47 protein-coding genes and 1 tRNA gene (1 of these 48 running past the window's edge) are annotated in these 57,671 nt (G+C 50.3%); 17 read left to right on the forward strand and 31 right to left on the reverse strand.

Annotation, left to right across the window (positions count from 1 at the left end; all coding sequences use genetic code 11):
• Together ACO6V1_RS04305 and ACO6V1_RS04310 are read left to right on the forward strand one after the other, a co-directional pair.
• A partial coding sequence (locus ACO6V1_RS04305) for a hypothetical protein (RefSeq protein WP_422465929.1) occupies positions 1-708 on the forward strand: 708 nt, incomplete at its 5' end.
• A 318-nt stretch (positions 709-1,026) separates the two neighbouring features.
• On the forward strand, positions 1,027-1,890 hold the full coding sequence (locus ACO6V1_RS04310) for a DMT family transporter (RefSeq protein WP_422447241.1): 864 nt from the start codon (positions 1,027-1,029) through the stop codon (positions 1,888-1,890).
• A gap of 50 nt (positions 1,891-1,940) precedes the next feature.
• Here the strand turns inward: ACO6V1_RS04310 and ACO6V1_RS04315 are convergent, their stop codons facing one another.
• Positions 1,941-3,947, reverse strand: a complete 2,007-nt coding sequence (locus ACO6V1_RS04315; RefSeq protein WP_422465931.1) for a hypothetical protein — start codon at positions 3,945-3,947, stop codon at positions 1,941-1,943.
• A gap of 260 nt (positions 3,948-4,207) precedes the next feature.
• On the opposite strand from ACO6V1_RS04315, the gene ACO6V1_RS04320 reads away from it, so the two are divergent.
• The 3 genes from ACO6V1_RS04320 (at position 4,208) to ACO6V1_RS04330 (ending at position 5,702) form a co-directional block, all read left to right on the forward strand.
• The gene (locus ACO6V1_RS04320) at positions 4,208-4,816 is read left to right on the forward strand and encodes a hypothetical protein (RefSeq protein ID WP_422465933.1); all 609 of its coding nucleotides are present in this window, start codon (positions 4,208-4,210) and stop codon (positions 4,814-4,816) included.
• A gap of 98 nt (positions 4,817-4,914) precedes the next feature.
• Entirely contained in the window at positions 4,915-5,490 is a 576-nt protein-coding gene (locus tag ACO6V1_RS04325; protein ID WP_422447235.1) for a hypothetical protein, read from the forward strand.
• 135 nt (positions 5,491-5,625) lie between these two features.
• Positions 5,626-5,702: transfer RNA gene (locus ACO6V1_RS04330), tRNA-Arg, on the forward strand.
• A 222-nt stretch (positions 5,703-5,924) separates the two neighbouring features.
• On the opposite strand, the gene ACO6V1_RS04335 is transcribed toward ACO6V1_RS04330, so the two are convergent.
• From ACO6V1_RS04335 to ACO6V1_RS04355, 5 genes are all read right to left on the reverse strand, one after another.
• Positions 5,925-6,881: an ankyrin repeat domain-containing protein gene (locus tag ACO6V1_RS04335; protein WP_422447233.1), complete on the reverse strand. Its 957-nt coding sequence runs from the start codon at positions 6,879-6,881 to the stop codon at positions 5,925-5,927.
• Between the two features lie 165 nt (positions 6,882-7,046).
• A complete protein-coding gene (locus ACO6V1_RS04340; RefSeq protein ID WP_422465934.1) occupies positions 7,047-8,882 on the reverse strand; it encodes an ABC transporter ATP-binding protein in 1,836 nt (611 codons plus the stop codon).
• 11 nt (positions 8,883-8,893) lie between these two features.
• Positions 8,894-10,759 carry an ABC transporter ATP-binding protein gene (locus tag ACO6V1_RS04345; RefSeq protein ID WP_422465936.1) on the reverse strand — a complete coding sequence of 622 codons (1,866 nt, stop codon included), beginning with the start codon at positions 10,757-10,759 and terminating at the stop codon, positions 8,894-8,896.
• 365 nt (positions 10,760-11,124) lie between these two features.
• A complete protein-coding gene (locus ACO6V1_RS04350; RefSeq protein WP_422465938.1) occupies positions 11,125-12,414 on the reverse strand; it encodes a hypothetical protein in 1,290 nt (429 codons plus the stop codon).
• A 70-nt stretch (positions 12,415-12,484) separates the two neighbouring features.
• A complete protein-coding gene (locus ACO6V1_RS04355; protein ID WP_422465994.1) occupies positions 12,485-12,634 on the reverse strand; it encodes an Mpo1-like protein in 150 nt (49 codons plus the stop codon).
• Positions 12,635-12,714: 80 nt separating this feature from the next.
• Here ACO6V1_RS04355 and chrA point away from each other — a divergent pair, with 80 nt between their 5' ends.
• Positions 12,715-13,857, forward strand: coding sequence for a chromate efflux transporter (chrA, locus tag ACO6V1_RS04360; RefSeq protein WP_422465940.1), 1,143 nt, complete (start codon positions 12,715-12,717; stop codon positions 13,855-13,857).
• 16 nt (positions 13,858-13,873) lie between these two features.
• Here chrA and ACO6V1_RS04365 read toward each other — a convergent pair whose 3' ends face one another.
• Both ACO6V1_RS04365 and ACO6V1_RS04370 read right to left on the reverse strand, forming a co-directional pair.
• Positions 13,874-16,135, reverse strand: coding sequence for a hypothetical protein (locus ACO6V1_RS04365; protein WP_422465942.1), 2,262 nt, complete (start codon positions 16,133-16,135; stop codon positions 13,874-13,876).
• An 80-nt stretch (positions 16,136-16,215) separates the two neighbouring features.
• Positions 16,216-17,475: a hypothetical protein gene (locus tag ACO6V1_RS04370; RefSeq protein ID WP_422465944.1), complete on the reverse strand. Its 1,260-nt coding sequence runs from the start codon at positions 17,473-17,475 to the stop codon at positions 16,216-16,218.
• A gap of 320 nt (positions 17,476-17,795) precedes the next feature.
• On the opposite strand from ACO6V1_RS04370, the gene ACO6V1_RS04375 reads away from it, so the two are divergent.
• From ACO6V1_RS04375 to ACO6V1_RS04385, 3 genes are all read left to right on the forward strand, one after another.
• Positions 17,796-18,755, forward strand: coding sequence for a hypothetical protein (locus ACO6V1_RS04375; RefSeq protein WP_422447219.1), 960 nt, complete (start codon positions 17,796-17,798; stop codon positions 18,753-18,755).
• A gap of 114 nt (positions 18,756-18,869) precedes the next feature.
• The gene (locus ACO6V1_RS04380) at positions 18,870-19,106 is read left to right on the forward strand and encodes a hypothetical protein (RefSeq protein ID WP_422447217.1); all 237 of its coding nucleotides are present in this window, start codon (positions 18,870-18,872) and stop codon (positions 19,104-19,106) included.
• Positions 19,107-19,137: 31 nt separating this feature from the next.
• A complete protein-coding gene (locus ACO6V1_RS04385; protein ID WP_422465946.1) occupies positions 19,138-22,731 on the forward strand; it encodes a hypothetical protein in 3,594 nt (1,197 codons plus the stop codon).
• Between the two features lie 99 nt (positions 22,732-22,830).
• Here ACO6V1_RS04385 and ACO6V1_RS04390 read toward each other — a convergent pair whose 3' ends face one another.
• Together ACO6V1_RS04390 and dbpA are read right to left on the reverse strand one after the other, a co-directional pair.
• Complete coding sequence (locus tag ACO6V1_RS04390; protein WP_422465948.1) at positions 22,831-23,832, reverse strand: hypothetical protein; 1,002 nt, start codon at positions 23,830-23,832, stop codon at positions 22,831-22,833.
• Between the two features lie 317 nt (positions 23,833-24,149).
• On the reverse strand, positions 24,150-25,550 hold the full coding sequence (gene dbpA / locus ACO6V1_RS04395) for an ATP-dependent RNA helicase DbpA (RefSeq protein ID WP_422465950.1): 1,401 nt from the start codon (positions 25,548-25,550) through the stop codon (positions 24,150-24,152).
• Between the two features lie 186 nt (positions 25,551-25,736).
• On the opposite strand from dbpA, the gene ACO6V1_RS04400 reads away from it, so the two are divergent.
• The gene (locus tag ACO6V1_RS04400; protein WP_422465952.1) at positions 25,737-27,224 is read left to right on the forward strand and encodes an SLC13 family permease; all 1,488 of its coding nucleotides are present in this window, start codon (positions 25,737-25,739) and stop codon (positions 27,222-27,224) included.
• Here the strand turns inward: ACO6V1_RS04400 and ACO6V1_RS04405 are convergent.
• From ACO6V1_RS04405 to ACO6V1_RS04420, 4 genes are all read right to left on the reverse strand, one after another.
• A complete protein-coding gene (locus ACO6V1_RS04405) occupies positions 27,221-27,358 on the reverse strand; it encodes a hypothetical protein (protein WP_422460535.1) in 138 nt (45 codons plus the stop codon). The two genes, ACO6V1_RS04400 and ACO6V1_RS04405, sit on opposite strands and share 4 nt — an antisense overlap.
• Before the next feature lie 153 nt (positions 27,359-27,511).
• Complete coding sequence (locus ACO6V1_RS04410; RefSeq protein WP_422465954.1) at positions 27,512-27,676, reverse strand: hypothetical protein; 165 nt, start codon at positions 27,674-27,676, stop codon at positions 27,512-27,514.
• Between the two features lie 82 nt (positions 27,677-27,758).
• Positions 27,759-28,595 (reverse strand): putative RNA methyltransferase, encoded by an 837-nt coding sequence (locus ACO6V1_RS04415; RefSeq protein ID WP_422465956.1) that lies wholly within the window; start codon positions 28,593-28,595, stop codon positions 27,759-27,761.
• A gap of 230 nt (positions 28,596-28,825) precedes the next feature.
• Positions 28,826-30,277: a DUF6937 domain-containing protein gene (locus ACO6V1_RS04420; RefSeq protein WP_422447201.1), complete on the reverse strand. Its 1,452-nt coding sequence runs from the start codon at positions 30,275-30,277 to the stop codon at positions 28,826-28,828.
• 162 nt (positions 30,278-30,439) lie between these two features.
• On the opposite strand from ACO6V1_RS04420, the gene ACO6V1_RS04425 reads away from it, so the two are divergent.
• The 6 genes from ACO6V1_RS04425 (at position 30,440) to ACO6V1_RS04450 (ending at position 40,042) form a co-directional block, all read left to right on the forward strand.
• Positions 30,440-31,357: an alpha/beta fold hydrolase gene (locus ACO6V1_RS04425; RefSeq protein ID WP_422460543.1), complete on the forward strand. Its 918-nt coding sequence runs from the start codon at positions 30,440-30,442 to the stop codon at positions 31,355-31,357.
• A 236-nt stretch (positions 31,358-31,593) separates the two neighbouring features.
• The gene (locus ACO6V1_RS04430; RefSeq protein ID WP_422447197.1) at positions 31,594-32,988 is read left to right on the forward strand and encodes a hypothetical protein; all 1,395 of its coding nucleotides are present in this window, start codon (positions 31,594-31,596) and stop codon (positions 32,986-32,988) included.
• Between the two features lie 9 nt (positions 32,989-32,997).
• Positions 32,998-35,412: a glycoside hydrolase family 2 TIM barrel-domain containing protein gene (locus ACO6V1_RS04435; RefSeq protein ID WP_422465958.1), complete on the forward strand. Its 2,415-nt coding sequence runs from the start codon at positions 32,998-33,000 to the stop codon at positions 35,410-35,412.
• A 42-nt stretch (positions 35,413-35,454) separates the two neighbouring features.
• Positions 35,455-36,867, forward strand: coding sequence for an MFS transporter (locus ACO6V1_RS04440; protein WP_422465960.1), 1,413 nt, complete (start codon positions 35,455-35,457; stop codon positions 36,865-36,867).
• Positions 36,868-36,881: 14 nt separating this feature from the next.
• Positions 36,882-39,236 (forward strand): alpha-galactosidase, encoded by a 2,355-nt coding sequence (locus ACO6V1_RS04445; RefSeq protein WP_422465962.1) that lies wholly within the window; start codon positions 36,882-36,884, stop codon positions 39,234-39,236.
• 182 nt (positions 39,237-39,418) lie between these two features.
• Positions 39,419-40,042, forward strand: a complete 624-nt coding sequence (locus ACO6V1_RS04450) for a TetR/AcrR family transcriptional regulator (RefSeq protein ID WP_422465964.1) — start codon at positions 39,419-39,421, stop codon at positions 40,040-40,042.
• Here ACO6V1_RS04450 and ACO6V1_RS04455 read toward each other — a convergent pair.
• On the reverse strand, positions 40,029-40,391 hold the full coding sequence (locus ACO6V1_RS04455) for a recombinase family protein (RefSeq protein WP_422465966.1): 363 nt from the start codon (positions 40,389-40,391) through the stop codon (positions 40,029-40,031). The genes ACO6V1_RS04450 and ACO6V1_RS04455 overlap by 14 nt on opposite strands.
• Positions 40,392-40,532: 141 nt before the next feature.
• Between ACO6V1_RS04455 and ACO6V1_RS04460 the strand changes: the two genes are divergently transcribed.
• On the forward strand, positions 40,533-42,122 hold the full coding sequence (locus ACO6V1_RS04460) for an ABC-F family ATPase (protein WP_422465968.1): 1,590 nt from the start codon (positions 40,533-40,535) through the stop codon (positions 42,120-42,122).
• 653 nt (positions 42,123-42,775) lie between these two features.
• Here ACO6V1_RS04460 and ACO6V1_RS04465 read toward each other — a convergent pair.
• The 16 genes from ACO6V1_RS04465 to ACO6V1_RS04540 all read right to left on the reverse strand — a co-directional run.
• Positions 42,776-43,441: a pseudouridine synthase gene (locus tag ACO6V1_RS04465; protein ID WP_422465970.1), complete on the reverse strand. Its 666-nt coding sequence runs from the start codon at positions 43,439-43,441 to the stop codon at positions 42,776-42,778.
• 103 nt (positions 43,442-43,544) lie between these two features.
• Positions 43,545-44,498, reverse strand: a complete 954-nt coding sequence (locus ACO6V1_RS04470) for a flagellar motor protein MotB (protein WP_422465972.1) — start codon at positions 44,496-44,498, stop codon at positions 43,545-43,547.
• Complete coding sequence (gene motA / locus ACO6V1_RS04475; RefSeq protein WP_422447179.1) at positions 44,498-45,367, reverse strand: flagellar motor stator protein MotA; 870 nt, start codon at positions 45,365-45,367, stop codon at positions 44,498-44,500. Before motA ends, ACO6V1_RS04470 begins: the two co-directional genes overlap by 1 nt.
• A gap of 139 nt (positions 45,368-45,506) precedes the next feature.
• The gene (locus ACO6V1_RS04480; RefSeq protein WP_422447177.1) at positions 45,507-46,028 is read right to left on the reverse strand and encodes a flagellar basal body-associated FliL family protein; all 522 of its coding nucleotides are present in this window, start codon (positions 46,026-46,028) and stop codon (positions 45,507-45,509) included.
• Between the two features lie 36 nt (positions 46,029-46,064).
• A complete protein-coding gene (locus ACO6V1_RS04485) occupies positions 46,065-47,183 on the reverse strand; it encodes a hypothetical protein (RefSeq protein WP_422465974.1) in 1,119 nt (372 codons plus the stop codon).
• A gap of 444 nt (positions 47,184-47,627) precedes the next feature.
• Complete coding sequence (gene fliS / locus ACO6V1_RS04490) at positions 47,628-48,047, reverse strand: flagellar export chaperone FliS (RefSeq protein WP_422447173.1); 420 nt, start codon at positions 48,045-48,047, stop codon at positions 47,628-47,630.
• A 42-nt stretch (positions 48,048-48,089) separates the two neighbouring features.
• Positions 48,090-49,436, reverse strand: a complete 1,347-nt coding sequence (gene fliD / locus ACO6V1_RS04495; protein ID WP_422465976.1) for a flagellar filament capping protein FliD — start codon at positions 49,434-49,436, stop codon at positions 48,090-48,092.
• Positions 49,437-49,444: 8 nt separating this feature from the next.
• Positions 49,445-50,938 carry a flagellin gene (locus ACO6V1_RS04500; protein WP_422465978.1) on the reverse strand — a complete coding sequence of 498 codons (1,494 nt, stop codon included), beginning with the start codon at positions 50,936-50,938 and terminating at the stop codon, positions 49,445-49,447.
• 9 nt (positions 50,939-50,947) lie between these two features.
• Positions 50,948-51,874, reverse strand: coding sequence for a hypothetical protein (locus tag ACO6V1_RS04505; protein ID WP_422447167.1), 927 nt, complete (start codon positions 51,872-51,874; stop codon positions 50,948-50,950).
• A gap of 5 nt (positions 51,875-51,879) precedes the next feature.
• Positions 51,880-53,538 (reverse strand): flagellar hook-associated protein FlgK, encoded by a 1,659-nt coding sequence (gene flgK / locus ACO6V1_RS04510; protein ID WP_422465980.1) that lies wholly within the window; start codon positions 53,536-53,538, stop codon positions 51,880-51,882.
• The gene (locus tag ACO6V1_RS04515; RefSeq protein WP_422447163.1) at positions 53,529-53,822 is read right to left on the reverse strand and encodes a hypothetical protein; all 294 of its coding nucleotides are present in this window, start codon (positions 53,820-53,822) and stop codon (positions 53,529-53,531) included. Before ACO6V1_RS04515 ends, flgK begins: the two co-directional genes overlap by 10 nt.
• Positions 53,823-54,008: 186 nt before the next feature.
• Positions 54,009-55,217, reverse strand: coding sequence for a flagellar basal body P-ring protein FlgI (locus ACO6V1_RS04520; protein ID WP_422465982.1), 1,209 nt, complete (start codon positions 55,215-55,217; stop codon positions 54,009-54,011).
• On the reverse strand, positions 55,214-55,912 hold the full coding sequence (locus ACO6V1_RS04525) for a flagellar basal body L-ring protein FlgH (protein ID WP_422465984.1): 699 nt from the start codon (positions 55,910-55,912) through the stop codon (positions 55,214-55,216). The genes ACO6V1_RS04520 and ACO6V1_RS04525 overlap by 4 nt, the downstream gene beginning before the upstream one ends.
• 25 nt (positions 55,913-55,937) lie before the next feature.
• Positions 55,938-56,720, reverse strand: a complete 783-nt coding sequence (gene flgG / locus ACO6V1_RS04530; protein WP_422447157.1) for a flagellar basal-body rod protein FlgG — start codon at positions 56,718-56,720, stop codon at positions 55,938-55,940.
• A gap of 13 nt (positions 56,721-56,733) precedes the next feature.
• Positions 56,734-57,459, reverse strand: a complete 726-nt coding sequence (locus ACO6V1_RS04535) for a flagellar hook-basal body complex protein (protein ID WP_422463240.1) — start codon at positions 57,457-57,459, stop codon at positions 56,734-56,736.
• Positions 57,460-57,490: 31 nt separating this feature from the next.
• Positions 57,491-57,671: the 3' portion of a flagellar hook protein FlgE gene (locus ACO6V1_RS04540; protein ID WP_422465986.1), read on the reverse strand. It continues 1,025 nt past the right edge of the window; only the last 181 of its 1,206 coding nucleotides appear in the window; its start codon lies beyond the right edge, outside the window; the stop codon is at positions 57,491-57,493.

The raw sequence follows: 57,671 nt of genomic DNA on the forward strand, positions 1-57,671 counted from the left end.
GGAGGTGATCCTTTTGCCTATAGAGGAAGTGCTTTCAGGCCCAATGTGTTATTTAATGTTATTGTTGATATTACCAATACGCCAAAAATTGAAGCAAAAAGAAATTTAAATTCAAAAGAGCGGGAAGAGTTTATTGCAGTGCTTCTGAAAAGAGAAGGAGTTGAATCTACATTGCTGGAATTTGATGCGACACCTTTTGTAAATACGCCATTTACTGCAGCAATTGCAGCCAGAGATAAAACTTTATCAAGAGCTTTATTAAATTATCTCAAAGAAACAAACCATGAATTATTGATTACGCCAAATCAAAAAATAATGTCAGGACAGTTTGGAAAAAATACCCCCCTGGTATTAGCAATTAAAACAAACAATGAAGAGCTGGCTTTGGATCTATTACCTTTTTATACCAATGAGTTACTGCGTCAGCGTATAACATGGGCAAACAGTAATGCTCTTGAACTGGCTCATTTAGCAAGATTCAATCGTCTGCTTCCCGTCATGGTGGCAACAGCTCAGGGTCTTACAATGGATGAAGCTACTCATTTTCAATCATTGTATGATGGATGTCCGCGTGGGAATAATATATGGCATGATTTATATGAATCAGATATGTTCCTTAATGACGAAGGAGATTTTATTGAGGATAGAGAGAGAGTTTTAAATCCTGTCCTCTACCATACTTCACAATATATTCATAAGCCTGTTTAACTTGATTGGTGAGGTAGTCGTGAAAAGTTTATTTTTCTATTGCATTTTTTATCGGATTATCTCAGTCATTTCTCACCTTGTTCACCGCGTATAGTTGTACCAACAGAGTCTATTCAACCATGCCAACGTCTGGTACAGTCGGGCAGTAAAAATCCGAAAAACTGTTTCAATAGCCTTAAGTCCGACAGTCTCCTGGTCTGCAAGCCATGAGGAAAATTGCATAACACCTGGTATTTGACGTTGTGTCCGGGATGCCTTCGGTGTCCCGTAACCCAGGTGTTATGTTTTTACCCAACTCATTAAATATTTAATTCAATAATGAAAGCAGTTATACTCACTACAATATCCCTCCTGGCTTTTGCTGGAAATTCCATTCTTTGCAGAATGGCTTTGGGTGAACAAGAAATAGATGCTGCAAGCTTTACTTCTATTCGTCTCTTGTCTGGTATCATTTCTCTGGTTGTACTCTATAAATTACTAAACCCTGGTGACAAAAAAATTGCAAAAGGCAGCTGGTATGCTTCCGTTATGTTGTTTATTTATGCCGTTACCTTCTCCTATGCATACATTATTTTAGATACCGGAATTGGGGCACTAATCCTGTTTACCTCGGTGCAAATCACCATGATTCTGGCCAATTTTATTTCAGGCGTAAAAGTTCGCTTCATTGAATGGATTGGTATTACTACCGCTTTTTCTGGCTTCATGTATTTGGTGGCACCAACCTTATCCACACCTTCCCTGAATGGTTTTATTCTGATGGCAGTCTCTGGCATTGCATGGGGGATGTATACGTTAGCGGGTAAAGAATCCACCAATCCGTTGAGTGATACAATGTGTAACTTTATTAGAACGTTGCCTTTCCTTATCGCCCTGACAGTTCTTACTATTGAATCCTCACACCTTTCCCTGAAAGGAATTATTCTTGCAGTTTTGGCAGGCGCTCTGACCTCAGGCATTGGTTATACCCTGTGGTACATAGCATTAGGCAGACTTTCTGCAGTACAAGCTGCTGTTGTGCAACTTCTGGTGCCTGTAATGGCAGCAGCAGGCGGCACATTACTCATTGATGAGGCTGTATCCATGCGATTGGTTCTATCCTCAATTGTTATACTTGGTGGGATATTCACGGTGATATCCGGTAAACAATACGTTGGGAAACCTCTGCAAACAAAAAAATAACACAAACGAGCGTCTCCGGAGTCAAAAGTAAAAACGATAGCACCGGACATTCATCGGGCAGCCCCCAAATCAGGCGTGATCTGCCAGAAAGTGAGGACCTCTTTCCCGTTGTGATATACCCTGGTTTGTAAAGAGCGGCTGCAGGAGCTGAACTCAAAATCTCTGATCTGTCCTTCTGGCCGCCATCGGTTTTTTTCCTGCCAGGTTCCGTCGCTGCTCAACCCAAGGAGCAACAGGCTGCCGTCGTCGGTTCGTGCGGCAAGCAGGCAGCCTTGCCGGTTAAAGTGTGCCTCCAGAATAGACAGGTTAACACGTTGCATCGACCATTGACCGCTACCAGTGTACCGATATATTTCCGTGCTCTCTGATTTACCTCCGCACACCAGCGCATTGCCCCGGGGGCTGGCCTTCAGGAGGGTGCTGGAATTCAGTGCGTGTGCCCACTCCCACTGTCCTGACTCACCACGGTGCCAGATACTGGCTCTCAGTTCATTGTCGTCTACACTCAGCGACGACGCTGCCATCATAAAACACAGCAGCCGTGAGTTCATGGAAAACTTAATGTCTGGCAGGTCCCGCAGCACTTGCCCTGCTCCGTCAATATAAGCCTGATCCTCCATAACCGGCGAACAGCTGTCGTCGTCCAGGCTCCAGATGTCGAAGCCATTGATAGTGGCAACAACCAGCAGTCTGCCATCAGGGCTAAAATCAACGCTGAGCAAAAAGCAGTGGTGTGGGTCACTGTGTGTTTTGGTAATGGTCACCTTGTGTGACCAGCGTTGGTTATGATCAAGCCCGGCAACTTTGACATAAAACTCTTTTTCTGCACCCGGAATCGTCTCATCGTATATCCCGAGGTCATCAGACCATGCGGCAAAATGGCGACTATCCGGGCTGAATGCCATATCAAACTCCATATTGTCAAACAGTCGGTCATTGTCCAACGCTGCCCGGCTGGCTGCAGCAGCATCGCTGCTCAGCCCAAAGTCAATTTTGCTGCTACATGACCATAACCCATCATCACACCGGGTGATGAAAGAGACCTCAGCACCGTCGAACAGGGCAAGATATTGGCTATCAGGACTAAAACGAATTTCATGGTTATCACCCCAGCTTAAAGCATTATTATGCCGCCAGTTGCCATCGGTCCCGCAACACAGGATGGCCCCTCCCGATTTACGGTCAATGCACACCAGCGACTTGCCATCGTCGGATACGATCATTTCATTTATACGACGGTGACCCAGGCTGTGATAAATATCGGCTCCTGTCATTTGCTGAACCTCGGACCAGTTACCGGAATCACTGCGCCTGACAACTGACAACAAGAATTCGTGAGCACTACCACCGCGGTCAGGCACGGATGGCTCACCGGACGACCGGCGAGAGGGGAGAAACAGAATATTGCCCCCGGGCTGGTTGTGCATGTTTATTCCCGTCGTGTAATCCATCGAACACTCCCGATGCCAGCTACCACTGTTGTCCGGAGCCCAGATATGCATGGCTCTGGCCCGGCTGTCTTCATTGATCAGGCAGTTGTGGTTGGTGTTCAGGAAAAAAGCCGACACAATCGGCAGGAACTCCATACGCCCGGAAGCTTTCAGAGTGACTGATGGTGCATGAATCACCTGTTGACAGAAATGGTTGGTGTAATAGGCACAAAGCGCTTCTGGTCTGCACTGGACAGGGTGACAGGGACTGAAAACGGTGGGTACCGTCCTGAGGTGGTGCAGCAGTTGCTGATTACCGGTGGCCATCGCCTGATAAAAATGCTGCTCTGCCTTTGGCAGGGATAAAAAGTACTGGTAGTACTTGTGGAGCTGGCTTACCGACAGGCCACATTTATCATGCAAAATGGTACGTACCCTGCGGGACGACAACTCCAGGTTAGCCAGATCTTGAATCGAAAGATAACTTAACAGGTTAGCCAGTGAATCACCCGACAATGTGCCAATAAACCGGCCAAAGCCACTGGCCGAAAATTCAACGGGACTTTGTACTTCCTGATGGACCTGATGGACATCGCTGGTTTTGAGGTGTTTGACGATGCAATACATAGACAGACCTTCCGGTTAACCTGATAACAGGAAGGTTCAGGATAGTAGAGCCTGCGGAGAATTAAACCGAAGATTGATGCTATTCGGAGCAGGAAAACAACATTGATGTGGATAAAGAATTGCCGATGATGACGCGGTTTAGCTCACTGGACCGTCATTGTTGTCTGTTATCGTATCTGACTGGCCTGTTAGTGATTTATGGCAAGGTAAATTGTTAACTGGTAATCCAATTACTAATAAGCTCATGGAGATAGCGTATTATGGATGCTGCAAGTTTTCCTGTCAGTCTTGATCAAACAATAAACCCTATCCCTTCCACTCGTGAGGCATCGGTCAGAGCTGCAAAATGCTTTGGTCGAACTCTATGCAAGATGGCCATCGTCGTTCCTTATGTTTTGTATCACGCCTTTAGCATAGGCACTGAATGCATATTTGGTGCTGGTGGTGCTGCTGTCGGTGCCGTAAGAGGTGGCACTGTCAAGCTGGCCAGAGCGGCAGGAGCAAAGCTTGGCCTGTGCGAGAGGTCAACAAAGCCTCTGAAGGAATACATCATCAAAGACTTCCATCGGGGTGCTAATGTTGGCTGGCTTCCCGGTCAAATCATTGGAGCTGCTGTGGTGGCGTCCAATTTACTGCTGCTTGCGCACCCCATCACACTTGGTGTTTGTGGCGCTGTTTTTGGCACATACGCCATTGCAGAAGGTGTCATTGCCTACAAGGAAATCAAAGCCACTGGACACTCGGATACGGAAGAATTTTCCAAAAATTTATTGAAAGGTACCCGTCAACAGGTCAGAAATTTTCATGATTTCCTTTATGGTGAACTGGATGAAGGCAGTACTTTCAACCCTAACGATATAATTCACTAAAAAATAGTCGTTTAATGAGCCCGGTTTATTCCCTGTTAATGCAGCTAATTCCTGCAGCAGGGATTAACCAATAAGAATACTAATGGAGGTAACATAAAATGGATTCTGTCACCGTTCCTGTCGTTCCTAATGCAACAACAACACCCATCCCTTCAACTGGAGAGGCATCGGTAAGAGCTGCAAAGTGCTTTGGTCGAGTTGTATGCAAGTTGTTTATAGCTGTTCCCTACGTTTTATTTGAGTCCTTAAGCATAAGTACTGAGGTCATATGTGGTGTCGGTGGTGCTGCTGTCGGTGCCATAAGAGGTGGTTCTGTCAAGCTGGCCAGAGCGGCAGGAGCAAAGCTGGGTCTGTGCGAGAAGTCAACAAAGCCCCTGAAGGAATACGTCATCAAAGATTTCCACCGGGGTGCTAATCTTGGCTGGCTTCCTGGTCAAATCGTTGGTGCGGCTGGGGTCGTGGCCTCTTTGCCGGTGCTTGTAAACCCAACCATGCTGATTGCTGAGGGTATTAATTTTGGAATTTACGGCCTGGTAACCACTGGATTTGCCTACGATGAAATAAAACGAGATGGGCATTCATGTGCTGAAGATCATTCCAAAACTATGTTGAGCGATCTTCGCCATCAGTTTAGAGAGTTGCATGATTTCATCTATGGTGACAAACAGCCTTGACAGTCTGCCCAGGGCAGTTGAGTGTTTCTCTGAATATACGCTGGTTTGCCGAGGTCAGCCTTTCTGCCAGTGAGTTGAACGATTATTGTTGACTCCGGCAGGAATTTAAGTATGATTCGCCCTCGTTGACGCAGCGCGCTCGTAGCTCAGCTGGATAGAGTACCTGGCTACGAACCAGGCGGTCGGAGGTTCGAATCCTCCCGAGCGCGCCATATCAGAAAAGCCCATCTTGATGATGGGCTTTTTTTTGTCCGCAAAAAAGTAGCTGTTAAACTTCTGTCGTGTTGTTACGCAAGGGATTACCAGAAGGCGGGCTCTGCCACTGACAAAAAACAGGTTTGTGACAAATTGGTTAATCCCTACAGAAGAGTTGCGTAAGACATACTCCGGTAAGCAGTGGCGTTGACGATGCAGTTAAAACCGGATAATTCTGATTATCGTGGTTTTTTATTAAAGCTAAATAATCTCCATCTTTTTTTTGAGTGGGCTTTTAGATTCTCCTCGGCAGTGATCAGGGCTTGTCGGCAGGTCTCATTGTTCAGGAGGACTGCGAGTTTCAATGGGGTGGCTCCTGAAGTCGTGGTAGCCTTGATACTGGCCCCGCCATTGAGCAGGGGTTCCAGGCAGGCTATGCTATTTCGCCAGACAGCGATGTGCAAAGGGGTGGCTCTTGGAAGCATGGATCTTGAAGCCGTGACAGCGTTGATATTAGCCCCGCCATTGAGCAGGGTTGGCAAGCAGTCTATGTTGTTCTTGTAGACAGCGATGTGCAAAGGGGTGATACCATCCTCAGAAGGGGCGGCGTTGGGATCCGCCCCTGCATTGAGCAGGGTTTGCAGGATGTCGCTATAGTTTTTCCGGGCAGCAATGTACATAGGGGTAGACCCATCAGCCAGGGCGGCGTTGACATCTGCCCCAGCAGCAATCAGGGTTTGAACGCAGGCGAGATGCCCCTTGAAGGCAGTCACGTACAGTAAATAAACATTTTTCCCTGTAACTGCAGATCTGAACGTCTTCCGGGCAATGGTTTTATCCTGCGTCAACAATTTTTGTAACGTTTCCACGTCTCCAGTTCTGCAGGCTTGCAATGGCAGATCTTCGCAATAGGGGGAGTCTTCATGAAGCAAGGCACCCGATTCTCGTACCGCCGGTAACGGAAATTGCCGACAAATCGGACACGCCGAGCGAGAGGTTATAGGTGTTTCACGCATGTGTTCAGCGAAACAGTTCACATGATAGCGATGCTGACATTCAGTCACGATGACGGGAGATACTTGACGCCCATCGAGTTGCTCGTAGCAGATGGGGCATTCGTTTTCATATTCTCTTACCTCCGAGATCATATCTTCTAACAACTCGCACATTGCGGGTTGGGCTGCTGAAATATGCATAGGTCAGTCTATTCCTCATAGTGTTTTAGTACTTAGGTTACAAAAAACCGGAAAAGTTCAAACTTTCGTACAGAAATAGAAAAACTGCCGATGACATCCTCTGCCAACAGGGGGGGGGGTAAGCCCCGCAGCCCAATTATTCATTATTAGTTTATGGCCGGGTTATCAGGCGCTGGCTGCGGTCACCATCAGGCCTGACTGCGCAGTGCTGCCCAGCTGCTCTTCAGTTTGCTGTGCCAGGTAAAGATCGCGATAGTGTCCTTCCTGTTGCAGCAGCTGTTCATGGGTGCCACGCTGAACAATTTTGCCTTTATCCATCACCAGAATCTGGTCGGCATCCTGAATGGTTGACAGACGGTGAGCCACGGCAATGGTGGTCCGGTTTTCCCGCAGAGTAATCAGCGCCTCTTTAATATGGTGCTCTGTCTCACCATCGATATTGGCGGTGGCTTCATCCAGCAGCAGAATTTTCGGATTCTGGGCAATGGTCCTGGCAAATGACAATAGCTGCCTTTCACCGGTGGACAGTGCTTTGCCTCCGGGTCCGGGCTTATGTTCATAGCCTTCTTCCAGCCCCCGGATAAACGGGTCCGCATGCACTTTTCTGGCCGCTGCCTGAATGTGTTCATCGGTGATCTGGCGATGGTTCAGGCTGATATTTTCGGCCATCGTGCCACTGAAAATATAAGGCTCCTGGAATACCAGACCCAACCCCTGGCGCAATGTGTCTTCCGGCAGGGTGGACAAAGGCTGGTTATCGATCAGAATCTGGCCTTCCTGGTGTTGATAGAAGCGCATCAACAGGTTGATCACCGAGCTTTTACCACTGCCACTGTGACCCACAATGGCAACAAACTGCCCCGGCTCGACGGTGAAGCTGACATTATCCAGCGCCAGGTTTTTCGAGTCATAAGACAGTGTTACGTTATTGAATGCCAGCTTGCCACTATGAATCTCCGGGCTCTGACCATTGCCCTGACCATAGTGAGTGTCTTCTGTCTTTTCGTTCAATACCTGGAACAGTCTTTCCGAGGCCACCAGAGATTGCTGCAGGCTGCTCATCTGCATGGTGATCTGCCGGAAAGGTTCAAAGAATCGTCCAAGGTAATTGATAAAGGCGTAGAGCGTACCCACCTCGACCAGAGAAAACCCGGACCGATAGCCAAACCAGCCCACCACAACGGCCAGGGCAATACCATTGAGCAGGTGCGTGAAAGGCATCAGCAGCAGGCTGTCGATATTGATGTTCTTTTGCTTGAGCTGGCTCCACTGTTCATTGTCCCGGTCAAACTGTTGTTGCAGGTGCGCTTCCTGTCCCATGGCCTGGATAATACGCATGCCATTGAGGGATTCGTTGACACGGGTATTGATGTTGGCCAGCTGGCTGCGAACTCCGTGAATGACAGGGTGGCTGATTTTCTGGTAGAGGTGAATCGCCAGCAGCATGACCGGAATCAGCAGCGCTGTCATCAACATCAGTCGGATATCCAGCAGGGCCATGGCAATAAAGATACCCACCACCCGGAAAAAGGCCTGCAGAATCGCCGGAATCACGCCCACAAACATCTGGCGCAGTACTTCCGAATCATTGGTGATGCGGGATACCAGGCGGCCGGTTGGTTCGCTGTCAAAATAGTGCATGGGCAGCTTCAGCACATGGGCGAATAGCATCCGTCGAATGTCGTGCACCACCTTCAGGGCATTTTCCTGAAACATCACATTCTGTATGTATTGTAGAATGGCCGAACCCAGATAAGTACCAAACAGGGCTGCACCCATGATGGCAAGGCCCATATATTCATGAAGGGCATCATTCACTCCGGGGGTGATATGTTCATCCAGAATGATCTTCATCAGCCACGGTGCCAGCATTTCCAGGCTGGTGGCCAGCAGCAGGATCAGAAAGGCACCCAGAAACGGCCATTGATAGGGTTTGGCATAGCGAACCAGTCTGGCCAGTCCCCGGTAGCCTGATGTTTTTTTCTCGTCGTTGGCGATCACTGCATTATTCCTCAGGCAACATCGGACCGTTTGTTCACGGCATCGGGCTTCACTTCCAGAGGGTGCAGCAGGGCTCTTGCCTGCTGTCGGAAGATTTTTGCATACCAGTGTTCGGTCGTATTCTGTTCAGGCAGGTCGGTGGCTTCTTTAGCTTTAGAGAGCAGTTGTTCATGGTTGCCCTGCTCGATAATACGACCACGATCCAGTACCAGAATATGGTCCGCCTTAATCAGCTCGGGTAGCCGCTGCGTGACCAGAATGATGGTTTTCTTACCTTTCATGGCCATCAGGTTTTTCAGAATACGGGCTTCGGTTTTCATATCCAGGGCACTGAAGGCATCGTCCAGCAGCAATATTTCACTGTCAGCCAGCAGGGCCCTGGCCAGTGCCAGACGTTGTTTCTGGCCTCCGGACAGGTTGATGCCGTTCTCACCCAGCAGGGTGTTGTAGCCATCCTTAAAGCCCATGATTTCGTCATCGATAGCTGCCAGTCTGGCGGCCTGTTCGACGGCCTGCTGGCTGGCATCCGGTGTGGAGAAGCGAATGTTGTCGGTGATGGTGCCGGAGAACAGCATGGGCTCCTGGGGGACCCAGGCCAGTTTTTTCCGCAGGGATGCCACACTCAGCTGTGGCAGCGGAATATTGCCCAGTTGGATGGAGGAGCCCTCAGGCAAATCAAATTCACGCAGGATCAGCCGGAGCAGAGTACTTTTACCGCTGCCGGTACGACCGGTAATCCCGATAAATGCGCCTGCGGGTATCTCGGCAGAGATACCCTGCAGTACCGGCTTCTGGTCCGCAACGGAGTCATAACCAAATGACCGGATGTTTATCGAAAGACGTGTGTCGTCCGGAGCCTGTCGTGCATCCGGTGCATTACTCACTTTGGGCTGGCGGGACAGCAGTTTTTCCAGACGCCCCCAGGAGGCACTGCCGCGCTGGAAGACATTGAACTGCCAGCCAAATTGCAGCATGGGGCCGAGCATCTGGCTAAGGTAAAGGGTGAAACTGGTTAACAGGCCCACCGTCATCTGTCCATGGCTGATCAGCCAGGCACCACCCACCAGGGCCAGTACAAAAGAGAGCCCGAAAAACAGGCTGATACTCGGGCCAAACAGGGCATCGACCCTGGCAACGCGGCTGTTCGCTGCCACCGCCTCCATGGACAGCTGTTCAAAACGCCGGGTTTGTCGTTCAGTCAACTGGTGTGCTTTGACCGCACGAATACCGGTGATGGATTCACGGGTCTCTTCGTTCAGATTGGAAAAAGCAGCCTGAGAGCGACCAAAGCGTGAGTACAAGGCCACACCGTAGCGCTTGGTCGCCCAGACCAGTACCGGGAAAGGCAGCATCGCCAGTAGGGTCAGTTGACCACTGACGAGGAATATCATGGCGAACAGAACGGTAAAGCCGGCGATCAGGGAGTCCACCAGGGTCATGATCCCGACCCCAACGCTCTCCTCAACCGCATTGAGGTCATTGGTGGCATGGGCCATCAGGTCACCGGTGGTATGGTGCTGATAAAACTCCGGAGAGAGCCGGGTAAAATGAGCAAACAACCGGCTGCGCTGCTGACGGATCAGCTCAATGGAAGCACCGTACAGCTTGGCTCGCCAGATATATCGGAAGCCATAGACGACGATACCCGTAATCAGTATCCCGGCAACATAACCGGCCAGTTCCCGGTTGGTAAGGCTGTTGTCTTTGATACTGTCAATCACATGGCCAATCAGCCAGGGTGGCAACAGGTTCAGGACAGAGACAATCTGCAGACAGATAAAGGCCAGCAGGTATTGCTGCCAGTAGTCCTTCAGAATAAACCGGAGTTTCCAGAGTAGTTTCAATGAACGGCCTTTTGGGTGCTGGGCGTTTAACACTTTTCATATCGCTTTCTGCGTTGCCTGCTGCGACTGCTTGTTCAGGAAGATATTGGCATGCTGAGGAAGAAAGCGCGATGAATTTAATTTGGTTCTATTGTGCTAATTAATAACCGACCATTGAACTTAAAATGATTCTTATCGTCAACGAGGTGATTACCGAATTCGGTGTTCGGAGTACGAGGCAGTGATGTGGCCAGGGGACGTAATAGGATAATAGTTGCTGATAGTTACCGCCTGAAATACAACGCCTGACGTAAGTGATCGGCAGGTGGTTGCGGGTACCGCACCTGCCGGAAAAGTCTCGTCCAGGGACTCTCGAAAAAACAAGGTCAACAAGCCCACGACCTCAACCGCGAAATACGTCAATGTCGCGGGAGTAATGCTCTTTTGCGACTTGACCGCTGATTGTGTTTCCGGATTTCTTCCGACACATAATAAGCCGGTGCGGCAACAAACGGTGATATTGGCGTTTTGCCGGGCACATCATCACTGAGTTTTCTGACTATGGCAAGACGACTTTGCAAAATCTTGTTATAACGTGCTTTTTCCTCAGCTGCGGTCCCCGCCAGGCACGATTGTTTGTGGGCATCAGGATCGACGTAGTAATCCATCAATAACTCCTGTCCGGCAGCAATGCCCTTGACGGCAATAGAGACGGGGATCGTAAAATTGCCAAAATCGGTTGTGATAGCGATAAACTCCACAGACGTATTGACATCTTCGGTCCTGTTGGCGGAATTCACAAAGTGAAAAGGCGTATAACGCTCGTTGTCCGGCAAAATGGCGACCAGACTAAAGGGGTCGTTAACCGCCCCTTCCTGAGTGTATTTTGAAAGCGTGCGCTGCGTTTGCTCTTTACCCCTGAGACCGGCCATCATGGTTCGGTAGTAACTCATGAAATCTGGCATATCGTCAGTAAACTTCTGATGCAAATATTCAAGTTTCCAATTGTGATTTTTTTTAGTCCACGATGGTTTGTTGAGTACATACCCGATACCCGAATAGATCCCGAGCAACTCCCCTTCTGGTACTTTCGCTCTGGCAAATACGCCGTAATTTTTTTCTGCCCCGTCAGGGCCGGTAAAACCATAATCAACCAGACGGTGTTCAAACCGCGCCAGAAAGTCTTGCCGGGCCTCAGCCTCTGACATCCGCAGCTGATCAATGACCCAACGCTGAATAAATGCATACTGCCCAATAGTGGGAGTCAGCAGACGGTGGGCAAAAGGGGAAAGCCAGACATATGGCTGGTAGGTGTGCCCGCAAGGGAGGTCAGAATCGTCACAGACCACAGTCTTGCCAATTGGTTTACTGAGCGCGTCGGGTCGATAACTGCCAGCGGTGATAACCTTAATACCGCTATGGGGTAACGGCTCATTCCGGGCTGACAAAACTTTTGTTTCTGTTATTACCCGGGCGATTAAGTCGGTGTCTGGCGGTGTATCTGCATCATCTGCGGGTCGCTCCCCGGGAACGCTATGTTCGCTGCCATGCCCCGGGTGGGCGAGTCCGGGTAAACGACTGTGAGCAGCAACGACGTTACGGGCGTAGGCCACACCCCGGGGCTGGCTATCCTCTGGTTTAGCGGTGTTGGATGACTGTCCTTCCACAAAACTGGCCATCCCTTGAGATGATAAGGTATTGGGCTGCATAATTGGTCACTTTAAGCTGACAAGAGTGTTGGATCAGACACATTATTTGCCCGAAAATTCAATATCCTGGTTAACCTTTGCGAAAGCGCCCGGGCAGAAAGTCTTTAAGCATGACCAGAAAACTGTAAACAGGGTATTTAAAGGTGGCGGGTTTGTTGTGCTCAAAAAAGAAATGCCCGACCAGTCTGACCTGAATATTGGTGGTATTGCTTTTGATCAGAAAAAAGAATCAATATACATAATAAACAACAGCTGTTTATCATTGGCTAATAACATTATTAATATTTTGGTAAGTTGCCTGTGGCTAAGTTATTCACTATTTTCTGGCGGTTTTTCCTGCTGGGCTGGACCAGCTTTGGCGGCCCGGCTGCCCATATCGGATATTTTCGTAATACCTTCGTTGAAAAACGCCAGTGGTTAACCGATGTTGAATATGCTCAACTGATTGCTCTCAGTCAGTTCCTGCCGGGCCCCGGTTCCAGCCAGATCGGCTTTGCCCTGGGCTACCGGAAGGCAGGATTGCCCGGCGGCATTGCAGCGTTTGCCGGTTTTACCTTACCGTCTTTTGCGATTCTGCTGGCGGTAGCCATGAGCAGTCAGCTGTTTCTGTCTGCTGACTGGTACCAGGGGATGATTGCCGGTTTGAAACTGCTGGCCGTTGTTGTGGTGGCGGATGCCACGGTGCAGATGTTCCGGTCTTTCTGTAAAAGTCAGTTGACTATTAGTCTGTGTATTTTCAGTGCCGCCCTGTTGCTGGTGTTTCCTGGTATTCTGGTTCAGATGGCTATTCTGGTTGCAGCTGCCCTGATTGGTTATCGCTGGTTGCCGGGCAAGGACGACAGCCAGATCAGGTGCCGCTTTGTTTTCTGGCCACTTATTCTGTTTACCGTTTTACTGTTTGGCCTGCCTTTGCTGGCTGATTATTCCCCCCTGGCAGCCGTAGTCAGTGACTTCTATCAGGCGGGCAGTATGGTGTTTGGCGGTGGCCATGTGGTTCTGCCATTGCTGCAGAGCACAACGGAAGGCATGATCAGCACCGATACCTTCCTGACTGGCTATGCCTCAGCCCAGGCGGTACCTGGCCCGATGTTTACCCTGGCTACGTATCTCGGATATTTTGCTTCCGGGTCGACTCCGATTCTGGGAGCTATTGCCGCGACGCTAGCTATATTCCTGCCTGGTTTTCTGCTGGTGATTGGTGTCCTTCCTGCCTGGCAGGCTCTGGCTGCACGAGCCCGGATTGCCGGGGCGATTGCCGGTATTAACGCTGCTGTTGTCGGGCTGCTGCTGTCTGCACTTTACTCGCCGGTATTTACCTCTGCGGTGCATTCGGCAATGGCGATGGCTCTGGTTCTGATTGGCTGCTTCCTGCTGCGTGCATTGAAGATTTCTGTTTTCTGGCTGGTGGTGCTATTTATTGGCGTTGGCGTGTTGGTGCTTTAAACCACTGCAAATGTAGTTACATTTTATCCAATTCACTTTGTTGGTATTTGCAGTCCGGTGGAAAGACGATAAAGGCGTGACATTTTTCAATCTTCTCCTCATTCGTTATATCCAACAATGTCAGGTTCTCATCACACATGTTGTTCTTATCAGTTATGATGATTCCTTTAATCTGATAGCCATCTTTATGGAAATATTTTTTTGCTTTTATTCTTGCAAATTGAGTACCAGAGGACGTTGTATTGCCAATTTGGAATCCTTCAGGACTTTCAATCCTCCAGTGCCCTGGTAAATCTTTGGAATCTGTATCTACCTTGTACATCGCCTCCATTGAATTCAGGTGTTTGGTTGACAACACCAGTTCAAGAACCCGGATATTTTCGGTTATCTGTTGCAGCTTATCCAATGTTAACGTGTCCTCCATCCCCATACGCCGGGTAAGTGTTTGCAGTAAATCACCCTGTGCTTCGACAGGGTGAATTGAAATCACTTTGGCTATGTCTTTCAGGTTGACCGAGAGCTGTCCGGTGGTGAGTAATTGTTGATGCTTAAAAGGTGAAGTCGCAAAGTTAGCGACTGCTGCCCTGTGGTTAACGCGTAAAAATGGTAAGTCCGCGAATGCAAGTTCTATATCAATGAGATTGTATGGGTTTTGATCGAGAATGATGGACCAGAAATGCTTATCTACGATGGTTTTCAACAGGGTCTGATCCAGGTTAGCGAGATTGGCCAGGCAGGTGAGGGCCAATGGGTGAGAATATTTGCCGTGTAAAAAATTACCGGCCCAGTTGCTGTCAAGAAAACCGTGCTGTCTGGCAATAGCGTTGGCAATGACCGGCGGAATAAACCCAATAAAAATGGGCGCTGAGCCCGGGCGTAAATCACTGCCGCTGTCTGCACAGACTTTGTTCATGGCTTTGCGAACGATGCCCTGCATTTGTTTCCGTTGGAAAAAGCGCTGTTCATGGTTCGTGCTATTATTGCCAGCAAGGAAAGAGTAGGTATTGAGATGTTGCAACATATTCAGGGCGAGCAGACGTTTGGGAGTGTCGAGTTCATTGCTCCGGATAGATTCCCATCGAATAGCAGCAGGAAATTTCTGGACATAGTAACGATCCGCAACGGTACCATTGGGTTTTGGGATATTTTGCGCTTGAAGCAATGCTTCTATCTCAGCACCGACCCTGGCAAGTACCGGTATTTGCGTACTGAACTCTATCATCGAACGGCAACACCTGGTAAGCGCTGTAAGTTTCTCAGGAGTGTCAACACCATTGAATATGTGTTCAGCAATATATAGGACGACAAAGTTTCGTAAATTATCGATATCCTGGCATAGCGCAGGACTGAGAAATGCTTCCGGTAAAATCAGGGCGCTCTCACTGAAGGCAGAGTAATTGATGCCATTTTCATTAAACAGGCGACACAGGGCCGGTGGAAACAGGCGTTCTTTTTCCCCGGCAGTTAACTGGTCGCCAGCCATGAACGCTAAAAAATCTTGTGTATAAATCAGTGTGGTGAGTTGGTGATCGGGCCCAAATGCCATCAGATTATTCGGGTGGAAAATTTTATTGTGCTCACCGGGATCTGTCTGTGGAATCCGGCAGATTGGACAGGATTCGGCAATATTTTTTGTTGCTTTGCCATCAACAAGCCCAAAGTACTCCTCATTTTCACTGGCCACAGGAAACGATAATTGTCTGGTAGAGCTTTCTGGCAGATGTGATGCATTCTGAGCGCGAAAGACATCCAGCCAGACGTTTTCGCCTGCACGCTCTGCTTGCTTCAATAGCCCGCTTTCTTCAATAAGGCTGCCTGTGAAGCCCACCATAAACTGGTCTGACGTTGGGCGGGAAACCAGATATTGGCCGGTTTGACTGGCTATAGCGGATTGGAGGTCAGGGCGATTAAGGCCATTAAACAGTATCCAGGTGAGCTTTGATGTTTCTTCGGCCTTCAGTGATTTGATTTTTTCGACCGTGTCGGCATTGTTCAGATAATGAATCAATTCAGTAGCATCCTTGTTAATCAATTCATTCACTTTTTCCACAATGCAAGCAAATAACTTGTCAGAATTGTTGGTTGGCAAGGGGGCGGTAATGCTTTCAATGTGCTTGTATTCTCTGATTTTTTTTGGATGATTTGCAGGCTGGTACTCAATATCGGGGTGGTTGACAGACAGAGCGGCGCTAACCTTTTTTTCTGTTTCACTGTTCGCTTTCAGTACATCTTTAAAATGAACAAGGGGAGGGAATGGGGCCAATTTTGAATGGATCATATCGATACTCAGCAACCGTTTGAATTATTGTGCAATATATGACCACTCGAAAAGGGAATAGTTCCAATACCGGGAGCGCTTCAGGTTCTGCCTGATAAAGGCACTGAGTGCCAGATATGAAACCTTCTGAGTGGCGATATGACATTCCAGATCAGTCGGCTTTCATCTGGTTTGATTTGTCCACGACGATGGCATGGGTAGCTGGTATTAAAAATCATTGACAGTCGATTTGCCTGATGAAATAGAGGCGCAATCCCGTCCGGTGTAAACTCATCGCTGACAACGATAACTACATAGTTTTTTTTCTCAATATCCAGATCTTCAAGGCTGCATGTTTCAAGATTAACACCCACCTTCCAGTGAGGTGAAAGTTGCTTGCTATCAGAGGGCTTGCAGATAGATATCATTTTTTTCTTCAGTTTGCCGGACAGCCATGCGCCAAAACGGGGGGTTCTTCCTGCTTCGACAATAACGACTGATACACTCTCCTGAGTCTTTCTATCAGCGTATTTATCAGGCAATATTTCTTTTGCAATTCCCTCAACATGAATGGCTCGGGATAACCAGCTAATCATATTGTTTTTCCTGAATAACCAGGGTCTGCTAAATACATCTTCAGACATTAGATGTCGGGAAGAACGTAGTGATATTTGCCAGTGATTGATAAAATGATCAATATGTTCAGTAGTGTCGTCATACTCTGAATATATATTGGCAGTATCCACTTTAATATGCTGAACATTTTTTTCTGCGTATAGCGGATGGACTTCATTCACCTCTTCAATGCCAATACATTTATCTTTCTGCAATGGTCGAGTCGGAATGAGAGGAAAGGATTTGGAACGCCATACCCGCACAGTGCCACGGGTGGGTGACATATCTCTGGCTTCAAATTCAAAATCAAAGGGGACGTTATGAATGCTGTTCTGTCTGGAAGTAAACCCGCAGCATGGAATGGTAATCAATGAGAGCCGTTTGCAAGTCTTGACTGGCAGGCATGCCTGCTCCGTTGAAACATGAGCATGCATCATTAAAACAACCACATGATATTCTGACAGATCATATTTTTCCGATAGATTAACCTCTTCGACAGGCTTGGCGATCAGCGTCAGATTGTCAGGCAGTACTGATTTTGGTGTTTGTAATACCGGGTCAATGGACAGCACTGGCCAGTCAGTATTTAAAGCTATCCATGCCCCCAGTTTTGGTTTTGGACCCGCACCCACATCTAAAACGATCAATTTATCATCAGGGCTGTAGGGAATGTGTTTTTTCAGAGTATCCCAGATGGTTAAAATTGTACTGATTTCTTTTAATGACTCCCATTGTAATAAGTCCATGGAAATAAATCGTGCGGCCTGTGCATGTTTAATAAATCTTTGGAAAATGGACTTTGAAAGTGTTTTTGCCCAGTCATATTGAGTGTGTGTTTCGGCTGTTATCGGTTTAATTGTTGAATTGTCAGCCTGGTTATCAGGTGCAGGCAATAATGAAGGCATTATGCCCGGAGGTTGAAAGTATTGTGCAGATGCAAGCATGGTTTTTTATTTCGTTGTTGTTCCGGTGAAACAATAAATGAGTAATCAGAATAGTAGGTTAATTTCATGACATCAGCCGGAAACCCAACTATAACGTAAATATCCTGTCCGGAGGTCAAAATATGCCTGTTTCACCGTCTGCGACCTCTTCATCGTCAGCCCCTGCGGAGCACCCAAAAAAAGCAGACGTTCAACCGGCAGAAAAGCAGGTTCAGGTCTTGTCCTGGGGATACCGGCTGACCACACTGACGGCCTTGGCAGGCAACAGCATGTTATTACCTGCCTTGATGAATACGCCAATAACCACCTCCCTGGCCAGGCCATTGATGCAGTCACAATACGATGGAAAACGGCCTGAGCTGCACCTTATGTTTTCGTCACGGGGGTGGCTGCCTGCCCTGGGCCGCACCGGCATTCGTTATCTCATCGCTGACACCGCCCGTTTGGCCAGTGAACAGGCCATCAGCAGGCTGGCGAACATCAATGAAACAGATATTCCTTCAACAAAACAGCCACAGGAAAAGTTAAACCTGCTGGTGGATGCGGCCTCGTCGGCCATGATGACCTGCGCCAGTCAGCCCATGACCTCCATGCAGGTCTACCGACAGGTCCGGCAGAATACATCAGCGGTAGGGCCTCAACACTTCCTGCAAGGGTTGCTGGCACACCCTGTGCGTGGCAGTGCCAGCAATTTTCTCAGTACTTTCCTGATGTTTAGTCTGGACCGCAATGATCGCCATCTGATTGCCCGTCATCAGGCCGGAGAGATATCCCTGGCACAAATGACGGTTATCCAGACAAGTCTGGGCGGAGTTGTCGGGGTGCTGAATAATTTTCTGAAAACCCACGCAAACGCCCGGGCCCTGGGTTTGTCCCATAAAGATATTTTCCAGAAAATTATGGTCAAACAGACCCCTTCGGTATTGGCGGCCCAGGTGTTTTATGCCTGGGTGCTGGGCGGGGTTGCCAATAAACTCTGGGCATCCTCTATCTCTGCGCTGCAAGGCCTGGACAAGTCAGTTCGTGATCGCATCCTGATGGAACCATCGCGGCCAGCAACCAGTGACCACTCGGATGAATGAAGCGACATTTTGCGATCGGTCATGTTGTGTCAGGAAGGCCTATGAAAACAGAGCCACTCCCGCCGACTGATCGGGTTCAGTGTGATCAGATATCCGTTTTTGCTTAAGAGCCTGATGTCACTATCAACCCGGTTTGATGGTTCGGATAAGGCAAGACTTTATAATTTCAGTAAAGGCTGTTGCTTTGGTCTTGCGTCAAGCTATGTGCTTTACGAGCAGCTGGGGTGTCCGGAGGAATATGATGAACTATTGGGTACCCTAAGCCAGGATCCGGCATTGGGCTGGGTATGCTGGAATAAGTACTACGCTCATTTGGCTGATGGTTTGCTAATTCCTGACTGCTGCCGATAGCAATGGCAATACTTCTGACCAGTTATGAATCATGCACAATTTCCTGAGATACCCACTTTGCAGCATCCCTTCTGGTGCCATTGACCCCAGCTCAGCCCAACATGCTTCGGTGCCACTGCCATCGTCTCAAACGACTGTGGGCAAATTTGCGACTCATCAGGCTGAAGTCATGCAGGATGTGCAACCACAAGTGAGCCAATCGGGGGTAGACAGTTTTGACCATACGGGGAATGCCATCGGTGATAAAGCGCTCAGTGACAGGAATATCCAACAGGCTACTGATCAATCGCTGCCCTCTGTTAAGGGTGATCAGCTGGATAAACCTGGCCAGGCAGAACTGAAGGAAACGCAAGGCCAGTTGCTCAAACAGGCCGACGGACTGCTTAAGAAAAGTAGTGAAAAAAAGGCGGTAACGGCCTCTCTGAGTGGTTTGAAAAAGTCAGTAGCTGAATTGAAAAAGGCTCAGAACGATAGCCCGAAGGGGGCTCTTGAGGCACTTCAAAAGACAGAGTTCCCGCCCGCCCTGAAGGTCAAAATTACCCTTGGAAGTGGCGAAAAGTTGAGCCTGATCCCCCCCGGGGAAGAGTTGGAAAATCAGACCAACCTGGGCGAGCTGATGGAGAAAGCCATAGAGATTCTTGACAAGCATAACAAGGAGAAATTCGCATCATTTGATCAGGCCAGCACTGACCGGGAAATCGCTAATCTGAAACAGCAAGTTTCTGATATCGATCAACAAATCGGAGGTGAGTCCTCGGGTATTAATGACTTGGCCAGACTTGAGAACAGACAATGTCTGCTGACCATCAATGTGCGGGCCAGAGTTGAGGACGGTTCTGTCAGTGCCACGCACATTGATGGTGGTCCGATAGCTCAACAACAAACAATGGGAAGTTCTCTGGCAGGGCCAGTGCATACAGCCACAACGAACCAGCCTTCTCAAACCGAGCCTGAGGTGGGGCCGGACAATGACAGCTCTGTAAGGCCTGAAACAACAGCGCAGGGTCTGACTGATACAAGCCCGGCTGATCAGGATATTGCCATCAACTCTGCGGATGCCGGAGGTGATACAGCCCCCCCGGAAGATATCGCAGTAGCAGTGACGTTTGATAATCCTGTTATAGGAGACACTTCGCTGATCCCCGGCATCATGCAGGGTCCTTCCGGGCAAACAGACTCTGCAATAGACACCAGTCCACAGCCCGATGCTACTCAGCAAACCGGCGGTACCGGTGAGGATTACAATGAGCTTGATGGCGTTGCCGGGTTGTTTGCTGAGCCAGTGGACTCCGCCAACCAAGCAGTATTAGACAGTGGTTTAGCCACCGGTGAAGTCGATCAAAGTGATACCGAGTCGCTCAAGACAGAAGAGGAATGGACAGAGACAACATTAGCCGGGGATGGCGACAGTGGGCTTGGTGGCGTCGCGGAAAGTGATGTTGAGTCGTTGAAGACAGAAGTGGAATCGACAGAGACGACATCAGCCGGGGATATTGATAGTGGGCTTGGTGGAGTCGCTGAAAGTGATGCTGAGCCGATCAGGAGCGAAGTTGATCCTCAGCCGATTGAGACTGAAGCTGATACTCAGTCGATCGAGAATGAAGATAATACTCAGTTAATTGAGAACGAGGATGATACTCAAACGATCGAGACCAAAGCAAAATTGGCTGAGAAAACATCAGTCGAGGAGGATGATAGTGAGCTTGATGGCATCGCAAAGTTGTTTGCTGAGCCAGGGGACTCCGCCAACAATGCAGCATTAGACAGTGGTTTATCCGCCGGTAAAGTCGATCAAAGTGATGCCGAGTCGCTCAAGACAGAAGAGGAATCGACAGAGACAACATCAGCCGGGGATGGTGGCAGTGGGCTTGATGGAGTTGTCGCTGAAAGTGATGTTGATGCTGGGTCGATCAGAAACGAAGTTGATCCTCAGCCGATTGAGACTGAAGCTGATACTCAGTCGATAGAGAATGAAGATAATACTCAGTCAATTGAGAACGAGGATGATACTCAAACGATCGAGACCAAAGCAAAATCGACTGAGCAAACATCAGTTGAGGAGGATTACAGTGAGCTTGATGGCATCGAAGAGTTGTTTGCTGAGCCAGAGGTCTCCGGTGATAGTACCGCATTAGACGACAATCAGGAGGAAGATTACAGTGAGCTTGATGGCATCGAAAAGTTGTTTGCTGAGCCAAAGGTCCCCGGTGATAGTACCGCATTAAACGAAAATCCTGAGCCAGAGGTCTCCGGCGATAGTACCGTATTAAACGAAAATCCGGAGCCAGAGGTCTTTGATGATGGTATCTCACTAGACGAAAATTCGCAGCCAGAAGTCTCCGATGATAGTACCGCATTAAACGAAAATCCGGAGCCAGAAGTCTCCGGCGATGATAGTACCGCGCCAGACGAAAATCAGGGGATAGATGTCAGTGCAAGTGAAAGGTCTGGAGATAGTGCGCCAATCGACAGTGATACAACCACGGTTGGCGATGACCAGATAGATGTTGATACTGAGTCGCCCCAGACCGAAGCGGAGTTGATCGAGGAAACACTGGTCGATGAAGGTTTCACTGAGCCTGATGAAGTCACAGGTATTGATGACTCTGAACGGTCAGAAAGCGTGATGCAGCGATCAGATGAGAGTGACATCGACAGTGATACAACCACGGTTGGCGATGACCAGATAGATGTTGATACTGAGTCGCCCCAGACCGAAGCGGAGTTGACTGAGGAAACACTGGTCGATGAAGGTTTCAGTGAGCCTGATGAAGTCACTGATATTGATGACTCTGAACAGTCAGAAAGCGTGATGCAGCGATCAGATGATAGTGACGTGGCTCAGGCTATTACTCCAGATGAAGCTGAATTTACCGCTGAGAGCCCAGAACCTCAGGACTCGGTAAGCGATTCTGATTACTTCTCTGATGATGAAGGTGATCTGGGGAAAACACAGACGCTGAGTCCCGAGCCCGACTTTGCCACGGATGTAGCGAAAGAGTCAGCCCCGATGGAGAGGGCTGAGGTCGTCCGTCAATCAACGGCTAATATCGGCGAGATCGCCAGGCGTCGGAAAGAGAGCCTGCGGGCTGCTTCGGCCCCGGCAAGTACCACACCTGCTCCCTCTTCACCTGCCCCGAGGCCAGCAACGGGCATAGTAAACAAGCCTGTTGATGTGAGTGGTGTGAAGTCTGTCGTTGCTGGTCAGATAAACGCCACCAGGAATGCCAAATCAACAGACGCCATACCAAAAGAGGAGAGGGCCAGGGACAAGAAAACGCTGGGTGTTTCGAGTACCTATAACGAAGCCAGTGTTATTGAAAATGCCTTTGACAAGTTGCAAAAAAATGCAGGTAATCTGAAAGTTTCAAAAGATATTGCCAAGACGGCCAGAAAATACATTGCCACCGAGGCTCAGGATAGTGGACGTTTTCTGGCCAAACCCACTGCACAGCAGAAAAAAGCGCTCGCTTTTCTTGGTTTGGAAAACGGTGCCTCAGAGAGAGCGATTCGTCTGGCTCTGTTGAACAAGGCCAGTGAATCGGCTGAATCAGGCAACAGCAGGAAGCATGACAGTGCTATGAAAACACTGAGCAAACACCATAATGCGCTGTTTAGCAAATGATGGCCTATGAAATAACAGTTATTTATGGGGCCGCCTTCATGCCTCGTTCCCGGGCAGAGCAGGGGAACGAGGGTGGACGGAGATTATCGAATGATGTGCTCAGTCTTCTTCAGGGGCTGGCGTTGGAGCTGGAGCTTCTTCGGGTTGTGGCGCTGGGGTGGGAACCTTGCCTTTGCCCTGGATGGCGGCATCATGGAATGGGAATTCCTCGCCATTTGCCAGTCGACTGATTGTGATCCCCTTATCCACATGGGAATAATATCGGGCTTCAAACTGAACATCGGCCGCTCTCACAGGAAGCTTGCCCTTCTCCTTTCTTTTATTAATTTCTTTCTGGATAGCCTTCAGCGTTTCCAGCAGATCATTCAGCTTTGCTTCAGCTTGAGCAAGCCCCTGGTCTGCATTAAGTTCCCGGGCCTGATTTTTCATGGCACCAAGCGCGTGGACGTAACAACGGTAGATCTCTATAGGCGCTTTTTGTTCGAGACCAGCACCTACCGGAATCAGGGAGATGGCCTGATGGTTGGGTGGTGGGAAGGTGATGGTAACGGTCAGGTCTTTTGGCGCGTCGGGGGGCAGCTCAATATTTTTTAAGGCAGTAATCATCTCTTGCGAATTTGTAAACCAGCCTACACTACCAGGGCCCTTGAGACCCTTGGCGCATGCGGCAAAGATTTCAAGGGTATCCCGAGCCTTAAGGGCAATGTTCATTTCACCAAAGGCGGTATAGGCCTTTTCAGCTTGTTCCAGTTGGTTTTTACCCCGATTGAGCAGTTCCTCATCGCCCAGCGCCTGCAACGCTTCAGCCATTTTTCCGGGATCTTCAGCCTTGGGAGGTTGAGTTACGGCAGGGGCTCCATTGACGGAAATGTCAGGATTCACACTCTTTACGTTATGAGGTAAGCCCGGTGGTTGAGCCGAAGGTGGTGGTACAGGTTTGCGTTTCGGCTGAGCAAAATACGACTGGGATGGTGGTTGTAATTTGGCACCATGTCCATTAAATGCAGGTCGGTTATATGCAGGGTGGGGATCGAACCGGGTTGGCTCCGAACCAGTGCCGAAGCCCTGTGCAGGAGAGGGGGGTGTAATCTGAGCAGTCATTTCAATTACCTCCTTGTGCTGGATTAAATAGTCAGTGTCATACCTCTTTTGGACAGGAGAAGCCTGATTTAGTTCCGATCAGGCTTTCAAAGGGGGCGCTATTAAATGGTTTCAATGGGTTTGACAGGTTGTCGTGCCTCCGCACTACGTTCGTCCTGAGCCTGTCGAAGGGCGGAAACTCCGGACTCTGATAGATCGTACCAACCACCCTTCTTTCGTGCATCCTGAGCGGAGTCGAAGGACGCTCAGGGTGAACGGAGACTGTACACGTCAAACTCATTGAAACCATGCACCGGGAGACGATTGGCTAATGAAGACTACAAACGCCGAACCTTGAATTTTCTGCCCTTAATCTTTCCTGCTTCCAGTTTTTTCAGTGCAGATCGGGCATTTTCCCGTTTGACCGCCACATAGGCGGTAAAGTCAAAAATATTGATCTTGCCGACCTGGTCTGCGGGAATCCCGGCATCGCCGGTCAGCGCTCCGAGGATGTCGCCAGGGCGGACTTTGTGCTTTCGGCCACCATCAATGGCCAGGGTAACCATGGGGGCCGGGGCTGGCTGTTGGTTTCCGGTGAGTGTTTTCGGGTCACCAAAGACCAGGGGACCCTTGAGGTCATCGCTGATATTATCCAGCTTGTACTGCTCCTGCCGGGTATGCAGGCTGAGTGCCAGACCTTTTTTACCCGCCCGCCCGGTGCGGCCAACCCGGTGAACGTGTACTTCCGGGTTCCGGCTCAGATCGTAATTGATCACTGCGGCAAGGTTTTCTATATCCAATCCCCGGGCTGCGACATCGGTAGCAATCAACAGGTTGGCGCTCTGATTGGCGAATCGTACCAGCATCTGGTCACGCTCTTTCTGATCCATATCGCCATGCAGCACTACCGGTTTGTAGCCCGCTTCGTAGAGTTCAGTGCCGACCTCTTTGCAGATTTGCCGGGTGTTGCAGAAAATTACGCTGGACTCAGGCTGGTAGTGTTGCAACAGCTTGATCAGCATGGCGGGTTTGTCGGCGTTTTCGGCGTGATAGAAGCGCTGCTCAATATGTTCATGGCTATGGGTGCTCTCAACGGTAACGGTAACCGGCTGATGCTGGAAACGTTCGCTTAATGCCCGGATACCGCTTGGGTAAGTGGCCGAAAAGAGGAGAGTCTGTCGCTGTTCTGGTAAATGGTCGATGATATTTTCAATGGCATCAATAAAGCCCATATCCAGCATGCGATCGGCTTCATCAAGCACCAGCGTATTGACCCGATCGATCAATAAGGTCTTTTTCCGCAAGTGATCCTGGATTCTCCCGGGGGTTCCGACAACCACATGGGCACCATGCTCCAGTGAACCGATCTGTGGACCAATAGGCTGGCCACCACAAAGGGTAACAACCTTGATATTTTGCTGATAGCGCGCCAGACGCCGGATTTCCTGGGCAACCTGGGTTGCCAGTTCCCGGGTCGGGCAGAGAACCAGTGCCTGGCAGCCAAAATCCCGCTGTTTCAATTTGACAATCAGGCCAATGGCAAAGGCCGCCGTTTTGCCACTGCCGGTTTTGGCTTTGGCAATGACATCGTGGCCTTCCAGAATTTCTGGCAGGCTGTTCTGCTGAATGGGGGTCATTTCCCGGTATCCCAGAGTATCGAGGTTTTGCAGCAGGGCATCGGGCAGGGAGAGATTGGTAAAGCGGGTAGACGCTGTGGGGGTAAGAATAGGTGCAGTCAAATCAGGCTCTTGGCGTGTGCCATGGTACAGAATAGGTAAATGATTATAACAGAGTCTACCCTTAATGACGGTGAATCATTACCGCAGCTCATCATAAGCCTTGCTGTTTGATGGGCCTAAGCGGTGCTATTAACTGATTGACGGTTGAATTGACTATAAATTTTATCAAATGCAATGGAGCGAATCATGAAATCAGGTTCTCCGGAATTGCTTCCAGAGTCTGCACAGCAGGAAAGTACTCAGGAAGGGAAGCCGCTCTTCTGGCTCACAGGACTTCTGATTGGCGTTGTATTGCAGCTATTCACATTACTGGTTGCCCCCCCGGCCGGGATGAATGAGATGGCCTGGCACTGTGCTGGCCTTACCATGATGATGGCAGTGTTCTGGTCGGTCGAAATTCTCCCGACGGCGATTACCGCACTGCTCCCCCTGGTGTTGTCGCCAATGCTTGGTCTGGCCACCATTGATAAAGCAGCTGTTCCCTATGCACATCCAGTAATATTCCTGTTTATGGGCGGTTTTGTGCTTGGCCTTGCCATGGAGCGCTGGAACCTGCACAGCCGTATAGCCCTGAGAATCATGTTGATTACGGGCACAGGGGAGAAGCGACTGGTGCTTGGTTTTATCATTGCCACAGCCCTGATCAGTATGTGGGTTTCCAATACGGCAACCACGATTATGATGATGCCCATCGGTTTATCGGTTATCGCCATGATTCGTCACCAGGGGAAGATGAGTCATGGCTTTCCTGTCGCTTTGTTGCTGGCCATTGCTTACGGGGCTTCAATCGGTGGTTTTGGCACCCTGATCGGTTCGCCGCCTAATGCATTACTGGTGGCTTTTCTTCAGGAGCAGTACGGTATCCAGATTGGTTTTGTTCACTGGCTGCTCATTGGCCTGCCTGCATCAATCATTTTGCTGGCAATTACCGGCATCTGGCTGGGCTATTTTGGCTACCGTCTGGGCGGGGAAGAAAACCATGGAGTAAGAGAGTCCATTAAGGCGCAGCAAAAAAAGAACGGTGCAATGAGCGGTGCAGAAAAAGCAGTCACCGCGATCTTTCTTCTTACGGCTCTTGCCTGGGTTCTGCGGCCCTGGCTGGGGGCAATGATGCCAGCACTGGCGCTTTCCGATACCATGATTGCCCTGGTGGCCACCGTTCTATTGTTTATCCTGCCCGTCCGCTGGAACAAGCCTGAGTTTCTGATGAGCTGGAAGGAGATGCACCGTCTTCCCTGGGATGTGTTGTTATTGTTTGGTGGTGGCCTGAGCCTGGCATCAATGATTCGAACAACAGGGCTGGCAGAGTGGATTGCCGGATCATTAAACATCCTTGGGGATATGCCTCCTTTGATGGCCATCGCGTTGGTTGTCACTATTATTATTTTTCTGACCGAGGTCACCAGTAATACAGCAACCACTGCCGCCTTCCTTCCTCCTTTGGGAGCCCTGGCCATGTCACAGGGAATGGACCCGGCTATTCTTGCCATCCCTGCCGCTATTGCTGCCAGTTGTGCCTTTATGTTGCCTGTGGCGACACCGCCCAATGCCATAGTCTATGGCTCAGGCATGTTGCCAATTCGACACATGGTACGCAGTGGTATGGTGTTGAACCTTGCGGGTATTGTAATTATCACGTTGTTGAGCCACTGGCTGGTGAAATTTGTTATTTAGAGAAATCGGTTGAATTGAAACTGCTTTACCTGACACTCCCGGATGACAAAATCTGGATGGGTGACGGGTTTATGGAGCCATTCATCCTGCGAGGTCATTTCCAGAAACCAGGTGGTTACTGCTTCTTTTTTCATATTACTTCTGGTTCAGTTGTCTTCGATATTGGTTATTATCCCTGAAATTGATGATTGGTTTCTTCAATCGGGCAATATATTGGGCATGGCAATCACCATGTTGCCAGAAGCGGACATAAACCGGTTCCCGATTGACGGGAACCGGCGATAGAATCAATGAGACTCCTCCAGCCGCCTGGCATAGACGACGGCATTATAACCGACCGTCGCGACAACATGACCAGCCACAAAGAACAGGATAATATCAGCTTTGAGGGCCAGAACAGTGAACAGGTCTTTTTCACTTTTGCCGGTGATAATCTGAGCTAACTGAAACATGGTAACCCCCCCGGGCTATGGCCATGGCTCAGTTATACCACCAGTCACGTTTGGTAAAATTGATGTAAGACAGTATTTTTACCTATGTTGATGGGTGGCGCTTTTGTACCACCGACAGACGCATTTCCAGTTCACATTCCAGCTGACCCAGTTGCTCAAGTTGCTGTTTTTGTCCGGCATTGACATGCCAGTAGTGAGGGGTCATGGCCAGCAGGTCCATAATGGCCTGAGTGTTTTCCAGCATCATCAGGTGATGGATGGTCTGGCTTTCCAGCAGGGCAAGATCTTCCGGCAGATCCTGCAGGCGTTTATCTTCCGGATAAGGACGTACCTCATCATAAATGGCGCAGCGAAGAGCCATCAGGTGGTTCTGGCCGGGGGTCAATAGAACAATATGCCCGCCAGGTTTCAGAACTCTGGAAAACTCAGGCCAGTCACTGCGGGAGAATATGCTGATCACAGCATCAAACTGCTCGCCCATCAGTGGCAGTTCACTGACACTGGCAACCAGCCATTCTATCGCTTTGTTTCGCTTGCTGGCGGCCAGGATGGCGGGTTTGGCAATATCAAATCCACAGACTGAGCTGTCTTCAAGCTGCTCTTTGATACCCGATGTGTAATAGCCCTCACCGCAACCGGCATCAAGAATACGTTGCGGTGCTTCATTACCGAACGACTTGAGTTTATCAATCAAGGCATCAACGACAGGTTGATAGTAACCGTGATTCAGAAACCGTGTCCGTGCTTCGACCATCATCTGATCATCGCCGGGGTTTTTACTGCGTTTCTTATTGCTGGGCAGCAGGTTCAGATAGCCCTGGCGCGCCCGGTCAAACCGATGGTTATTTTGGCACACAGCGCTTTTGGGTTCTGACCTCAGCGTTTCATAACAGACCGGGCAACGAAGTAAGATGGACATCGGGATGGGCAGTATGGCTAAAAGCCAGAGATTTTAATGGTCTCTGGCAGATATGCAACGGCTGCCGATGGTTTCCTGCTGGCAGTGCAGCCTGATTATGAAATTTACTGTAAGCGCTACCCGCTGCCCGAAAAAGACAGGCCGCCAGTGCTTTAGCAGCCAGCAAGCTTAACAAGTCCCAGTCAAAGCGGAACTTATTCCGGGACAATTCCTCAGTCAGTACAATTGCCTCAACCTTTCCCAGCTACAGCCATTTCAACGGTTTTGTAAGCCCCATCATAAACACCCACAGACTGCGCTTTCAGAATATTGTCACACATGGTTTTGATAATACTCTTGTCGTCTATCATTAATTGCATCATCTGAATGGCGGCATCGGTTTGTTCAAACTCTACGGTACCATCACCGATTTCGGCAGATCTTAAAGCACCATAGGCTTCATGCCCACCCACTCTTTGAATGAACAGCTTTGGCACCGGATAAAAAGCAAGCTCACTGGGCTTGGTTATCATAAAGTCGGTGATTCGCATCAGCAGGTTGGTGGTATAAACGGCGGAGAAAACATCACTGCTATAGAATGCGTGAATCCCTTCGATTGACTGATCGGAGTCCGGATTGGCGAAAGCCTGAACACCCTCCCAGTCATTATCCAACAAATGCGCCTTGTGCAGCTCAGGGATATCGGCGACCAGCTGTTCCCAGACGTTCTTATAATCACCAACATTGATCAGCAGGCTGACCTTACGGTTGATAATCTGTGGCAGGAGGTGCCTGATAATGGATCGATAGATTTCAAACTGTGCGCCGGCACCGCCAATGGTCAGAAGTATTCTGACCGGCTTCCCATTATCCAGGCGCTCCTTCCGCTTCTGGCAATCGCCTTTCAGATCAACCAGCAGTTCATGGTCAATAAAATGCCCGGTATGAAAAATGCTGTCCGCTGGCATTGGCTTTAACACCTTGTCACCATCCATGCCTTTTAACATTCGGTAGCCAAAGTAACTGGAGGGTGTTTGTACCACATGCCGGGCACCTTCTGACAGATGCAGCGCCATGGGCCAGTTATCCGGAACCACATTAATCACATTGCTCATTCCGGCATGAATGGCAGCCTGAGCTGGCCAGGTATGAGTCCCCACGAATGGCATATCGTCAGGCAGATTGCCCAGAACAGTAGCCATTAGCTCACTGACTTTCTGATCTTTGGCGTTGAAGCTGAGTTTTTTGAAACCTTCACTGTTAAGCTTTTCCCAGTATAACGAGTTAAACAGTGAATATTTCTGGGAAAGACGGGATCCAAGCGAGTAAAGTTTGTTAAGGTGACTGATCACCTGTCCGCCTGTGGTTTCCTGATAGGCATTCAGGTCCAGCCAGTATGGGGTATAGCCAAGATGTCTGGCTGCAGAGGCGATAGCCATTGATATTCGGTAATGGCCATAACCCATTCGAATATTGCCAATGATAATTCCCTTTTTGGTATCAATGGGCTCACCGGTGTTATTCAGGTTGATATTCTGTACGCCCAGTGCCGGGCCGATGACCGGGTTGAAGGTGCTGCTCAGCGGGTAGGATATATGACGGTCGTCGCCAAATTTTTTCAGATAACTTGCTTTGGCTTTAGTGGCTTTTTTAACAACGGCAGTGGGTTGCCTGTTGCCAAAAATTGATGACGTAAGATCCATAACAGTACCTTGTGCAGGTCAGTGCAAAAAATAAAAACAGCAAAATATATGAATGGGTTTCACATTTATTATGATTTTTCTTATGCTGCCCTGTCAAAAGGTGAGTCGAATTCATATATTGATCCGAATCATGGAATTGTTTGATGGGAGGAGAATAACGCCGTGGAAACACAAGCACCAACCCGCCATGCACTGCTCACACCCGATGGCAGAGAAATTCAGGTCCGCTGCTGGTTACCGGACTGCCCGGCCAGGCATGCCGTTGTACTCAGTCACGGCATGGGAGAGCACGTTGACCGGTATGCGCCCTTTGCTCGGTTCTGCAATGAACACGCAATAGCCGTATTCGGCGCTAACCACAGAGGTCATGGAAAAAATGCCCAATTGCAGGGCCATTATGATGACCATCAGGGCTGGCAAAAGGTGATTGAAGACCTGGATAAGGTGGTCGCTTATGCTGCACAGAACACGGGTCTTAAGGTTATTCTGATGGGGCATAGCATGGGGTCATTTGTTGCCAGGCAATATGCGGCAAACTATGGAGACCAGTTAGAAGGCCTGATTCTTTGTGGTTCCAACCATCAAAATCCGGCTCTGTTCCATCTGGCCAGACTGGTTGCCAGAATTCAGATGGCTGTTCAGGGTAAACGACACCCTTCCAGGCTGTTAGGCTGGCTCAGTTTCAGTCAGTTCAATAAAACGGTTAAAAATGCTGAAACCGATTTTGACTGGTTATCCCGGGACCGGGAACAGGTGGGCAAATACATCGCCGATCCGCTCTGTGGTTTTTTATGCACCACCCAGTTCTGGCATGACTTTATGGGCGGATTAATAAGTATTAATTCTATGTCCACGGCCAGACAAATGTCGTCTGAATTGCCGGTTTATCTGGTCGCCGGGGATAAAGATCCCGTTGGACGGATGGGGAAAGGCGTACAATCACTGTATCGGTTTTTAACATCCGCCGGGCTTAAACAGGTGGATATCAGTCTGTACAAAAATGCCCGCCATGAGCTGTTTAATGAAACCAATCGTGATGAGTTTTACCAGGACATTCTCAACTGGATCACCACTCGATAATCCTCAAACTCACTCTGTATTGATGTTACCGAGTGAGTCTGTTTCGTCTCTTTTTTAATCATTTCCCCTCATAAACTGACAAAGATCAAAAAAAGTGAACCATCTTCATATTTTGTATTGACGCTTCTTTGTTTCGAGAGCAGTATGCCTCACATAAAAATATGAATAAATTTCACTTTTTATCTTTTTCGAACACAGCCAAGTTGTTGCGCTTAACACAGAAACCGGGGTGAATCATGAAACTAAAACCTTTGAGTCATATGTTGCTAATGTCGTCTATGGCCGTAGCATCCTGTGCTAACGCCAGTGTTGACGCCTTTCTACAAGACTCAACTTTAGATATGAAAGCCAAGGTTAATATTTATAACCTGTCTGGTACTCATGATTTCAATTCCAAAAATGCGCCCATTTCCGGTACTGCCAAAATCAATATGGATGAAATTGGTTCATCCCTTTGGCTGGATTGGCAGTCCGGTTATTTATTCGATGTGATTGGTGTACAACTGGGTTATCTGGGTGCGGCTCCAAACCTTCGCCAGAAGGGTTATGTTCGTGGTTCTATGTCGATGGGACCAATCACTCTACCTGTGTCTTCAGATTACGGCCGTTATTATGAAGATGATACAAAAGACAAGCTGGTTGGCAAGCTCGGCAACGCCAACGTTCAGGTTCGTCTTGGCGATCAGGACAATTACGGCAAGTTGTCTGTAGGTCGTTTCACGCCCACGATTTATAATTTGCTGCACCGTCCGGATTACACCTACGGTGCCTTGCACGAAGTTTATGAAGGGGCCTCGCTGACCGGCCAGTACCAATGGGACTGGGGCATGATTCAGCCCTGGGCAAATTACTTTACGGGTTACAGTGATATCCATTCGACCAAAACGGTTAATTTCAAAGATGACTTGAAAGACAATAAAGACTTCGGTTCATACGACGAAATTTACAACGTTGGTTTCCATACCGTTACCGATTACTACGTCAGCAGCGCCTCCTACTCAGTAGCCCCTGATTTTCAAAAGAACGGCATTATCGAAGTCTATTCCGGTATTCCAATAGGCTTCCTGACCGGCTCAGATAACTACGATAGCAGCAAGATCATCAAGTTCCTGGTTAAGTACGGAATGGAAGAAGGTGATGGCACACGGAACTCTGATCATAAGACCGATGTCACCGAATTTGGTATTGGCCTGGATACCGGCGACTTCGATATTCTGTTTGGTGTTACCCAGATCGGTGAGGACAGCTTCCGGGGTTTTGGTACTCAGAATGGCAGAAAGGCCGGTGGTGGTACCGCTGTCTGGGGTGATATGGCGGTTGTGAACAGCTTCGACCTGGCTAATCAGCGTACTTACTTTGTCGTGGGTGGTTATGACCTGGACAGCGTTGGTTTGCAGAAATGGCGTTTCCAGGGGGTTGCAGCCATGGCAACTGATACTGACCTGAGTAAGTTGTCCTTTAATCAAGAGATGCTGAGTCCTGAAAAAGACTACACCGAAATCAACCTGGAACTGCTCCATAACTATGGCGGTGAAGGTTTGAGCTATCGATTCATGGTGGGTGCGGATACTAACCTGGACCTTACTGGCTTCGGTATTTTCTTAGAATACAACACTGACATTTTGAAGTAAGTTCGGGTCATGAGAAAGCGCGTTCATCTTAATTTTGACTGGCAATACATAGCAGATATTGATCCGTCTGATATTCACTCCCTGGCGTGGGAAAGCCATGCCTCAAAGGTCGATATTCCTCATACCAACAGGGAGCTGCCTTACAACAATTTTGATGAACGCGCCTATCAGTTTCAATCAGCCTATCGCAAACAGATAGCCTTTGAGCATTTTGCCGATGCCAGTCATGCGCTGTTAAGGTTTGAAGGCGTGATGTCTTCCTGTCAGGTATTTTTCAACCGGGTATTGGTGGGTGAACATCACTGTGGCTATTTACCTTTTGAAATTGATCTATTGCCTTATGTAAAAAAGGGTCAGGATAACGAAATCATCGTTGTTGTTGATGCTTCTGAAGATCCATTAATACCGCCATTTGGCCATGTTGTGGACTATTTGACGTATGGCGGCATTTATCGGGAAGTAGAGCTGATTCTCGTCTCAGACATTTATGTGAAAAACGCCCGGATTCATACTGCACCGGATAACGATAACAACCAGAAAGTCCACCTTGCCATTGACATTGCCAATCCTGATTTACACGACAGTGAGTTAAATCTGGAGATTGCCCTGTGTGACCTGAATGATCAGGTTATCCACCAGGAACCTGTTGCTGTAACGCTGTCAAAGCATCATACCCAACGGATTGAACATCATTTTACAGTGTCCGATGTCAAGCTGTGGGAGCTGGATAACCCGGCGCTTTATAAGCTGGTGGTTCACTTGTCTGGCGATACACCGTTAGATACCAGAACATTTCGCTTCGGCTTTCGCACGGTTGCTTTCAAAAACGACGGGTTCTATCTCAATGGCAAAGCGGTCAAGCTGATTGGCCTGAATCGCCATCAGTCATACCCTTATGTGGGCTACGCTATGCCCCAAAGTGCACAGGCTCGCGATGCCGAGCTTATGAAGTTTGAACTGGGCTGTAATTGTGTGCGCTCATCTCACTATCCACCGAGCAGCCATTTTCTCAATCGCTGTGATGAAATTGGCCTGCTGGTGTTTAATGAAATTCCAGGCTGGCAGCATATTGGTGAAGAACCTTTATGGCAGCAGAGAACAATGGACAATGTTCAGGGAATGATTGAGCGGGATGTCAATCATCCTTCTGTTTTTATCTGGGGAGTTCGTATCAATGAATCCCCTGACCACCATGATCTTTATAAGGCAACCAATGTCCTTGCCCGCCAACTGGACCCATCACGCCCGACCGGTGGCGTGCGGTGTATTGGCAATAGCGAACTGTTAGAAGACGTTTATACCTACAATGATTTTTCCCACACCGGAAATAACGAGCCACTGCAAAGCCGCAGGCAGGTGGCCGGTGCTGATGTGCCTTATCTGGTGACTGAGCACTGTGGCCATATGTTTCCAACCAAGCCGTTTGACAGTCAGGACCGTTTACTGGAACAGGCATTACGACACGCCAGAGTGTTAAATAAAACCTTTGGTCACGCGGACTATTGTGGTGCTATTGGCTGGTCCCTGTTTGATTACAATACCCATGAAGATTTCGGCAGTGGTGATCGCATTTGTTATCACGGCGTGCTTGATATGTTCCGGGAGCCCAAATACGCCGCCGCCGTTTATGCCAGTCAGCAGGATGAGATGCCGGTCATGGAACTGGCTGGCAATATGAAAAACGGTGATTATGCGGCTGGCCAGGCCGGTGCATTATGGGTATTCACCAACTGTGACAGTATCAAACTGTTTAAGAATGATCGTTACATCCAGACGTTTTATCCCGATAAAAACAGCTTTCCTCATCTGCCCCATCCACCGGTGGTTATTGATGATTTTATTGGCGACCAGATTGCTGTTAATGAACCATTCAGCCCTGACGACGCTGAAACCATTCGCCAGCTTTTTTCAATCATCATGCGCAAAGGGCAAGACGGATTAAACCTCTGGCAAAAGGCGCAGATGTTCTGGATATTGAAGAAAAACCGTCAATCGATTCAGGACGGCGTTAACCTGTTTTTAAAATACGTTGGCAACTGGGGCGATGCATCAGCCAGCTATCGCATTGAAGGTTATAAACACGACCAGTGTGTGATAAAAAAAACACGCAGCAAGTCCCGAAAAGCCAGGCTTAACGTTAAAGCCGACCAGTCGCGGTTGCAACACCGGCATACCTATGATGTCACTCGCATCACCGTTCAGTGTGTGGATGAGGACAGTGTCGTACGTCCCTATGCCAATGATCCAATTCAGGTCGAAGTCAGTGCCGGACTGGAATTAATGGGGCCAGACTTTCTTTCTTTAACCGCTGGCAGAACCGCCTTCTGGGTGAGAACCAGAGGCGTCACTGGCCATGAACAGGTCAGGGTTAAATCCTCTCGTTTCGGGCAACACTGCATTGAACTCGACGTTCACGACAATTGATATACATAAATGTGAGCCTAAAACCAAAATTATGGAGTTTCCATGGAAAGTAACAGTCTCTCAAAATGGAAGATATTCTTCTTCTCCTTTGGCAACTTTGGCTGGTGTCTGGCCACGTTTTCGTATTCAATTCTGATTACTTATTTTTACTACCCACCGGCGACGGAGTCGGCCAGCCAGATTCCTGAGTTTATATCCCGGGCACCGGTGCTTTTTGGTATCACCACCGTGGGGCTTATTTATGCCTTAAACCGGGCCCTGGATGCCATTACCGATCCGATTATTGCCAATCTCAGTGACCGGTCCACAAGTCGTTTTGGCCGCAGACGTCTGTTTATGATGCTCAGCTTCCTGCCCACCGGGCTGATGTCGGCAGCGATTTTCTTTCCTCCGGTGGATACTGTGTCCAGCCTGAATATTGTCTGGCTGGTGATGTGCTGTGTCATTGTGACGGTCAGTGTGACCATGTATGTCGTGCCTTATATGTCACTGATTCCAGAGCTGGGCAAAACCGACCATGACCGGATTATGATTTCTACCTTCTGTTCCGTTTCCTGGGCACTGGCCTTTGCCTTTGGACAGCTGATCTGGGTCATCAAAGACTACATTCAATCCCTTGGTTATACGCCGGTAGAAGCCATCCAGATAGCCGTATCACTATTTTCTGTGTTGGGCATGCTGGCCATGGTCGTTCCTGTTCTGGCGATTAATGAAAAACGCGATTGCCGGGGCAGCTCAACCAATGAAGATATGCTGACCTCATTGAAAACCGCCATGGCCAACAAAAATTTTTCCCGTTTTACCGCCTGTAACGGTCTGGCATTTATGACGCGCTTCTTTCTGGAAGTGGGCGCTATTTATTACGTCACCATGTTGATGGGACTCGAGGAATCTACCGCTTCTATCATTATGCTGCTGCTGTTTCTGGCCAGTTTTGCCCTGTATCCGGCTGTGGTCGCATTATCGAAAAGATATTCCAAAAAAAGCCTGTTCCGCACCGCTCTGTTTGTTCAGGGCCTATTGTTGAGCTGTTTTTCCCTTTGTTCCCTTGTCAGCCGTCCGGATATACTTGGCTGGGCGCTGCTGGCGTTTATGCCGTTTCCTCTGGCGATTATGGGCATTATTCCCAATGTTATTGTGGCAGACCTGGCGTTATCTGATGCTGCAAAAACAGGCAATCATAAAGAAGCCATGTTTTTTGGTGCCAACATGTTTGCCTATAAAGCGGCAACCTCTTTAACCGCTCTGCTGTTTCCGTCCATCATCATCATTGGCTCCATTGCTGAAGCGGCTGACCTGTCTCCGGAGCCCACCACTCTGGGTGTTACCCTGTCCGCATTACTGGCGGGCTGTCTGGCGTTTCTGGGAACGTACCTGATGGGTAAATATGATGAAAAACAGGTGATGGCTCAGATCGAACCTGAACCTGCTGAAAACACTTTTGCTACCGCCTGAAAAAGATATTATTTGTGATTGCAGTCAATAATGATGAGCAGATTTTTCATCTGCAAACCCTGAACAGCAGCTATGTTGTACAAGTATCAGACGCTGGCCATTTATTAAATCTCTATTATGGTCAACGTCTGGAGCATCGGGACAACCTGTCGATCCTTGATCATTCGTATCAGGTCAAGCTCGGCTCCACCACGGCTTACTCCTCAGAAGATGAGCGTTACTGCCTGGAAACCCGGAAACAGGAAGTGAGCACTTCTGGCAAAGGCGATTATCGTGAATCCAGTCTGCATCTTATTTACGCAGATGACGGGAGCAGTACATCGGATTTTGTGTTTGATCGATATGAATTGAACAGCAACAAACCCTGTCTGGATGGGTTACCACAGACGCACTCACCCGCCGATGGTGATCAATCGTTAACCATCGTGCTTCGGGAGAAAATCAAACCGGTAGAACTGCATTTGCACTACACCTGTTTTGTACAGCAGGATGTGATCTGTCGCAGCATGGAAATTATTAACCTGGGTTCAACACCGGTGGTGGTTGATAAAGCCTGCAGTATGAATCTCGACCTTTCCTCCCCGGCGTTTGATGCCCTTCATTTAACCGGGAAATGGATTGCCGAAGGACAGCTACAGCGCCACGCTCTTTACAAGGGAGTGTTTTCTATTGGCAGCAACCGTGGTGTCAGCAGTGCCACCCATAATCCCTTTATGGCTCTGGCTAAGCCAGACTGCGGGGAAACGACGGGCGACTGTTATGGCTTCAGTCTGATTTACAGCGGCAATCACAAAATCACCACTGAAGTGTCGCCCTACGACCAGACCCGCATAATGCTGGGTATTTCTGATTCTGACTTTCGCTGGTCACTGGCGGAAGGGGAACGGTTCACCTGTCCTGAAGCTGTCATGACATTCAGTCATCAGGGCCTTGGCAAAATGAGTAATAATTTCCATCGGGTCATCAAGACTCATCTGATTCCCCAGCCATGGCAGAATAAAGCACGCCCGGTTCAGGCAAATAACTGGGAAGCCACCTACTTTAACTTTGATGAAGGCAAGCTGATGAAGCTGGCCAGAAAAGCAAAAGATCTTGGCGTTGAGCTGTTTGTTTTAGACGACGGCTGGTTCAGTAACCGGAATGATGAAACATCCGGCCTGGGTAATTATGTTGAGGATAAAAAGAAACTGCCCGGCGGGCTGGCAAGAATCTCCCGGAAAATTCGTCAGCAGGGGCTGCAGTTTGGCCTGTGGGTTGAACCGGAAATGGTCTCTGAAGACAGCGATCTTTTCCGTCAGCATCCCGAGTGGGCGGTTATTTCACCTAAGAGACAACCCTCTCTGGGGCGGCGTCAGCTGCTTCTGGATATGTCGAACCCAGAGGTTATTGACTACCTGTATCAGCAGCTGGCGGATGTATTTCGTCGTGCAGAAGTCAGCTATGTGAAGTGGGATCATAATCGTAATTTCAGCGATGTTTATTCAAACCATTTGCCGCCCGATCAGCAATCCGGCTTCTATCACCGCTACGTACTTGGGCTCTACCGCCTGTTATTTAAACTGAAAGAGGCGTTTGGGGAGGTTCTGTTTGAAAACTGCTCCAGCGGTGGCAATCGCTTCGATCTGGGAATGACCTTTTTTATGCCCCAGACCTGGACCAGCGATAACACAGATGCCTATGAGCGGGTTGCCATTCAGCAGGGTTTCTCTTTACTGTATCCGCAATGCTGTATGAGTGCCCATGTCAGCGGGCATCCATCTCATCAGGTGTTGAGGCATACGCCGATTGAGTCACGTTTTAATGTCTCCTGTTTTGGTTTATCCGGCTATCAACTGGATTTAACCAGGCTAACCACCTTTGAAGAAAAGGTGATTATGAAGCAAATCCGCTTCTATAAGCAGCACAGGACATTGCTGCAACAGGGGGATTTTTATCGTCTCGCCATTGATGGTGGCAATCAGCAAACCGCCTGGATTGTGGTCAATGACGATAAAACCGAAGCCGTGGCTGGTTTCTTCCAGGGACTTCAGCAAGCCAACCCCACACTGAAAACCCTTAAACTGCCAATGTTGAATACCGATGGGCTTTACCAGGTAACCAGCAGGGAACAGTTTCACAATATTCGTCAGTTTGGCGATCTGGTGAACGAAGAACTGCCTGTAAATATCAAAGACCGGGGGATTTTACACGGTATCGTTGCCAACCGGGTTTTGCACCCAAGTAATAACGAAACCTACACTCTGTATGGTGACCAGCTGCAACATCTGGGCATTCCGTTAAAGAGTCAGTTTACGGGAACTGAAATGTCTGAGCAGGTGTCGCACATTGGTGATTTTGGTACCCGGCTTTTCCATATCATGCAGCTGTAATGAGATACATGGCCATGGTATTTTAATGTCGCAAAAGCCCGTTGCCCGAAAAAGACAGGCCGCTTGTGCTTTTGCGGCCAGAAGCCAGCAGCCAGCTTCCTAAACACCCGGCGCAGTAGCCCCGGAATACCAACGTATTACCAACCCAAAATTATCGCCGATGCGCGCAAAGAGTGACCAAGATGGATTTACAACAAGTGACCAACCGGCGAAGTCCCGCACAGAGTAGAAGTCGGGCGAGAGTCACTGTCATTCTTCAGGCGGTTAAGTCGCTGATTGAAGAAAAAGGCATTGGTAATCTCAAGATGACTGACATTGCCAAACGGGCCAATACCTCATCCGGTTCTATTTATCAGTACTTTTCAGACAAAGACACCCTGGTTCTTTCTCTTGCTGAGCACTTTATCGATCAGATCCATGCCATCCTCGACAACAACCTTGCCGAACTGAAAAGCTTCAGTGACATTACGCGGGTTTTTGAGAAAAACTTTGATGATATCTACCGGTTGCATAAAAACGAACCGGCATTGAGGGAGATCTGGTTTGACGCCATTAACCCGGAGCTAAGCAAACTGGCGATCAGGGACTGTGAAATTAACACCGACAAAATTTACCACAAATTGCTTGAGCTGAGAGAGCCGGAAGACCGGGATCAACTCAAACGCTATATTTTGCTGCTGACCACTCAGTTTGCTGCTGCAATGAGACTGTGTTTTGCCAGCGATGCGGGCACTCCTGAGCAGTTCAGGGATATTTTCATTGATATCATGGTGTCCAGTGCGCCCGGGTATTTTAAGTCATGGTAAAGAATACCAGATCATTAAGGGCTTTGCGGTCGAGGAGGAGCTTCTCCGAATCAACGTACAGGGAAACTCCGGTCTGGACAATTTCCCGAACGAGGCTATATGTATCGTCGAAGCCTTTCCGGCTGAGTCGGTCGGTATGTTCCAGAAAGATTACATCACCGGCTTTGATTTCACCTGTATTGATAGCGTGGAGCAATGCCTCAAGCCCTGACCGTTTTTTATTCCTGTAACCGGAAACACCAAGATCAGAAAATGTTTGGTCGGAGAAGGTAAGCCCTTCCTGTTGAGCGTATGCACGGGCGGCGTCAGTTTGACGGCGAACTGTATCACCATCAACCTGGGAAAGCATGGAGCACCTTTGATAACTATAGAGGCGCGGCACGACCTTCGCTCGCCCTGTCTGGGCAGGTTGTGTCATAGTTGCCGTTTACCTATTAATGATTGTGGTTGGTCTGGTCAGACAGATCGCCAGAGAGGATAGCAAAAGGTTATGCTGATAACTTCTAACGTGACCATGCAGTTCGGTGACAAGCCCCTGTTTGAGGATATATCCGTCAAGTTTGGCGAAGGTAACCGTTACGGACTCATTGGTGCCAACGGTTGTGGTAAATCGACGTTCATGAAAATTCTGGGTCGAGAGCTGGAGCCAACATCCGGCACTGTCAGTAAAGACCCCCATGAACGTATGGCCAAGCTGAGTCAGGATCAGTTTGCCTATGAAAACTACACGGTGATCGATACGGTGATTATGGGTCATGCCGAGCTGTGGAAAGTAAAAGCCGAACGGGATGCTATTTACGCCAAAGCTGAAATGACCGAAGAAGAAGGTATGCGGGTTGCTGACCTAGAAGTTCAGTTTGGTGAGATGGATGGTTATTCAGCAGAAGCCCGTGCAGGCGAACTGCTGCTGGGGCTGGATATTCCCATTGAACAGCATTACGGACCGATGAGTGCCGTTGCGCCGGGCTGGAAGCTGCGTGTGCTGCTGGCTCAGGTGCTGTTTGCCGACCCTGAAATTATGCTGCTGGACGAACCCACCAACAACCTGGATATTAATGCGATCCGCTGGCTGGAAGAGATCCTGAAGCAGCGTGACTGCACCATGATCATCATCTCTCACGACCGTCACTTCCTGAACAGTGTCTGTACCCACATGGCGGACCTGGATTACGGCAAGCTGCAGTTGATGCCCGGTAATTACGATGAGTATATGACCGCAGCCACTGCGGCCCGGGAGCGCCTGCAGGCCGATAATGCCCGCAAAAAAGCCCAGATTGCCGAGTTACAGTCCTTTGTCAGCCGCTTCTCTGCCAACGCGTCCAAAGCACGACAGGCGACTTCCAGGGCCAAACAGATCGATAAGATTCAGCTGACAGAAATCAAACCTTCCAGCCGCCAGAATCCGTTTATCCGCTTTGAGCAGGAGAAGAAGCTGTTCCGTAATGCGCTGGTGGTGGAAAAGCTCAGCCAGGGCTATGAAGAAGATCTGTTCAGCAAAGTCAACCTGATGGTTGAAGTGGGTGAGCGTATCGCCATCATTGGCCAGAACGGTGTCGGTAAAACCACCCTGCTGCATACCCTGGCAGGCAAGATGGCACCGCGTACCGGTGTTATCCAGTGGTCCGAAAATGCCAATATCGGTTACTACGCCCAGAATCACAGTGCTGACTTTGATATGGATATCAACCTGTTCGACTGGATGAGCCAGTGGATGAATGAAGGCGACGATGAACAGGTGATTCGTGGCGTGCTGGGCCGGATGCTGTTCTCCCAGAGCGACCTGAAAAAATCCGTACGGGTTATTTCCGGTGGCGAGCAGGGTCGTATGCTGTTTGGCAAGCTGAGCCAGCAACGCCCCAATATTCTGCTGATGGATGAGCCAACCAACCACATGGATATGGAGTCCATCGAGTCACTGAACCTGGCGCTGGAAAACTACAAAGGCACCCTGATTTTTGTCTCCCATGACCGTCAGTTCGTCTCATCGCTGGCCACCCGGATCATCGAAATCAAGGATACCGGTATTGTCGACTTCCACGGTACTTATGATGATTACCTGCGCAGCCAGGGAATTGAGTAACTAAATAATTCCGACATTTGATGCGCACTCTCCGCTCACCCTGAGCGCCCTTCGGCTCCGCTCAGGATGCACGGACGAAGGGTACTTGCTGCGATCTATGTCAGCGCCGATATCCACCAACAATTCGTAGCGTTCTTTGTTCAACATGACAGGCCTCCAGAATGTTGATTTTGGCACACAGGGTAGCTTAAAAAAAACCAATTGCCAGCGGATGGCCGCCCCGCAGCATGACACACTTGTTTATTTATATTGTTAACTGATCTTGTTTGTCTTGGCTCAGACAATAGGGTTAAAGCTGCTGAAACAATACAGGGTGTTGCTGAAAAAAATACCTGTTTTTCTTGCTATCCCAAAACCCTCGACTATGTTTTTCAGGCAAGAAAAAACCCGGCTCGAACGGAGCTGGCACTCCTAACCGGGTTTTACTTCAAACAATGAGCTGATGCTCGTGGAGCAGTATAGCAATGATTTCGTTCGCCTACACAATTGGAGCGGTAAAATTGATTGTTGTTCGAGCCATCCATGTTCCGTCAGGTACAGGAGCAACGTTACAACTGCTTCGGCCAGCGGATCGATGACCCGCGCATGGCCGATACGTCATGGGCCAGCGAGTAAAGAAACACCCTCAATGGAGAAAACCGTGAACAGCTGGCTTAAACCGAGAAAGGCGCTTCCGACACAAACACCATTGGCTTCTCGGTTAAAGGGTGAGTAAAGCCCAGTCTTGTGGCATGCAGGTTCAGGCGTTGACTGGCCTGCCGGGCAGCTGGGTGGGCATAGAACTCACAGCCCAGAATGGGGTGTCCAAGTTCAGCCAGGTGAACTCTTAACTGATGGGAGCGACCGGTCACCGGTTTTAGCAGTACCCGGTCAAATGCCGGTCTCTGATTGTCAATCACTTGAAAGTGGGTCAGTGATGGTTTGCCCAGTTCATGGTCAACCATCTGTTTCGGGCGGTTTGGCCAGTCACAGCGCAGAGGCAGTTCTATTTTTCCTTCCGGCTGCGCAAGTTTTCCCCACACATCGGCAATATATTCCTTGGCTACGGTACGGTCCTGAAACTGACGGCTTAAGGTACGATGGCTGTCGGCATCCAGTCCGAAGACCATCAGGCCGGAGGTGGACATATCCAGCCGATGGACGACACGGGTTTGCGGGTTGATGGTCTGCAGCCGTGACAGTGCGCTGTCGTTATGATTGGGTGGCTTGCCGGGAACACTGAGCAGACCTGCCGGTTTATTCACCACAACAATGCACTCATCGCGGTAAAGCTCCGACAGTGGCTCGTTGCAGCAGGGGACAATAAAAGTATCATTCATGGGCCGATTATCGGGATAAAGTCGGAGTAAGTCATCTGGGGATAATGCGGATGGTGCTCTGAACGCTCATGCTCCTGCAGGCACTGGAAGCGGTGAAAGTTGTTCACTTTGAAGGTTGCGGATAACGGTTATCCCTGGCCTGCTGAACGGCTTTCTCCATATCCGATGAAGGCACCGGTGAGGATGCTTTTTCTTTATGCCATTTATGTTGGAACTTGCGACTCAACCCTTTGGCGTCTTTTCGGGGAACCAGCATCAAGTCGACCCGGCGGTTTAATCCTGAATCCGGACTCAGCCCAGGAATAGGCCGGTTAGCTCCCATCGCTGCCAATAACAGTATCTGATCTTCCGGTACTCCGGTAAAAACAATCACTTCCCTGACCGTTTCGGCCCGTTGTCCGGCAAGCTCCCAGTTTACCCGGTTGGGTTCTGTCGAATTTTTAAGGTCAGAACCAATCACGCCATCGGAGTGCCCGGTAATAATGATTTTGAAGGGCAGTTTTGCCAAAACCTGGGCCAGGGCGATTAGAAAATCTTCATAAAATGGCACCAGCTGCTTGCTTCCCGGTGGAAACATGGGGCCGACTTTATCCTGAACCAGTGTCATACGAATCATCCTGGGCCAGGTCTGCAGCTCAATGTCTTTTGCCTCGATGGCACGTTCTTTCGGCAGTTTGGATAATCCGAGCACAATGGCAGCGATGCCCTCGGCACTGGCAGTGTTATGACCGGCAAGCTCTATACCCGTCATGCCGGAGGGCTTTGGCCGTATCTGCACTTGTATTCCCGGTAATATCGAGCGCTCTCCCTGCATCTCCACCGGCGAGTTACTGCTAACACGGTTGAGAAGACCCGGATTGGAAAAATAGGTGGCAATGGCTTCCTTTTGCACGGGTGTAGTGGCGGCCACCAGCCAGAGCACCAGGAACAGAGCCATCATGGCCATGGCAAAATCGGCAAAAGCCACTTTCCAGCTGCCGCCATGGTGCGCATTGCCGTTGGCAGTACGCCCCCGACGGACCACAATCGGCTGATTGCTATCTGGAGCCCTGGCCATTAATGGCTAGCCCTCAGGGATTGCAGCATATCCTCCAATTCCGGGAATGTAGGGCGTAACTCTTTATAAAGCAGCCGCCGCCCTGAATCCACGGCGGTAATCGGTGCCAGCCCTGAGTGGCTGGCAAGCAACGTCATTTTGACACATTCAAACGCCAGCATTTCACTCTGCTCAGTACTTTCCAGCGCTGCGGCCAGGGGGCCAAAAATACCGTAGCACAGCAATATACCCAAAAAGGTACCCACCAGTGCTGCTGCTACCTTGACCCCGATCAGCTCTACCGGCCCATCCATCGCACCCATAGTCACCACGATGCCCATCACCGCAGCCACAATACCAAAGCCGGGGCAGGCATCAGCAATAGTGTTCAGTGCTTTTGCCGGTCGTTTCAGATCCTCTTCCAGGGTTTCTATCTCGCTTTCCATCAAACCTTCAAAGGCATGTCCGGGCATACTGCCCATACCGGTAATCCGTAAATTATCGGTGATAAAACAGAGCAGTCGTGGATGGGATATGATGCGCTGGTAGCTCTGAAACAGCTCACTGCTTTCCGGTGTTTCAATATCGTCTTCAATGGCGTTCATGCCCTTTCGATGCCGGGTTTCAATCAGGCGGAACAGCAGGGCCAGCAAATCCATAAAGAAGGCTTTGTCGAACTCTTTATTTCTGATCAGTACGTATTTCAGATGAGTGAGGGTCATTCTCTGGACAGTGGCCGGGTTGGAAATCACAAAAGCACCGATCGCGGCACCGAGGATGATAAGAATCTCAGGGGGTTGCCACAGTGCCAGCAGCTTGCCGCCGGCCATGACAAACCCGCCAAAAACACTCAGAAACAGGATGGCAAAGCCAGCGACTCTCAGTAGCATGCAAAACTCGGTACGTTGTTAATATTAAAGATAAAACCTTGCCACGGAGACACGGAGAACAGAAAAAATCTTTTCCTCTGTGCCTCCGTGTCTCCGTGGCAAAAAAGAGGAAGTTATTCCGGGACAATTCGTTGTGTAATTACTGAATCACCATATTAATGATGAAGACATCCTCTACCCCCTTAGTCAGTGATAGCCCCGTCCTGTGACGAACCGTAGTCAGAAGCTGTTTCCGCAATTCCTCGCGATTTTCCGGAATCATCACATCCTCGAATGTCCAGGATGACAGCTGGTCAAGCATGGCATTGAGAATGACCGGTCGATTCATTTCCATTTGTTCAAGGCATTTGCTTTTTCGGGTCATGATAGAAACGGATAACTGCATATAATGGAGTTCATAGGTTTCATCATTAGCCAGATTGACGATCATATCTTTAAACGACAGATATTGCGCAGGTCTCGGTGCAGCCGCAGTGGGCACTGGCGATAGTGAGTCGTCATCCTCCCGGAAAAAAAACCAATACGTTGCACCACCTGCAATAGCAAGCATGACAACCCCCGCCAGAATAACAGCGATGAAATTAACCCTGCCAAGCTGCACTGCTGGCCACTGAGCATAGGCACTGCTCTTTATGGTACGGTCATCGTCGTTAGTCTTCATATTCTCTTCGTGTTCATAAGCACTGCTAAACAATGGCTAAATATGCAGATCAATAAGTGCCACACCAGCGTACCGCGATAACGCAATGGGTGACCGATACGCTTGTGAGGTTTGGGGTGCTAAAGCCAAAAGATCTACGTCTGTGCCAGAAAAATATGACATTCCTGCCAACTCTTCGGCCAACGGATACTGCCTTCCCCGGTCTGACCCGGAATGATCAGGAGTGGTTAATGAGAGTGCTATTTTCAGTCCAGGCTCCGTTGCTGAAGAACCACCGGGCTCTTTATTGACTGAATTATTGACTGAATTACCGGGAATGTGCATCTGCTGAATGCTGTCGCTGACCAGCTGGTGCAGTGTAGAGGAACAGCTTTCAAGGGTTGGCAGAGACTGCTGGCTGGCTTGCAGATTCACGGTGACCTCGCTGTTATGGCGAGTCATCACCACCTGCACCGCACCCAGTCCGGGAAGCTCGGCAACGGCCCGGGCATAACGATCCCCGCCAAGCATCAAACAGTTTTGCACCGGGGCTGTTACCGGTTGAATTGCAGACGATTGATTTCCGGACGATTGATTTCCGGGCAATGGCTGGCGGACGCTGGCAGGTTCCAATCTTTTCAGAGGTGTATCCGATACCTCAGCTGTTGCTGGCTGTGTGGTTGTCTGACTTTCCTGATCGGCGGGCGGCTCCAGGGTCGGCTCTGGGGCTAAAGCCTCCTGATTCGACAGTGTTCGCTTTTGTGTGGCTACCATAGAAAGCTGTGCAGACTGACGCAGTGAGCCAAACTCCATGGTTTGCTGAACGTCAGGTAACACAGCCTGGCCGGAAGCCTCTTCCCCCGGATGGTCAGGCTTAACTGGCCCCATCTCTACCGGGTCTGGTCTCCGGGTCAGTTGATCAGACGGCAAGTGTTGTAAATTTAACGTCAATTCGGGGTGAGGGTGAACCGCTGGAACTTCTGCATCTGTGGTCGTTGCCCACTCAATTGCCTGTATGTCTTCCCCGAAATCCGCTGTGTTGGTGTAGATAGTCGATGGTAAATCGGAATGTAAAGACGGATTCGAAGCCCCCTCAGGATTTATCGGTCCCAGAGGTTCGATCATCTGCTGCAGAATTGCCTGAAACTCATCTTCCTCCGGCAGTCCGTTCTGCACCAACCCGTTCTGTACAGACAGCCGCCCGGTTATCGCCTCCCGGAAATACGAGGCTGGAAGGAATTGTCCTTGAATAACTTCTTGCCACGGAGACACGGAGGCACGGAGAACAGAAAAAATCTTTTCCTCCGTGCCTCCGTGTCTCCGTGGCAAAGTTCTTTCCTGGCTGGATAGCATCGGAAATGTGGAAGTTATTTCAGGAGTGTTCCGAAGTGCGTCGATCACACGGTCAGTCTCTGTGCCAACTGTCTCAATATTCATAAAAGATGGCTCTCTGTTTACGATAAACAGGCGGGCTCTTTCATCGCCCTGTTCATCCCATGATATGGACAGGGGAACCGAACTTTCTGCTTATGGCTGTTAATAACTTCGACATTTCAGTAAGCGCTGCCCGCTTCCCGCCACCCGCTGCCCGAAAAAGACAGGCTCCAGCCTTAACAAGTCTCAGTCATCTGCCCCTTGCTGTATGGCCAACTCATCCCAGGCACCTTTAACGGTATCGATCATAGACCAGGCGGTATTCAGGGAGGCAGTATCATTATCAGCGATCACGGATGTCAGACATGCAAGGCAGTGGTCATATAATTCAAGCAGCCGGGCGGTAAGTTCATTGGCCGACGGGGGTTGATCTTGCTGATTGTCGACCATGGCAAGGGCCTGGTTTCTTAATACCATCAAAATAGAGAGGGCGTGGTGAATCCGCTCTCCGCGGGCGGCACTGTCACCACTGTTGATATGGCCGTGGCAGCGGTCCAGGTCATCCAGGAATAATTGGTACAGTAGGGAGGTCTGCTGGAAAATACTCTCTTTTCGGGCCAGGTGCCCGTACTGATGCCGGGTGTATTCAGTGGCTGGAGACTTCATAATCGCCCCTTATTGTCGTTGGTGAAAGTCAGGTCAAGCAGGTCAAATAGTTTCAACATAGGCCAGGTTCCGGTTCATGCGCTGTACCGTTTGCTCCATATTTAAAAACTGCTGATTGGTGCGCTGATGAAGCAATTGTCGTCTCATATCCAGTGCATACTGGTCTGACGCCAGCCGTTGCAAATCCCGTGACAGATAACTGATCCTCGATATTAAAGGGCCACTGCCCGATAACAGCGTGTCCATTTTCTGCGCCAGTGCCAGCACCGGCTTGTCCCGGTCCGACAGAAACTGCAGGACCGGGTAGGGCATGGCATTCAGCTGGTGGCGAAACCAGGCTTCATCCAGAGACCATAAACCGTTGCGCTCAGTACTGACCCCAAGATCCAGTAAACTGGTGATCTGCTCTGAGCTGCTTAACTCGGTATCTGCAGACGTGGCGTTAACCAGTTTACGCAACTGACTGCTGATTCCCCTCAGGGAGGCGGGGGTGCCCGCATCGATCTGGAGGCCCTGGTTGTCCCTGGGGTCACTGGCTTGCAGCAGGCTATTGCAGTGATTGACAAATTCCGACATTGCGCTGACCAGTGCCTCAACATCCTGACTGACCTCAATATATAACTGCCGGTCAGGGTCCGCCTGTTTCAGGGTCAGGCTCAGCCCGTTAATGGCCGGCTGGTTAACATTGCCGGGCAGAGAAAGGGTTACGCCGTTGATACTGACCAGTGCGTCAGCCGGAGCCACCTGTTCAGACATAATATCCGCCAGGTAGGCACCGGTTCCGGTGCCACTGAGCGTCATACGAAGATCAGCCCCTTTTTCTGCCCCGGTCAGCAGCAGCTGTTGCCCCGCCTTGCCGTTAATGACCGTTGCCCGGACTTTCCCCTGAGTACTCAGCTGAATGGATCTGGCGATGGTGGCCAGGGTACTGTTGGCAACAATATTAACCGTCCAGTGCCCACCATTAAGGGCGAGATCCAGCGTACCGGCGTCTTTAAAGGCGGTATCTCTGGCAAACGGCGGGCTGGTCATAATTTGCGGTGAGGCCAGCTGATGGACCGACAGCTGATAACTGCCGGGATCAGGACGCCCCCTGACGCTGACGCCAACCCGGTCGGACTCACTGGAAACCGCAACCCAGCGGCCAAGACCGTGGCCATTGCCATTCACATGGTGACTGTTGAGGCTGGCTTCCTGAACCAGCGCCCGGGCGGAGTGCTGCAGGTTGCTGACCGCCTGATAGACCGACACCATCAGATCCTGCTCCCGGGAAAGCTGATTTTCCCGCCGTTTCAGGGCATTTTCCGAGGGTGCCATGTCGGCATTGACCACAGCATCCACCACAGTCCCCAGATCAAAACTGCCCGGCAGTGGCGCAACCGTATTCATTCAATGATTCACTGTAACAGAGCCAGGACTTCCTGCTGCATGGTGTTGGCCCGGTTCAGGCCGGACATACTGGCTTGTTTCAGCACCTGATCCCGGGTCAATTTGGACATCTCGCTGGCATAGTCGGTGTCTTTAATCCGGCTTCGGGAGCCCATCATATTCTCCCGAACGTTCTGAAGGTTGTATATGGTGTGCTGGAAGCGGTTTTGAATGGCACCCAGGGTGCCCCGGTTGGAATCCACGTCGGCTATTGCGTGATCAAGGATTTTGATGGCTTGCTGTGCACCAGCATAAGTGGTGATATCGATGGAATCTACCGGCATACTACCAGCCAGCGGTGTCTTTGTGGCAGTGGCGAGCCCAGTCCCTAAATTACCATCGCTTTGCATGGTATAGGTGGCGTTTTTATCCGAGCCGACCCACTTAATATCACCCACGACTTTCAACGCTCCTGACGTAATTGACTTTGCTGTCCCAGTCGTACCACCTGCATAATCGAGTGGCTGGGCTGTGGCATTGAAGACAAGCGTTTTCTTTCCGGATGAACTATGGTCTGCATCTGCAGCAGTTGCCTCCAGTTTCATATTCTGACCAGTGGAATCAACCAACGTTATTTTACGGTTGCCGCTCGACGCAATCGTTACATCATACGGTGAAGAATCCAGCTTTCCCTTCAGTTCTTGTAAGGCGGCTTGAAAAGTAGTAGAAGCACTCGTCGATGCGTAAGGAGTGTCATTCACGGTCAGGGTAATGGTATCGCCACTTTCCCAGTCAGTAGCTGTCAACACCACTTCTGCCCCTGTCTTTGCCTGTCCACTTAAATCGGATACCGCGCTTGTTACCTTACGGGCAATAGATTGGGCGGTATCCGTGGTTAATATGGGTATATTGCTTTCATTGCCATCAACCCCGACCGTCAGGCTCTGTGCTGCAATGGCGGTTGTCCCCGGCAGACCCATGCCAGAAAATGTAAGCGTTGCCCCCTTCATGATACCAATGTCTTTACCGCTGACACTCTTGACATTGACGGTAATAATCTCATTGGCGTAGGCACCCACCTGAATGTTCTTGTCAACAAACGAACCATCCAGCAACTTCTGTCCGGCAAAGGTGGTGGACTCAGCAATCCGGTTCAGTTCCGCCCCCAGCTGTTTCAGCTCCCCGTTCAGGGCAATCCGGTCATCGCTGCTGTTGCTGTCACTGGCGGACTGTACTGCCAGGTCCCGCATCCGCTGGAGCAGAGACGCGGTTTCCGTCATGGCCCCTTCCGCCGTCTGGGCAATAGAGATGCCGTCATTGGCATTACGCACCGCCATACTCAGGCCATTAATCTGTGAACTCATCCGGTTACTGATCTGCATCCCGGCGGCATCGTCAGCGGCACTGTTGATGCGATAACCGGTCGAGAGCCTTTGCATCGCTGTATCAAGACCGTTCTGGGCCCGCTCCAGACTGATCTGGGCTTGCATTGATGGAATATTGGTGTTGATACTGATGGCCATAACAGCCTCCTAGAGATAATCAAATAACGACAGGTTCGCTACTTCAGAAAGCCCTTTAAGAGCGGCTTCATACTGTACTTTCTGCTGATTCAGATGGCTGATGGCACTGACATAATCCAGATCACCCAGCTGACCCGCCTGTTCCTGAAAGTACAATCTGGCCTCGTGAAGGTCACTGCGAATACCGTCCAGTGCTTTCATTCGGGTTCCCAGGGCGGCATGAATGCTGCCAGCCTGATTCTGTGCCTGATCAAGCTGTACCAGGTAACTGGCAAGCAGCGTTGACAGGCTGGCGGGTGGAGCCTGAAGTGTCTGCGCTATCTGACCGAGCATAAGGATTACATTAAAACCTGATCCACCGTCGTTCACAGTAAAGCACAAAGAGTCAGCACTGTCCGTAGACGACATTGTTATATCGGAAGCGACTGTTATTTGCCGGATGTCGTTATTTTTATTAAAAGTAAACGACTCACTACCATCACTGGCGGTTGCAACAGTCACCGGCGGTGTACTGGTCCGGGAGCCGGAAAACAGGTAATAACCTTCGGCATCACGGCTGTTTAACAGCCCGATAATGGCGTTTCGCCACTGCACAACCTGCTGCCCGAGGGTGGCCAGGTCCACCGCTGCCAGCCCGGGGTTGTTGGCCTGCAGCACCAGCGCCCGGATATCCTGCAGGTAGCCGGTATAACTCTGCAGCAGGGTATCTTCCAGTTGCAGCTGGGAGGTCAGGGCAGTAATGGAATCCAGGTAATGGTTCGTCTGGCTGATCTCCCGGTGCACACTCTGCAGGTGCGTCCAGCTGCCCGGTGCCCTGGCTGGTTGGGTTATCTGTTTGCCCGTGGCCACCTGGTTCCAGCCTTCCAGCTGGTGCTGACTGATGTTCTGCAGATCCTGTAAAACCATGGCCTGCTGTTGTGCTGTACTTATCCGCATCGATCTCACCGACAAACTGCCAGCAATTCATCAATAATCATCTGACTGGTTCGTAACAGGCGTGCATTGGCCTGGTAGAACTGCTGGAATCGCAGCAGGTTAGCCGCTTCTTCATCCAGATTAATACCACTGAGCCCCTCCCTCTCGGCAACCGCAGCCTGACATAAACTCTGACTGGTTTTCTGTTGTCGTACAGCGGAAGCCGTCTGGTTGGCAACAGACGACTGAAGCAAAATATTAGCTTCCAGTACATCAGGAGAGCTCGCAGAATCACCGTTTAAACAGCCAAGCAGAGCCAGCAGATTCCGGTTGTCGCCGGGGCCTGAGCCTTGTGCGGCAAACGCCAGCTGCTCAGGGTCGTTAAGGACAATACTCAATTGTGTGGCTTCATGGCGCCAGGGCGTCAGCAGGAACTGATCATTGATAGCCGGTGTTCCTGTCAGGTGAATGGTAAGGCCATCAATGGTAAAAGGCGTCGCTGCCGTCAGGCTGCCACTGAATGATTGCCCGTCCGACAGTCTGGTTACACGACATTGATCAGAAGCCGTAAATACCAGCTGGTATTCCGATGGCACCAGCCGGGAAATATCGCCGATTGCAACGGTCAATGCCTCCGTCCCCGCAACCGTTGCCGGCAGGACCCGCTGCTGCATGGCCGATGTCGAGTTGATATCCTGAAACAGTGGCTTACCTTTATCACCGGCCAGATCAACACCCAGCTCCAGCTGGGAGTTCACTTCCGAGGCCAGCACCACCGCCATCCGCCCCAGCTGATTGATGACCGGCATCAGCCCATCCCGATGGAGCTTTTGCAGCCCTGCCAACCGGCCCAGCTGCGGTGTGACCGGAACAGCGACGCCCGGGATATTGACCATCACATCGGGGTTCATTGGGTCTGCGGCGTCCGGGTTGATACTGAGGTCAAAATACTGCGTGCCAATGATCAGGGGAATCGCCCCCTGGCTGGATGGAATCACCAGGTTAACGGCATTATTGCTGTTGCGATAAACCTCCACCGATACCTGTTCAGACAGCTGATTAATCAGATTGTCCCGCTGGTCCAGCAGGTCCGCACAGTTGCCATCGCTGATTTTATGATTGGAGCTATTGCCTTCGATGATCTGTTTATTAAGATCAGCAATGGCCGCACCCAGCCGATTGGCCTCGGTGATCACATTGCTGATCTGACTGGTCCGTTGTTGCGAGATGACCTGCAGCTGCTGACCCAGGGTATGAAAACGGTCCACCAGTTGTCCGGCACTGCCCAGCCATTGCTGGCGCAAGGGTAGAGACTCCGGGCGCGTTTCCAGCCGTTGCAGGTTACCGATAAAGTCATTGAGCACCTGGGTTAACCCGGTATCTTCCCGGCCAAGCAACTGATCCAGCTGCACCATGGGTATGGCAAAGCTGTCTGCCATTGACTGGCTGGCACTGGCGCGAAACACCTGGTCATTAAGATAGTCGTTCGATACCCGCATCAGATAAAGTACCCTGACGCCACCCAGTTGATTCTGCAAACCGCCCCAGTGGCTCTGTTGGGTAATCAACACGGGCTTTCGTCGGCTAAACCCGGGGGTTGCGGCATTGGCAATGTTATGGCCGGTATTATTTAACAAAATATCCGCAGCGTTCACCCCGCTAAGCCCGATATGGTTCACCGCCATGGCTGGTCACCGGACAGTTTTTCCGCCAGCCCCTCTGCCAGACACTGTGCCAGCAACGCTCCGGCAAGTTCATTCTGAAACAGCGATGCCGTGCCGTTGTGCTCTTTGCCGGAAAACAATCCTGAGGTTTTCTGCAGATGACGGGTCACTTCCCCCAGCAACACCCGCATAAAGTCGTTGGATGATGCTTCGCAATCACGATTGCTGCCGGTGACCGGCCTGCTGGCCCCCGCATCAAGGGGGAGGGCAGGGTGGGTGGGGTGGAATAGAGGCGTGATAACCATGGCAAATCTCCGATTGGGAATTGTCCCGAAATAATTTCGACATTTTGAACTCGATCTCCGTTCATCCTGAGCTTGTCGAAGGGTGACAGGCACAATACATGAGGCCGGAGTTCACGCCCTTCGACAGGCTCAGGACGAACGTGGTTTTGAAACTCAGAAATGTACAAATTATTCCGGGGCAATTCCTCACATAATAACCAGCTCACCCTCCATGGCCCCGGCTTCCTGAATAGCCTGGAGAATTGAGATCAGTTCATTGGGCGTCAGTCCGGCACTGTTCACCACATTAACAATATCGGACAGGCTGGTGGTGGCAGGGACAATAAACATGCCACCGGTTTTTTGTATGATGTCGACGGTGCTTTGCTCCTCGATTTGTGTGGTCCCAAGGGAAAATGGGTTGGGCTGTATCACGCTGGGACGCTCCATGACTTTCACGGTGGTGGAACCATTGCTCACGGCTACCGGGCGAATGCGGACATCGGCACCAATAACGATGGTTCCGGTACGGGAATTGATCACGACGCGGGCCGGGGTGACGCCCTGGGGAACATCCAGAGTCTCCAGCATGGACAGAAACGTCACCCGGTTATTCCGTCCCTCGGGTACCGTGACTTCAATCTGGCTGCCATCCACTCCCCGGGCAATATGACTGCCAAAGTGATCATTGATAGCCTTGACCAGTAAACGGCTTTGGCTGTAATTCTGCTCCCTGAGATTTAATCGTACGACACCAGGCGTTACTTCCGGAGGAATGATCGACTGTTCAATGGTCGCACCTCCCGGAATGCGTCCGACCGTCGTTGTATTGATACTGATCTGGGTGCCGGTAGCGCCCTGGGCAGACACTCCGCCAACAATCACTGAACCCTGGGCCAGGGCGTAGACCTGGCCATCAATACCCCGTAATGGTGACGCCAGAAGCACACCGCCACGGAGACTTTTGGCGTCACCAATCGAGGAAACCATCACATCAAGCGTGGTTCCCGGGCGGGCAAAGGTGGGCAGGTTGGCACTGATACTGACGGCAGCAACATTCTTCATCCGCGGATCACTCCCCGGGGGTAACTGAATACCAAACTGGCGCAGCATGTTGACCATGGACTGACTGGTAAAAACGGTTTGACGGGTCTGATCGCCAGTACCCTGCAAACCAACCACCAGGCCATAGCCGATCAGCTGATTCCTGCGCACACCTTCTATATCAACCAGATCCACCAAACGTAAGGCCTGGCAGGGTGGCGGAAAAACAACAGTCGCCGCCAGTAACAGCCCGGCCAGAAGGCTGTTCGACAGTAGCGCCCGAATAAAACCGGTTTTTTCAGCTCCATTTACAACTCCGGCGGCCGCCACCGCCGCAGGGCAGGCTATTACCGGGCCGTCCCCTGATCTCAAAATGGAAACCAGCTGCTGTTCAGAATACGGGTGAGCCAGCCCTGGGTGTTGGCCTGGGCCAGGTCGCCCCGGCCGGTATAACTGATTTTTGCATGGGCCAAACGCAGCGAGGAGACCTTGTTGTCCTGGGTAACGTCTTCAGGGCGCACCACACCACTGACAAAGATGACTTCATCCCCCTGATTCAGCCGGACCATTTTGCTGCCCTTAACCAACAGCGCCCCACTGGGCAGCACTTTTTGCACGACCACGGTCACCGAGCCGGTTAAATGGTTTTGCTGGGAGGTCGATCCTTTGCCGCCAAAGTTCCGTTTGCTGCTGAGTTGTGTGTCCAGTCTCGAGTATTTGTTCCCGAATACCGTGGGGGGCGCTATGGTGGCAGTGGCATTTTTGTCCAGGCTGGTATTGGCCTTTTTACTGGAGAAGGTCTTTTCCTGCAGCATCACGGTCAGAATATCGCCGGGGCGATAGGCTTTCAGATCATCAAACAGGCGCATACTGGTGGCATATGTATAAAGACTGCCCGGTGCCGGTGCCGGAGGGGGCTCCGGGGCACGGGTAAGCACGGGTTCAGTGTCTTCATCGTCGGCATTATTCAGGGGCTGGTTGTGTGGCAATACCACCTGACAGCCCGGCAACCCGATCACCAGCACAGCGATCAGCCAAATAAACATCGATGTAACTGTTTTGCCCATAGGGTGCATCCGGTTTGAATTGTTCCTAACTGCTTTTCACCAGATATTCCTGGGAATTACTGGCCACATCGATGGCCCTGGCCTGCATTTCATAAGCCCGCTGAATCATGATCAGATTGACCAGCTCTTCCACCACATCCACATTGGAGGCCTCAAGGGAAAACTGCCGGATTTCACCAAGACCATTGGTGCCGGGAACGCCTTCCACAGGGGAACCGCTGGCAGCGGTTTCCAGATAGAAGTTATCGCCGATGGACTGCAGCCCCATGGGATTGATGAAATTAACCAGAGAGATCTGCCCCAGAACCTGAGCTTCCGGGCTGCCGGGCATGGCAACGGATACCGTGCCATCCTGACCAATGGTGATGTTCCGGGCTTCCATCGGGATGGTGATCACCGGCTCTATCGGCTGGCCGGTGGCCATCACGATTTCACCTTCGGCATTGAGCTGCAACTGTCCGTTACGGGTATAAGCCATCTCTCCGGAAGGTAACTGAACCTGCACAAAGCCATCGCCGACAATAGCCAGATCCAGCGCATTACCGGTATTCTGGACATTGCCATTAGTAAATATTTTCTGGGTGGCGGTGATTCTGGCACCCGTACCCACCTGCAGGCCGCTGGGCAGTTCATCCCCACTGTTGGCCATTGCTCCGGCCTGTTTCAGGGTGGTATAAAACTGATCCGCAGCCACCACCCGTTCTTTTTTATAGCCATAGGTGCTGATATTACTGAGGTTCTGGGAAGCAGCCATCATTCTGGCATCCTGCAGGGTCAGGCCGCCCTGGTTTATCCACAGACTATTCATAGTGGCGCTCTCATTAACGACGGGACAGGTTCAGCAATTCATTGCCTCGCCCTGCCATCTGATCAAAGGCTGATAACATACGAACATGGAGATCCATGGTTTTTCCGGTTTCCACAACATTCAGGTACTCCGCCATCAGGTCAACATTGCTCTCTTCAAGCGCCCCGCTGACCATCTTGACCCGTGGATCAGGGACTGGTGCACTGCCATCCACCAGCCTGAACAGGCCATCCGGGCTCCGAATCAGGTTGGCCACGGGGGGATTGGCAAAGCGGATACGCCCCACCTCTTCAACGTCCTGACTACCGGCAGGAATGACACTGACAGAACCCTCACTGCCAATGGTCAGCTGACTGAATGCAGGGATGGTCAACGGCCCCGTCTGTCCCATGACGCGGGCACCATTGCCGGTCAACACCTCACCCGTTGCGGTCAGACTGAGCAAACCGTTTCGGGTCAGCCCTGCCTTGCCGCTGGCATCTTGCACCACTAACCATCCGGCACCGTCGATGGCGACATCCAGCTGGCGCCCTGTGGGTCTCAGAGAGCCGCTGGTAAAATTGGTGGCAGCCTGAAGGGAAAATGCGGGAGCCCGTTGTTGGACCATCGCCGTCTGTGTCTGTGCCAGTTTTTGGGCAAATACCAAGTCGCCCCGGTAACCGGGCACCGACTGACCGGATAAATTACCCGCAAACACGGACAGGCTTTGCCAGATGCGTTCGGCACTGGCGGTAGTCATCTGCATTCCGGAAAACATGGCCAGGTGCCCGTCAGGTCAGATTGATCAGCGTTTGTGACAGGAGATCTTCTGCCTGGAATGCCTTGGCGCTTACCTGGAAGTTGCGCTGGGCGAGAATGACATCCGACAACCCGCTGGCCAGATCCACATTGGACTGTTCAACAAACCCCGCCCTGATAAGGCCCGCGCCATTAAGGCCCGATGGACTAAAG

Origin of the sequence: Endozoicomonas sp. ALC013, from assembly GCF_049310205.1 — a bacterium.
GTDB lineage: Bacteria > Pseudomonadota > Gammaproteobacteria > Pseudomonadales > Endozoicomonadaceae > Endozoicomonas.

Bases quoted from the DNA above. Each gene is read 5' to 3' on its own strand.
- ACO6V1_RS04415 (WP_422465956.1), bottom strand. From the start codon at position 28,595: ATGTCCATCTTACTTCGTTGCCCGGTCTGTTATGAAACGCTGAGGTCA.
- ACO6V1_RS04410 (WP_422465954.1), bottom strand. From the start codon at position 27,676: ATGTTTCAGTTAGCTCAGATTATCACCGGCAAAAGTGAAAAAGACCTG.
- ACO6V1_RS04460 (WP_422465968.1), top strand. From the start codon at position 40,533: ATGCTGATAACTTCTAACGTGACCATGCAGTTCGGTGACAAGCCCCTG.
- ACO6V1_RS04480 (WP_422447177.1), bottom strand. From the start codon at position 46,028: ATGAAGACTAACGACGATGACCGTACCATAAAGAGCAGTGCCTATGCT.
- ACO6V1_RS04450 (WP_422465964.1), top strand. From the start codon at position 39,419: ATGGATTTACAACAAGTGACCAACCGGCGAAGTCCCGCACAGAGTAGA.
- ACO6V1_RS04525 (WP_422465984.1), bottom strand. From the start codon at position 55,912: ATGGGCAAAACAGTTACATCGATGTTTATTTGGCTGATCGCTGTGCTG.
- ACO6V1_RS04380 (WP_422447217.1), top strand. From the start codon at position 18,870: ATGTCACTATCAACCCGGTTTGATGGTTCGGATAAGGCAAGACTTTAT.
- flgG (WP_422447157.1), bottom strand. From the start codon at position 56,720: ATGAATAGTCTGTGGATAAACCAGGGCGGCCTGACCCTGCAGGATGCC.
- ACO6V1_RS04465 (WP_422465970.1), bottom strand. From the start codon at position 43,441: ATGAATGATACTTTTATTGTCCCCTGCTGCAACGAGCCACTGTCGGAG.
- ACO6V1_RS04365 (WP_422465942.1), bottom strand. From the start codon at position 16,135: ATGATCCATTCAAAATTGGCCCCATTCCCTCCCCTTGTTCATTTTAAA.
- ACO6V1_RS04535 (WP_422463240.1), bottom strand. From the start codon at position 57,459: ATGACTACCGCCAGTGCCGAACGCATCTGGCAAAGCCTGTCCGTGTTT.
- ACO6V1_RS04470 (WP_422465972.1), bottom strand. From the start codon at position 44,498: ATGGCCAGGGCTCCAGATAGCAATCAGCCGATTGTGGTCCGTCGGGGG.
- motA (WP_422447179.1), bottom strand. From the start codon at position 45,367: ATGCTACTGAGAGTCGCTGGCTTTGCCATCCTGTTTCTGAGTGTTTTT.
- ACO6V1_RS04310 (WP_422447241.1), top strand. From the start codon at position 1,027: ATGAAAGCAGTTATACTCACTACAATATCCCTCCTGGCTTTTGCTGGA.
- ACO6V1_RS04505 (WP_422447167.1), bottom strand. From the start codon at position 51,874: ATGCGGATAAGTACAGCACAACAGCAGGCCATGGTTTTACAGGATCTG.
- ACO6V1_RS04320 (WP_422465933.1), top strand. From the start codon at position 4,208: ATGGATGCTGCAAGTTTTCCTGTCAGTCTTGATCAAACAATAAACCCT.
- flgK (WP_422465980.1), bottom strand. From the start codon at position 53,538: ATGGCGGTGAACCATATCGGGCTTAGCGGGGTGAACGCTGCGGATATT.
- ACO6V1_RS04375 (WP_422447219.1), top strand. From the start codon at position 17,796: ATGCCTGTTTCACCGTCTGCGACCTCTTCATCGTCAGCCCCTGCGGAG.
- ACO6V1_RS04325 (WP_422447235.1), top strand. From the start codon at position 4,915: ATGGATTCTGTCACCGTTCCTGTCGTTCCTAATGCAACAACAACACCC.
- ACO6V1_RS04455 (WP_422465966.1), bottom strand. From the start codon at position 40,391: ATGCTTTCCCAGGTTGATGGTGATACAGTTCGCCGTCAAACTGACGCC.
- ACO6V1_RS04370 (WP_422465944.1), bottom strand. From the start codon at position 17,475: ATGGACTTATTACAATGGGAGTCATTAAAAGAAATCAGTACAATTTTA.
- fliS (WP_422447173.1), bottom strand. From the start codon at position 48,047: ATGAAGTCTCCAGCCACTGAATACACCCGGCATCAGTACGGGCACCTG.
- ACO6V1_RS04435 (WP_422465958.1), top strand. From the start codon at position 32,998: ATGAGAAAGCGCGTTCATCTTAATTTTGACTGGCAATACATAGCAGAT.
- ACO6V1_RS04350 (WP_422465938.1), bottom strand. From the start codon at position 12,414: ATGCAGCCCAATACCTTATCATCTCAAGGGATGGCCAGTTTTGTGGAA.
- ACO6V1_RS04335 (WP_422447233.1), bottom strand. From the start codon at position 6,881: ATGCATATTTCAGCAGCCCAACCCGCAATGTGCGAGTTGTTAGAAGAT.
- ACO6V1_RS04405 (WP_422460535.1), bottom strand. From the start codon at position 27,358: ATGAAAAAAGAAGCAGTAACCACCTGGTTTCTGGAAATGACCTCGCAG.
- ACO6V1_RS04440 (WP_422465960.1), top strand. From the start codon at position 35,455: ATGGAAAGTAACAGTCTCTCAAAATGGAAGATATTCTTCTTCTCCTTT.
- fliD (WP_422465976.1), bottom strand. From the start codon at position 49,436: ATGAATACGGTTGCGCCACTGCCGGGCAGTTTTGATCTGGGGACTGTG.
- ACO6V1_RS04390 (WP_422465948.1), bottom strand. From the start codon at position 23,832: ATGACTGCTCAGATTACACCCCCCTCTCCTGCACAGGGCTTCGGCACT.
- ACO6V1_RS04385 (WP_422465946.1), top strand. From the start codon at position 19,138: ATGCACAATTTCCTGAGATACCCACTTTGCAGCATCCCTTCTGGTGCC.
- ACO6V1_RS04430 (WP_422447197.1), top strand. From the start codon at position 31,594: ATGAAACTAAAACCTTTGAGTCATATGTTGCTAATGTCGTCTATGGCC.
- ACO6V1_RS04515 (WP_422447163.1), bottom strand. From the start codon at position 53,822: ATGGTTATCACGCCTCTATTCCACCCCACCCACCCTGCCCTCCCCCTT.
- ACO6V1_RS04400 (WP_422465952.1), top strand. From the start codon at position 25,737: ATGAAATCAGGTTCTCCGGAATTGCTTCCAGAGTCTGCACAGCAGGAA.
- ACO6V1_RS04420 (WP_422447201.1), bottom strand. From the start codon at position 30,277: ATGGATCTTACGTCATCAATTTTTGGCAACAGGCAACCCACTGCCGTT.
- ACO6V1_RS04500 (WP_422465978.1), bottom strand. From the start codon at position 50,938: ATGGCCATCAGTATCAACACCAATATTCCATCAATGCAAGCCCAGATC.
- ACO6V1_RS04315 (WP_422465931.1), bottom strand. From the start codon at position 3,947: ATGTATTGCATCGTCAAACACCTCAAAACCAGCGATGTCCATCAGGTC.